We start from the raw sequence: 57,671 nt of genomic DNA on the forward strand, positions 1-57,671 counted from the left end.
CTCCTTATTATATGTATACTATAATATAGTATGAATATGATTATTAAAAAAAGTAGCCAAAAGATATAGCGGATAGCCTGACTTTACTTAACTCCTAAAAAGTTAAGTAAAGGAACGCCCAAGAAATGAAACTTAGCTCTCTCCTATTCTATTTATATGGTAGGTAAGATGTCTTTACATAATAAGCTTCTCTAAATAGATCCATTTATATATTGTGATGTATCCTGAGAGTAAAACGTAATTTATACTTATATATATATTGTGAGTGAATTTTTATACTATTATATTTGTGCCTCAAAATTTATGATATAATGATACAGATTACTTTGCCAGATGGGAGTGTAAAATCTTTTGAAAAGAATGTTACACCTATAGATGTAGCTAAGAGTATTAGCCAAGGTTTAGCTAGAAATGTTATTTCGGCTAGTTTTAATGGTACAACCGTAGAATCTTCTACTCCATTAACCACCGACGGTTCTCTTGTTTTATACACTTGGAATGACAAGGAAGGTAAAACTGCTTTTTGGCATTCTAGTGCGCACGTTTTAGCTCAAGCACTAGAGGAATTATATCCTGGAGTGAAGCTAACTATTGGTCCGGCTATTGAAAATGGATTCTATTATGATGTAGATTTTGGAGAGCATACAGTTTCTGACAAAGATTTTAAAGCAATCGAAAACAAAATGATTGAGATTGCTCGAGGGAAGCATGAGTTTAAAATGCGTGAAGCGTCAAAAGCGGAAGCTTTAGCTCTTTATATAGATAATGAGTATAAGACAGAGTTAATTGAAAACCTTGAAGATGGTACGATTACTTTTTGTGATCATGACACTTTTACCGACTTATGTAGAGGTGGGCATATTCCTAATACAGGAATTATAAAAGCTGTTAAAATCTTATCGATTGCTGGTGCTTACTGGAGAGGTGATGAAAATAACACGCAGTTAACAAGAGTATATGGAATTTCTTTCCCTAAACAGAAAGAACTTACAGAATACTTAGAGTTATTAGAAGAAGCAAAAAAGAGAGACCACAGAAAATTAGGAAAAGAGTTAGAACTTTTTACTTTTTCTCAAAAAGTAGGACAAGGATTACCATTATGGTTACCAAAGGGTGCTGCTTTAAGAGAGCGATTAGAGAATTTCTTAAAGAAAGCACAAAAGAAAGCTGGTTACGAAATGGTGGTTACGCCTCATATTGGTCAGAAAGAACTTTATGAAACTTCTGGTCATTATGCCAAATATGGTGCTGATAGTTTCCAACCGATAAGCACCCCAAAAGAAGGTGAAGAATTTTTATTGAAACCAATGAACTGTCCGCACCACTGTGAAATATACAACAGTAGCCAATGGTCTTATAAAGATTTACCTAAGCGTTTTGCTGAATTTGGTACAGTATATAGATATGAGCAAAGTGGAGAACTACATGGTTTAACAAGAGTTAGAGGTTTTACACAAGATGATGCGCATATATTTTGTACAGCAGATCAATTAGATAAGGAGTTTAAAGATGTTATTGATTTAGTTCTTTATGTTTTTGGATCTTTAGGATTTGAAAACTTTACTGCTCAAGTATCTTTAAGAGATCCTGAGAACCCAGATAAATATATTGGAAGCGAAGAAAACTGGACAAAAGCAGAAAATGCTATCTTAAATGCTGCAAAAGACAAAAATTTAAATTATATTGTTGAAACAGGTGAAGCTGCTTTTTATGGTCCTAAATTGGATTTCATGGTAAAAGACGCACTTGGAAGACAATGGCAATTAGGTACAATTCAGGTAGATTACACGTTACCAGAGCGTTTTGATTTAACGTACAAAGGTAGTGACAACGAACTACACAGACCTATAATGATTCATAGAGCTCCTTTTGGAAGTATGGAACGTTTTATTGCTATACTGCTTGAGCATACAGCAGGAAACTTCCCTCTTTGGTTAATGCCAGATCAAGTTATTGTGCTATCTATTAGTGAGAAATATGAAAAATACGCGAAAAAAGTTTTAACTTTGCTAGAAAATAACGAAATTCGCGCCTTGGCAGACAATAGAAATGAGACGATGGGTAAGAAAATTAGAGATGCCGAGATGAAAAAGATTCCTTATATGATTATTGTAGGGGAGAATGAAGAAGAAGAAAGAAAGATTTCTGTTAGAAAACATGGTGGTGAAGACTTAGGCATGATTAGTGTAGAAGCATTCACAGAAATTATTGAAACAGAAGTAAATAAGACATTAAAACAATTTTAAAATAATAAGTTTAACTAAAATAGAAAAGTCATAGCAATACGTAGAAGAAGACAGTCCTCGCCTAGAGTAATAAAAGAGGATCAACACAGAATTAACTCTAAGATTAGATCAGAAGAAGTTCGATTAGTAGGAGATAATGTTGAAATAGGGATATATAAAACCAAGCAAGCATTAGCCATTGCCGATGAGCAAGGTTTAGATCTTGTGGAGATATCACCTAAAGCAGTTCCTCCTGTCTGTAAAGTCATGGACTATAAGAAGTTTCTTTACGAACAAAAGAAGCGTGATAAATCTTTAAAATCTAAAGCTACGAAAGTAACTATTAAGGAGATAAGATTTGGTCCTCAGACAGACGAACATGACTATGAGTTCAAAAAGAAACATGCAGAAAAGTTCTTAAAAGAAGGCGCAAAGTTGAAAGCTTTTGTATTCTTTAAAGGGCGTTCGATTGTTTTTAAAGAGCAAGGGCAAATTTTATTATTAAGATTAGCTCAAGATTTAGAAGAACTTGGTAAAGTAGAACAGATGCCTAAATTAGAAGGTAAACGTATGACCATGTTCATTGCTCCTAAGAAGAATAAGTAATGCAATCACCGACACTAAAGAGTTTAGTGTTTTAAAATAATAAGCGAAATTATAAAACCTAGGAAAAAAAATGCCTAAAATGAAAACAAAATCTAGTGCTAAGAAGCGTTTCAAGCTTACAGGTACTGGTAAAATAAAAAGAAAGCACGCTTTTAAAAGTCACATCTTAACAAAGAAGTCTAAAAAGCGTAAGCTAGCGTTAACTCATGATGGTTTAGTACATAAAGCAGATGAGAACAATGTTAAAGTAATGTTACGTTTAAAGTAATACTATTTTAATAGGTTAAAACAAATCAATAACCCTGGAGTTAGGCAAACTATAAAGTATCATTAAGTTGGTCGCCTACTACAAAAAACATTTAAAATTATGCCAAGATCAGTAAATTCAGTAGCGAAGAGAGCCAGAAGAAAAAAGGTTCTTAAGCAAGCAAAAGGTTACTTTGGAAGACGTAAAAACGTTTGGACAGTAGCAAAAAATGCGGTTGATAAAGCGATGCAATATTCGTACAGAGACCGTAGAAACAAAAAGAGAACATTTCGTGCACTTTGGATCACGCGTATCAACGCAGGAGCTAGAGAACACGGTTTATCTTATTCACAATTCATGGGGAAAGTTAAAGCTAACAATATCGAATTAAACCGTAAGGTTTTAGCAGATTTAGCTATGAACAACCCAGAAGCTTTTAAAGCAATTGTAGATAAAGTAAAATAGGGCGTCTTGCCTAATTGATAACATATTTCGCTTATAAAAAATCCGACTCATTTGAGTCGGATTTTTTTATTTATCCTTATCTGCAATTTCATCGATTGCAAATTTAAACTCCTCCCAACTGATTAATCCGTCACCATCTTTATCATAGCCTTCAATAAGTTTTGAAGACACTATTCCACGTATAAATCCATTAATTTCAGCTTGTTTTAGCAAAGCTACTATTTCGCTTTTCTCTAGTTTAGCACTACTATCTTTATCAAAAAAAGCAAATGCTTCTTCTGGTGTTTTAAAGTTATTGGTAATAAGAATTTGAATCTTGTATAATATTTGCTCTTTTGTAGACATAGCTATAGTTTTAGTTGCCATGTAATTTAATAAAAATAATATTCTTTAATAATATAGTTTTGTTAATAAACATCAAAAATAATAAGAAATCTAGAGAAAAAGCTCAATAAAAAAACAGCGTTATCAAATGACAACGCTGCAAATCGAAAAATACTAAACTCCCTAATGCTTAATAATCGATTAATAGTTTATTTAACTTATTGTTTATATCATAAACATGACTTTTATTTAAATACGTCTTGTTAGAGTCTAATGGTAACCTATATAAAATCAACTTATCCCTAATCATTAAAATCACACTTGCATACAGAGGAGTATTTTTGTGATTCGGCTAAATTATAAAATAAAGTGTGTAATAAATGGTATGTATTACTTACAGATTTAAATCATTTTGCAAACCAAAAATATACATTTACCAATAATAAAAGAATAAGGTGGGGTGAAATACAATATTTTGTATGTAAATAACTACTTGAAAGATTTAGAAAAAGATCTGGACAAGGGTATCTCTACATTATTAATTATCAAAAAATTATACGACACGCGCTGTACTTTATTTATATTAACAATATAAGATCTATGCGATCGTTTAAAAATAACTGAAGGTAGCTTTTCAGCAACAGTATTTAAAGATTTTCTAATAGTATACTTTTTAGAAACTGTTTGAATATTAACATAATTACCATCTGCGACTATATATTTAATATCATCATAATCTAAACTAACTAAATCATAACCATCTTTAAACTGAAAGGTTTGTGATTGCTTTTTAAATATAGCTAAATTGATAGAAGCTAGTAAATCTACTCGTTTTAAAGGTTTTGTTAAATAGGCATCCGGATTAGTCTTTAAAGCTTCACTCATTAAAGAATAATCTTGCTGTCCGGTTATAAAAATAACTGTTGCATTTTTGTTTTTGACTTTAGACAGCTCTATACCTGAGTTTTTACCTTTTAAATTAATATCCATTAAAATAATATCTGGTTTAAATTGCTCCATTTCGTATAGAGCTAATTCTTTGTCGTGTGCAATTTTGATATTTTTAAAATGTTCTTCTTGTAAGATTTCTGAAATATATTCTGCTATAATAACATCATCTTCAACTATTAGGATTTTGGCTTCTTGCTGTTTAGTCATTACTTATTTCTGTTACGAATGAAAATGAAAAACCACTTTTAGTATTAATTTTGTAGTCGATTTTTAATTGTCTGCAAAGCTTGTCTATAAGCTTTGGTTTTTTGTCTTGGTTACTAGTAGTTGTACCATTATCGGAATAGTTAAAAGATAAGGCATCATTAATTTGAGCCAATTGAAAATTGATCTTTTTATTTTGTTGATTACCAAAAGCATGTTTTATAGAATTTATAAACAACTCTGTAAGTAATAATCCAAGATACATGGCATAATCTGAAGGAATTTCTACCGCTTCAACTTTGAAGTTGGTCTTAATATCTTGTTCTTTGAAGATATCGAAAAAACCACTTTTAACATCGTTTAAGTAATTTGATACATCAATTTTATTTATGTCATTGCTTTTATAAAGGTGTTTGTGCAATGTTGAAATCGATTCCACTTTAGTTAATATGTTTTTTAATTGTATACTTTCTGTATCTGATGCTTTTTTTAATTGATCTAATATAAGTATTACCACCAACTGTAAATTATTATTAATTCTGTGATTGGCTTCACTTAACAGAAATTCATTTTCTTTTGATAAGGCCTTTAATCGCTTGTTATCTTCTTTAGACTTTCTTAAAAAGTAAGCAATCAATAAGATTCCTATAATAGTTATTAAAAACAAACCAATAATAATATATAGCTTTGTTTTACTTGATGCCAAAGCTTTATTTTGGTTTTCAATTTCAAGTTTATTTATTTTAATTTGATTTTCTTTCTCTGCAAGCTTATATTTTTCTTCAAGTTCAAATAAAAACTCATTATGTTCTATATTATAGTATTTATCTGTAAGCTTTAACCTGCGTTCTAAATACTCATACGCTTTAGGTATATTTTCAAGTTTTTTATAAATATTACGAATGTTATCAATAAATAATATTTCTCCATAAAACAAGTCATTTTCTTGTGCAAACTTTAAGGCATTTAGGCATTCTTCAAGTGCTTTATTTAATTGATTGTCCTTTATCAATATTCGGGTATAATTAATATAAGCATCGACCTGACTTTGAACTAAATTATTCTCTTTTGCATATTCAATAAGCTCTTTTAAATAGTTTATAGCTTTTCTATAATCTTTTTTTTCTTCATAAACTCCTGAAATTTCAAGTGTAGCATAAAAAACACCCTTTTTGTCGTTAACTTTTTTAGATAACTGTAATGCTTTTTTCGCATATAAAAGTGTAGAGTCTGGCTTAAAAAAATGCTCCGTAAACAAAGCTGCTTTTCTTCCATAAAACTTTGCCATATTAGCATCGTTAATTTGTTTAACCTTTAATATTAATGATGCTTTATCTAGATGCTCTACAGCTTTATCAAATAATACTCTTTTTCTATAAAACTCCATCATTTTAACATGATACAAAAATTCTAATTGAATATTATTACTGCTTTTAATTGTAGTAAAAGCCTGAACATAATAACTGTTGGCTACATCATAATTTAATTGGAGTTTATAAATTTCGGCTAGTCCTAAAAACAGGTGAATTTTCTGCTCTTCGTTAGTTGTTTCTGCTAAATGTTTCTCATAATAGCTTATGGCTTCCTCTAACTTATTTTCATAAATTAAATTCTGACCAAAATCTACAATATCATCCTTTTGAGAAAAGGAGTATGGATAAACAAAAAATAAAATAAGTAGAAATAAATATTTCATTTTTAGGTTTTTTGCTTCTTTTTTCTAGCTGCAGGAAACAGAACGTTATTTAAAATAAGTCTATAGCCAGGGGAAGTTGGGTATAACTCTAATTCCGTTTTTGGGTCACCAACCTTATGAGTATAATCTTCTGGATCATGACCACCATAAAATGTAAAGAAGCCTTTTCCTTTTATACCATGAATATATTTTGCTTCGCCATTGGTTTTGTTTTCTCCCATAACCAATACGTTACTTTTTATTTCATCTCTTGTATATGAAGTAGTTTGCCCCATAAATCCTTTTACTAAAGCTGTATGGTTTTGGCATAACATGGTTGGTATTGGATCCCATTTTGCCGAAAAATCCATCAGGGTAAAATAGTCTGTTGTTTTAGGAATTTGTCTTTTCTGTGTCATATCTATACTAGAGAACTCATATACATTGGGGTTTTGCTCTAGTGTAAAATCTGTAAAAGCAAAAGTTTTACTGTAATCTATTTTACTTTGGTAGTTTGGATCACTTGCATCACCATCAAACATTGGCTCACATATATCTACTCCTTGTGCAGATAAAGCAATATCAAAACTGTCTGTAGCACTACACATGGCAAACATAAAGCCCCCTCCTATTACATAATCTCTAATTTTTAAGGCAACGTCTAATTTTTGTTCAGAAACTTTAGAATACCCCAGTTTTGCTGCTAATGCTTCGGCATCTTTCTTTTCTTGAATATACCATGCCGCGGTTCTGTAGGCTCTGTAAAACTTTCCGTATTGCCCAGTAAAATCTTCGTGATGCAAATGTAGCCAATCGTATAATAAAAGTGTATCGCTCAAAACTTCCTCATCATAAATAGTTTCGTAAGGAATTTCTGCATAGCTTAAAACCATAGTTACTGCATCGTCCCAGGGTAATTTCCCTTTAGGTGTATAAACGGCAATTTTAGGAGCTTTTTCTAGTACTACGGCATCCATATTCTTACTTGGACTGCTAATTTCTTCAAGAATACTTGCAGCTTTAGCATCGGAAATTACTTCAAAAGAAACCCCTCTTATTTGACATTCTCTCTGAATTTCTTCAGAATCTGGCAACAAAAAGGATCCTCCTCTATAGTTAAGAAGCCACTGTACTTTTAACTGTTTATCTAAGGTCCAATAAGTAATTCCGTAAGCTTTTAAATGATTTTTTTGCGTTTCGGCATCCATTGGAATAAGAATAAATGAAGCAAATGAAGGCAAGCTTAAAATTAACAGAAGGAATAAGATGCTTAATTTTTTCAAAGTATAATAGTAATTATTAGTCATTATAGTAAATATACAACATAGTAAATACTTATTGAATAATACCCACAAAATTAAATTACATGCATAAAAAAAGGCTTGTTAAGAGATTCTCCCAACAAGCCTTTTTATTAATTGTTATTATTTACGAAATCAACTCAGCAATCTTTTTGGTATTAGGAAATTGCTCAAATATAATTTTAAGGAATACAGTAATAGGAATTGCCATAATAAGCCCTGGAATACCCCAAAGGAAGCCCCAAAACATAAGCATTACTAAAACTGTAATAACGTTTATTGAGAAGGATTTCCCCATGAAAATTGGCTCTAGAATGGTGCCAAATAAAACCTGAACTCCTGTGATAGCAACTATAAAGAAAAACAAGGTGCTAGTAGGATCTAACTCCACAAAAGCAAATATAGACAGTGAAATTACCGCTATAAATGAACCAACCATTTGCACGAAATTAATCAAGAATGCAAACAAGCCCCAGAATATAGGAAAACTAACATCAAAGAAATAACATGCTAAACCAGTTCCTAGGCCCGTTAAAAAACTCACTAATATTTTTACTTTAATAAAGGTGTTTAATTCTTTTTGAATTTTTCCATAGGTACGTAGTGATGTATGTTTCTGTTTTAAAACAATCTTATTCAGCACATCATGAACGTTTATAGATTCTGCTAAGAGAAGAATAACAAAGAAAGTAGTCATCAACAACATAGTTACAAAACTTCGTAAAAACCCAAATGTAGAACCAATGTTTTCGTTTTTTACAAACTGACTCAATATACTTTTATTCTTTTGCATTTCAATACCAAAGGTTTCTTCTAAGTACACCTTTGCTAAACCTATCTTTTCTTCTGCTTTTTCAAAAAAGGCAGTGTCATTAGACATGATTTCCTTGCTTGTTATTTTAACAAGCTCCACTCCTACTTTAAGACCGGCAACAATAAGCAATACTACAATTAATATACTGACTACTTTAGGTACTTTTCGCTTAGACAACCAACGCATTAATGGTAAAAACAATAATGCAATAAACATAGCAAACACCAGAGGAATAAAAATAAAGGATAGTATTTTAAGTAAATAAAATACTATTGGAATTACTATAATTAATAGTAATAGATTGGTTGTTTTACGTTCGTTTAACATTTCTTAATTTAAAATAGGAAGCAAAAATAAACTAATTAATTTTTTAGCTAAGTGAATTAGCAATTAATTCCTAAGAATATTGGTTAAAAAGGCACTTCGCTTTCATCATCTCCTGGGGAACCAAAGGCGTCACTTGGAGAAGGGAAATGCGTTGTTTTAAAATCATCTTCATTAGAATTTTCATTCATCTTAGAATGAAACTCAAATGGGGAATCAAAATCATCTAGGTTATCAAACTTACCTAAGTTACCAATAAATTTCAATCTAATATTTTCTAGTCCTCCATTTCTGTGCTTAGCTATAATAAATTCTGCCTGCCCTTCTGTTGGTGAACGCTCTTCATCATCCCATTCATCAATCTTATAATATTCTGGCCTATAAATAAAACTTACAATATCGGCATCTTGCTCAATCGCTCCAGATTCACGTAAATCGGAAAGCAGAGGTCTTTTACTTCCTCCACGAGTTTCAACGGCACGAGATAACTGTGATAAGGCAATTACAGGTACATTCAACTCCTTTGCTAGTGCTTTTAAGTTTCTAGAAATCATAGAGATTTCCTGCTCTCTGTTTCCACCGTGACTAGATCCTCCTGTCATTAGCTGTAAGTAGTCAATCATTATTAGTTTAATACCGTGTTGCGAAGCTAAACGCCTTGCTTTTGCACGTAAATCGAAAATAGATAGCGATGGTGTATCGTCAATAAATAAAGGAGCTTTTTCTAAGCTTTTTACTTTCACGTTAAGCTGTTCCCATTCGTGTTTTTCTAATTTACCTGTCCTTAGTTTTTCTGAAGATAATCCCGTTTCACTAGAAATTAAACGAGTAATTAACTGTACTGAAGCCATCTCTAAAGAGAAAAATGCAACTGGTACATTTTGATCTACAGCAATATTTCTTGCCATAGATAAAGTAAGAGCTGTTTTACCCATACCAGGACGAGCTGCAACGATAATTAAATCGGAAGGCTGCCAACCTGAAGTAAGTTTATCTAATTTGGTGAAACCCGTTGCAATACCACTTAAACCTTCTTTATTAGAAATTTCTTCAATTTTCTTTTTCGCTTGAATTACTAACTCTTGAGCGGTTTCACTAGATTTCTTAATATTCCCTTGTGTAACCTCGTATAGTTTAGATTCTGCTTTATCTAATAAATCGAAAACATCTTGAGTTTCGTCATAAGAATCTTCAATAATTTCTGAAGAAATCTTAATTAAGCTTCGCTGAATGTATTTCTGTAAAATAATACGCGCATGGAATTCAATATGCGCAGAAGATGAAACTTTTTGAGTTAAAGAAATAAGATAAAAATCTCCCCCTGAAACATCTAACTTCTGGTTTTTCTTCAACTGACTAGAAACCGTTAATAAATCAATAGGCTCACTATTTTCGAATAATTGAAAAATAGCTTCAAAAATATATTTATGTGCTTCTTTATAAAAAGCATCCGGACTAAGTATATCAATAACTTCGTCAACACCTTTTTTATCAATCATCATAGCTCCAAGTACAACTTCTTCAAGATCGAGTGCTTGTGGCGGAATTTTTCCTCTTTCAAGATTAATTAAGGTGCTTTTATCTACTGGATAGCCTTTTATTTGATTCGGTTGTTTCATCTAATAGATGGTGTTTTTTTTAAGTTAAAGTGATTGTTGAGTGATAATATGTAAGTATTAAATCTATGTTATTATTACTCTTTTTGTAACCACGAAAGTAACCAATTTGTTAAGATATTCTTCCTTTAAAGATAGTTGAATCTTAACATTTAGTCAACATTTTAACTGTTAATAAGTTATATTTTTTGTTAATAAGCATAAAAAAAACTGAAGACTAAAACTTCAGTTTTTTTAAACCTAGCGAGTATTATTGGGTCTAGCCTTTATATACTCCCATGTTAGCGTATTTATCCATACGTTGATTTACTAAATCTTTTGTAGGTAAGTCTTTTAGCTCTTCAAAAGTTTTAAGAATAACCTTTTTAACTGCATCAAAAGTTTCTTGTCTATTATGATGTGCTCCTCCAAGTGGTTCTTTAATAATCTCATCCACAATTTGAAGTTTCTTCATATCTTTTGCTGTAAGCTTTAAAGCAGCTGCAGCTTGTTCTTTATACTCCCAACTTCTCCATAAAATAGAAGAACAAGATTCTGGAGAAATAACAGAATACCAAGTATTTTCAAGCATCATCACTCTATCTCCTACTCCAATTCCTAAAGCTCCACCTGAAGCACCTTCTCCAATAACGATAGTTATGATTGGCACTTTCAGTCTTGTCATTTCAAGAATGTTTCTTGCAATTGCTTCTCCTTGTCCGCGCTCTTCAGCCTCTAAACCAGGATAAGCTCCTGGAGTATCTAATAAAGTTACAACCGGAATTCCGAATTTTTCAGCAGACTTCATTAAGCGCAACGCTTTTCTGTATCCTTCTGGATTTGCCATCCCGAAGTTTCTGTATTGTCTTGTTTTGGTATTGTATCCTTTTTGCTGACCAATAAACATAAAGCTTTGGTCCCCAATCTTACCTAAACCACCAATCATAGCTTTATCATCTTTAAAACCTCTATCTCCGTGAAGTTCTAAAAAAGTATCGCCACAAAGCGCATTTATATAGTCTAAGGTATATGGTCTATTTGGATGACGCGATAATTGCACGCGTTGCCAAGGTGTAAGGTTCTTGTATATATCTTTTTTTGTAGCAATTAGTTTCTGTTCTATTTGCTTACAAGTTTCAGAAACATCTACTTCACTTTCTTTACCAATTATCTCACATTTCTGTAATTGTTCTTCTAGCTCTTTAATTGGTAGTTCAAATTCTAAATATTCCATGTTTTGAAATTTAGTTTTAGTTTATTGTTAGCCTACAAAATTACATATTTTTTAATTAGTATGTAATCTTCTTTCTTTTTAAAGCGTTCTTATTTTTCAATATTCCGTTAAGTAGCACTACACCAAGAATTATAGAGGACCCAATGTAAAAGTTTGTAGACATTATTTCTTTTTCTGGAAAAAGAATGATGGCCAAAATGATACCATAAATAGGCTCTAAGTTATAGGTTAGTACAACTGTATACGGACTTAAATAACGCATTACGTGTACCGAAGCTATAAATGCATAAGCGGTACAAACGGATGCTAAAATAAATAAATATATATAATCTGATGTAGATAGTTGAAAAAACTCTACTGAAAATCCGTCATAAAAAACCATCAGGAAAATGGTTAAAAAGGCCACACCACTAATAAACTCATAAAATGAGATGGTTGTAGCTTGATGTTTTTCTAAAAATTTTCCGTTTAAAACTGCAAATAAAGAGGATAAAAATGCTGAAAAAATCCCTAAAAGAATACCACTTATATACCTCATTTCACTTTGTGTAATAATAGAAACGCCTATAATTACTATAAAGCCGAAAAGCATTTCATACCAAATAATTTTTCTTTTAAATATAATTGGCTCTATCAAAGAAGCGAAAAATGCCCCTGTGGAAAACATAGCTAGTGTAATAGAGATATTTGAAATTTCTATAGCCCCAAAAAAAGTTATCCAGTGAGAAGCTATAACAACTCCTGCTATGGAAAGCTTAGCAATAGATTTAAGAGGAAGTTTTATTTTTGTTTTGGTTACTGCTACAAACAAGCTAATTAATATAATTGCCATAAGCATTCTAAACCAAACTAATGGCACAGCACTAATGGTGATTAACTCTCCTAAAATGGCAGTAAAACCAGCAATAAATACTAGAAAATGTAAGTGCAGGTAATTCTTTAACTTATCGTTTAGCATTATATAGAAGGTATATAGCTAATATACCAAAAATCATATTAGGAAACCATACTGCTAATATTGGAGAAAAGTCTGACTGTGAAGCCATAACACCAAAAATCTTATCGAAGAATACAAAAACCATAGCTATACAAATACCAAAGGCTAAGTTTACCCCCATTCCTCCTCTACGTTTAATAGAAGAAACAGCAACTGCTATAATGGTTAAAATAAATACCGAAACCGGTAAACTCCATTTTCTGTACTTTACCAATTGATAACGACCTATATTAGAAGAACCTCTTTTTTCTTCCTTCTCTATAAAACGTGTTAGATCTCCGTAAGTTAGGGTTTCTGCTATATATTCTACCGGGGTTAAATCTTCTATATCGAAAGAGAAAAGGGTGTCTTTTCTTCTTTCTTTTACAATGATATCTTCATGTTCTCCAATAGTTCGTTTAACGTAGTTAATTAACCTATAGGTGGAATCTTTTTCTATAAATCGAATGTTTTGTGCTTCAATTTTATAAGTCATTTTACTATCCTCAAAATGTTCTAAAGTGAAGTTAAGGCCTAGTTTTTCTTTAATATTGAAACTACTCACGTAGATGTATTCATTATCATTAATCTGACGGAATACATTTTTGGTATCGGCGGCACTTTTCCCACGTTTGAAATATTTATAATCGAAATCGTTAAAGCCTTTACTTGCCTCTGGTGCTAAGTACAATCCTAAAATTAAAGCGAATACCGAAACAATTGTTGCACCAAACAAATAAGGTCTTAAAAACCTAGAGAAGGAAACTCCTGAACTTAAAAAAGCAATTACCTCTGTATTATTGGCAAGTTTAGAGGTGAAAAATATCACCGACAAGAATAAAAACAGCGGAAAAAGTAAATGAGCAAAATAAATAGTGAAGTCTACAAAGTAAAGCAGCACTTCATCAATTGGCACGTCGTTTTCTAATATTTTTCCAATTTTTTCTGCTAGATGCACCGTAATCCCGATAGGAATAAATAGTAGCAACATCATGAAAAATGTAGACAAATATCGTTTTAATATGTACCAATCAAGTATTTTCAATCTTTAGTTAAGTTGTTTATTATTAAATCGTTGTTTTTATCTTAAAGCTTCTTAAAGACGTTTATCCATTTGTTTTACCATTTTGTTTTTCCATTCTCTAAAATCACCTGCTAAGATATGTTTTCTAGCTTCGCGAACCAACCACATATAAAAACCTAAATTATGAATAGTAGCTATTTGTTTTCCTAGTAACTCATTTACAGTAAATAAATGTCTAAGATATGCTTTGCTATATTCTGTATCTACAAAAGTGATTGCCATTTCGTCTATTGGCGAAAAATCATCTTCCCACTTTTTGTTTTTAATATTAATAGTTCCGTGTGCTGTAAACAACATACCGTTTCTTGCGTTACGAGTTGGCATTACACAGTCGAACATATCAATACCTAGAGCAATATTTTCAAGAATATTAATTGGTGTACCAACCCCCATTAAATAACGAGGTTTATCTTCAGGTAAAATTGCCGTAACAACTTCTGTCATTGCGTACATTTCTTCTGCTGGTTCACCTACCGAAAGTCCGCCAATTGCATTTCCTTCTGCTCCTGCATTTGCTATATATTCAGCCGATTGTCTACGTAAATCTTTATACGTACTTCCTTGTACTATTGGAAAAAACGTTTGACTGTAATCGTATTTAAAAGGTGTTTTTTCAAGATGCTTGATACATCTGTCTAACCAACGATGCGTCATATGCATAGAACGCTTAGCGTAATTGTAATCACAAGGATATGGAGTACATTCATCAAAAGCCATGATGATATCTGCACCAATACTTCGTTGAATTTCCATCACGTTTTCTGGAGTAAACATATGCATACTTCCATCTATATGTGACTTAAATTTAACACCTTCCTCTTTAATTTTTCTGTTAGCAGAAAGGGAATAAACTTGATACCCTCCAGAATCGGTTAAGATATTTCTATCCCAATTCATGAATTTATGTAAACCTCCTGCCTTTTCTAAAATAGAAGTTTTTGGTCTTAAAAATAAATGATATGTATTTCCTAAAATGATATCTGGGTTAATATCATTCTTTAATTCTCGCTGATGAACCCCTTTTACAGAAGCTACTGTACCTACAGGCATGAATATAGGAGTTTCAATAACACCATGATCTGTTGTCATTACTCCTGCTCTTGCGCTACTTTGAGGGTCTTTTCCTTTTAGTTCAAATTTCATATAAATATATTATGAAGTCGCAAATATAATTAACTAAACAAGATTCATTCTTAAACATATAATAAATTTAAAACTTATTTATTGGTATTTGAGAATAACGAAATAGTCTTGATAGAAAATATTTAGATTGTATCTTCGTTATTTATTAAAAATAACAAAATTGATGATTATGAAAAACACACTAATTACATCTTTATTGGTATTTGCTTTTATATTTCATGCAAATGCACAACAAGGAAACGGCTTCGGAATTAAAGGAGGTTTAAACTACAATGGAAACGGAAAGTATTTTGAATCTATAAGCGCTAATGCAGAAAACCCTGACAAAAACGTAGGTTTTCATGTAGGAGTATTTGGAAAAGTAGGTAAAACCATATTCTTTAAACCAGAATTAGTTTACACCAAGACAAAATCGGAATACGACCAAAACGACTTTGTAATGCAAAAGCTAGATGCTCCTTTATTGGTTGGGGTAAATGTACTTAAGGTTTTTAATGTATTTGGCGGTCCATCGTTACAGTATATTCTAGATTCTGAATTTGATGGAGTAACAATAGATGATGTAGAAAAAGATTTTACTGTTGGGCTTAATTTTGGAATTGGCGTAAACATCAACAAAATTGGAATTGATCTTCGCTATGAAAGAGGTTTTGATGATAATGAAGCAACTTTTGTAAATGAAAATGGCTTAGATGCAAGTAGAATTGACACGAGACCAGAACAATTAATATTAAGTATTTCTTTATTACTTTAATTAAAGGTTAAAATTAAAAAAGCCACTAAAACATATGTATGTATTTAGTGGCTTTTTTGTTTAAGAAAAACTCTTAAATGTGCTTATTGAACCGGATAGGTGATATCTAAGTAATCTGGTTTACCATTACCATTAGAATCTGGTGCAATAAATGTTTTTAAGGTATAGGTTGCTTCGGAGTTATTGTATCTAATTTCAATAAACACTTCATCATCTGCTGCATTAGTGTCAAAATAAGCTTGAGCATCTTCTTTCGTTAAGAAGTCTGCCATTCCTTCTTCTGGATAGGTTTTTAAGATAATTTCATCTTTTGTAGGAATTCCATCACCATCATCATCTTTATCAAAGAAGTTAGGAGCACCATCGCCATCTGTATCATCATTAAAATAATTTTCATCACCATCTAAATCTTCTAAGATAGTAGGGATTCCATCTTTATCATGATCTAATAATGTACGATCGTATAGGTAGAATTTAAATATTAATGGCGAATAATTTGGAATGTTATTCTGGTATATCTCAAAGTACCCTAATCCTGAAGGAACAAAAGCTGCTCCAATTCCGTGATTATGATAAGTAGTAGTACCGTCACCATTTTCAGTAAAATTTGTTGCTGTTTTAAACTCTAATAAAGCTTCTCTTAATCCAGTAACAACTCCACCTGTAGTAAGATATGTTAATTCCAAGTTGATAGGGTTTACCGTACTTTCAAAACTTTCGTTATCAGATAAAACGCCATCATAATTCAGGTACACCTTATCTATACTGTTTAATTCATACCCTTGTCCTTCTCTTATATCTAAATAATATAATCTGTAAACTAAGCTTTCTTCTACTGGATCTTGAACCTCTTTATATTTTAAAGGTCCGTTCTCTTGATCTAACATATCCATTATTGGCGTTTTTGTTGGATCGTCTTCTATTTTCCCAAAAACTATTTCGTAATTGTCATTAGCCGGACTATATGGATCTGAAAAATCAAATTCGTCATAGTTAAAGTAATGCGTTTGTAAAAAAGTTTCAATTTCTTCTAAATCTTCAGCATATACTTCTGTTCTATCTCTAGGCGGAACAATTTCTACTTTATCATCATCATCTTTACAAGAAACCAACACTAAGAATACAGTGAATATGGTAAATATAATTTTTCTTAAATTCATTATTACTACATTTTTTGCGTGCAAGATACAATTTTTAACTAATTTTGAGCAAGAAGATTAACGTAGTTTTATATATATAAATTTTATGCGAATTGACAAATTTTTATGGTGTGTTAGATACTTTAAAACTAGAAATATTGCAACAACAGCATGTAAAAAAGGACATGTAAAAGTGAACGGGGAAGTTGTAAAGCCTAGTAGAGAAGTTTATCCTACCGACACTATTGAAGTACGAAAAGACCAAATAAATTATAAATTAAAAATAAACGATATTCCTCCAAACAGAGTTGGCGCAAAGTTGGTAGACATTTACAGAACAGATATAACTCCTAAAGAAGCTTTTGAAGCCCAAGAACTTTTAAAATATTCTAAAGATTATTATAGAAAAAAAGGAACAGGAAGACCAACCAAAAAAGACAGAAGGGATATTGACGAATATAAAGAGGAAAATCTAGAAGAAAATGACATCTAAAATTATTACTTTTACTTTTTAGCTTTATTTATAGAAACACATTTACAACGCTATGAGCATCAAGACAAACACTATTTTAACAAACGAAGAAATCATTCATAAGATAAGAAGAATTGCTTATCAAATTTATGAAAGTAATGTAAATGAAGAAAAAGTTATATTAGCAGGAATAGATAGCAATGGGTATATACTAGCCAAGAAGCTAAAAACTGTTTTATCTAAAATATCTACAATAAAACCTGTGCTTTGCAAAGTTACTATAGATAAAAAGAATCCTTTAAATAAAATTAAAACTTCTATAAGTGCAGAAGAATACACAAACAAATCTGTTGTTCTTATAGATGATGTTTTAAATAGCGGAACAACCTTAGTTTACGGGGTGAAACACTTTTTAGACGTTCCTTTAAAACAATTTAAAACTGCTGTTTTGGTAAATAGAAACCATAAAAAATACCCTGTTAAGGCCGATTTTAAAGGAATTTCACTTTCTACTTCTCTACACGAACATGTAGATGTTATTTTAGAAGGAGATAATTTTGAAGCTTTCTTAAACTAGTAATTTTAGTATAGCGTCTAAAATTTCTTTTTGATCTTGGTTTGCATCAACAATAAATGCTGCTTGACTATAATAAGCAGATCTTTCAAATAGATGCTTCCCTATATATTCTTGTAAATCTTCTTTTGTTTTAAGATGCGAAATAAGTGGGCGTATATTTGGTTCTACCAGAAGTCTATCAACCAAATTAGGGATAGACACTTTTAAGTAAATGGTTTTTATAGTAGGATTATTTAACAATAGATTTAAGTTATTTCCATAACACGGCGTCCCTCCTCCTAAACTAATAACTGCATCTCCTGGTTGTGCAATTAATTCTTGTAAATATGCAGTTTCTTTTTTTCTAAAATAGATCTCTCCCTTGCTAGAAAATATCTCAAAAATACTCTTTCCTTCCTTTTTCTCTATAAAAGCATCTAAATCTTGGAAAGAATAACCTATAATTTTGGCGAGTTTTTCCCCTAAAAAGGATTTTCCAGATGCCATATAACCAAATAATACTATTTTCATTTAGACCTTATTAACTGATAATTAAAAACATAGATTCACTGTTGCAAAAAAACAAAAAAAAAAATTTATAAAAGCTATTGTTTTATTAAATATCTGTTCTATATTTGCACCCTCAATAACGAAAGAACAATGACCGGGTAGCTCAGTTGGTAGAGCATCTCCCTTTTAAGGAGAGGGTCCTGGGTTCGAGCCCCAGCCCGGTCACAAAAAAAGTTAAGCATTTGCTTAACTTTTTTTTATTTATATTATCTTGTAATTATAATTGCACACGTGGCGGAATTGGTAGACGCGCTAGCTTGAGGGGTTAGTATCCATTAGGATGTGGAAGTTCGAATCTTCTCGTGTGCACTAATAAACAAATTACCTACCTTACTTAGTTTCCCCTTATACTTATTTCAAAAGAATTTCTAAGCCTTCAAAAGCTTTTCTAATAGACTTCTTACACTATCACTATTCCAATTGGCAGCTCCTGTTTTATCCATTACGATAGCTCCAGATTTGTCGATAATATAAGTTTGAGGAATACTTGTGGTATTGAAATTACGTGGAGGGTTGGATAAAGACTGATAGAATTTAAAATTATAATCGTTTTTATCCTTAAAATCTTTAATCGTTTTTAGGTTTTCATTTGAAACCAATAGAAATACAACACGATCTTTATAATCGGTAAACAAATCATCTATATTTGGCATTTCAGCTATACAAGGTGGGCACCAAGTAGCCCAAAAGTTGATAAAAACTACTTTTCCTTGTGCTTCTTTAAAATTATATGTATTCCCTTCTGGATCTACAAGATTCCAATTATAGGAAGCTACTTGCTCTCGCTTATCTTCTTTAATTTCAGACGGGTTTATCAAGGCCATTCCTTTATGCATAAAAACTTGAATTGGTTTTCGAGTCTGCGGTATTATTAATAACGCAATCACGATTACAAAAATGATATTACTTGGGCTAAACTTTGATTTTTTCATTCCTTTAATTTAAACAACTTAGACGTTGTGACATTTCATTTCTTACAATAAAAAAACTCCTGAAAGTACATTCAGGAGTTTTAAATATATTATTAATTAAAATAAGCTAATTAAGCGTTATTTTCCTTTTTAATTAAGTTTAATGCAGAACCTTCATTATACCAATCAATTTGTGCTTGGTTATATGTGTGGTTTAATTTAATAACATCTTTGCTTCCATCTGTATGAACCACTTCTAATGTTAATTGCTTATCTGGAGCAAATTCATTTAAATCTACAAAATTGAATGTATCATCTTCTTGAATTAAATCGTAATCTGTTTCATTAGCAAAAGTTAAACCTAACATACCTTGTTTCTTAAGGTTTGTTTCGTGAATTCTAGCAAAAGATTTTACAATAACAGCGGCAACACCTAAATGTCTAGGCTCCATTGCAGCGTGCTCTCTTGAAGAACCTTCACCGTAGTTATGATCTCCAACAACAACTGTGTGAACCCCTGCAGCTTTGTAAGCTCTAGCAGTATCAGGAACTCCTCCGTATTCACCAGTTAATTGGTTTTTAACAAAGTTAGTTTTCATTCCGAAAGCATTCACAGCTCCAATTAACATATTGTTAGAAATATTATCTAAATGTCCTCTAAAACGTAACCATGGTCCAGCCATAGAAATGTGGTCTGTTGTACATTTTCCGAAAGCTTTAATTAATAATTTAGCTCCTTCAATTTTGTTTCCTAATGGTTTGAAAGGCGTAAGTAATTGAAGTCTTTCTGAAGTTGGACTCACACTTACTTCTACTTTACTTCCATCTACAACTGGCTCAACATACCCTGCATCTTCCACAGCGAAACCTTTTGGAGGTAATTCCCATCCAGTTGGTTCATCAAACATAACTTCTTGACCTTCTTCGTTAATTAACTTATCAGTCATTGGGTTAAAATCCAATCTACCAGAAATTGCAATAGCTGCGGTTAATTCTGGAGAAGCTACGAAAGCGTGTGTGTTTGGGTTTCCGTCTGCACGTTTAGCAAAGTTTCTATTGAAAGAATGTACAATACTGTTTTTAGGTGCATTTTTAGGATCGCTATATCTAGCCCATTGTCCGATACATGGTCCACAAGCGTTTGTAAATATTTTAGCATCTAATTGTTCGAAGATTCCTAAAATACCATCTCTTTCTGCTGTATAACGAACTTGCTCTGAACCTGGGTTAATACCAAGTTCTGCTTTCATTTTTAATCCTTTATCAATTGCTTGTTGAGCGATAGAAGATGCTCTTGATAAATCTTCATAAGAAGAGTTTGTACAAGAACCAATTAATCCCCACTCTACTTGTAATGGCCATTCATTAGCTGTAGCTTTCTCTGTCATTTCTTTACCAACTGTAGTTGATAAGTCTGGAGTGAAAGGTCCGTTTAATAATGGTCCTAATTCTGATAAGTTAATATCTATTACTTGGTCAAAATATTGTTCTGGGTTAGCATATACTTCTGCATCTGCAGTAAGATATTCTTTTACTTTATTTGCTTCATCTGCAACATCTGCTCTATCTGTAGCACGTAAATAACGCTCCATAGATTCGTCGTAACCAAAAGTAGAAGTTGTTGCTCCTATTTCTGCCCCCATATTACAAATAGTTCCTTTTCCTGTACAAGACATTGCTGTAGCTCCAGGTCCGAAATACTCAACAATAGCTCCTGTTCCACCTTTAGCAGTAAGGATTTCAGCTACTTTTAAGATTACATCCTTTGGCGCTGTCCATCCAGAAAGTTTTCCTGTTAAACGTACACCAATTAATTTCGGGAATTTTAATTCCCAAGCCATTCCTGCCATTACATCCACTGCATCTGCTCCACCAACACCAATAGCAACCATTCCTAATCCTCCAGCGTTTACTGTATGAGAATCTGTTCCAATCATCATTCCTCCAGGGAAAGCATAATTTTCAAGAACTACTTGGTGAATAATACCAGCTCCAGGTTTCCAGAAACCTATTCCGTATTTATTTGATACAGAAGCTAAGAATTCAAAAACTTCACTACTCACAGAGTTAGCGTGTTTTAAATCTTTTGCAGCTCCTTCTTTAGCTTGGATTAAGTGATCACAGTGTACTGTTGTAGGAACAGCCACTTTAGGCTTTCCTGCTTGCATAAATTGCAATAATGCCATTTGCGCAGTAGCATCTTGACATGCAATTCGATCTGGTGCAAAATCCACATAATCTTTACCTCTAGTAAAAGCTTTAGTTGCTTTACCATCCCAAAGGTGATTATATAATATTTTCTCTGAAAGTGTTAACGGTCTTCCAACAACGTCACGTGCAGCGTCTACACGTTCAGCCATTTGGCTATAGACCTTTTTTATCATATCGATATCGAATGCCATAAAGTATATTTTTAAGTTATAATTAAAATTCGTTTAAAGTCTTGCAAATTTACGAAAATTAATAGAATTTAGAAAGTAATTAGTGATATCGAAAAAACTTTAAAAATAATTCAAAATTCCGCTATTTCATATCATACAAAATAGCAAAAAAGCAAAATATGCAGAATAATTATTAAAAATTAACAAATCATCACCCTAAAAATACCTGTTATTTTATGCAGAATGATTTTAAACTAGACATCTTTTGAAACTGAAAATAAAGCTAAGAGATTGCTTTATACTCTAGAAGCAAATAATTATTTGTAAATAAAATTAGAAAACCCGCTAAAACAAACTTTGGATAATTTGTTCTTCTGTAATCCCTTCTGCCTCTGCTTTATAATTTTTAATTATTCTATGACGTAGAATTCCTGCTGATACAGCTTGTATATTTTCAATATCAGGAGAGAATTTCCCATGAATAACAGCATGCGTTTTTGCTGCTAAAATTAAATTTTGTGAAGCTCTTGGACCTGCTCCCCAATCTATATAATTCTTTACAAGGTCTGCAGCGGCATCGCTATTTGGTCTCGTTTTCCCAACCATTTTTACCGCGTATTCAATTACATTATCTGCTACAGGAATACGGCGAATTAATTGTTGAAAATCTATAATTTCTTGTGCATTGAACAAAGCATTTACAGTGGATTTTACATCTGTAGTAGTTGCTTTTACAACCTGTACTTCTTCTTCAAAAGAAGGATATTCTAGATTTATAGCAAACATAAATCTATCTAACTGTGCTTCAGGTAAAGGATAAGTACCCTCTTGCTCAATTGGATTTTGTGTAGCTAGCACAAAATAAGGTAAGTTTAATTTATAATGATGACCTGCAACAGTTACAGAGCGCTCCTGCATTGCCTCTAAAAGGGCTGCTTGCGTTTTTGGAGGGGTTCTGTTAATTTCATCTGCAAGAATAATATTGGCGAAAATTGGACCTTTTATAAATTTAAAGTTTCGATTTTCGTCTAATATTTCACTACCAAGAATATCACTAGGCATTAAATCTGGCGTAAACTGAATACGTTTAAAATCTAATCCTAAAGCCTGAGCAATTGTATTTACCATTAAGGTTTTTGCTAAACCTGGTACACCAATCAATAAAGAGTGTCCTCCTGAAAAGACAGAAATTAAGATTTGGCTCACCACCTCATCTTGACCAATAATTACTTTGGCAATTTCTTGCTTTAGGTCCTTATACTTCTTTACAAATTGTTCTACAGCTGCTACGTCAGACATATTATTTTTTTAACCAGTTACTAGAAAAATCACAGTCTCTATGGTCTGCATTAATTTTAATGTAGGTATCCATGATTTTTTGATTTTGCCACTCGCCAATAGCTTTAAATCTTTTTTCTGTTAAAGCTAGCTCTTTAATTTTCAAATAATCACGAGAGTAATCTGCTTCGTGCTCATTTACTCTATCTGTAACTCGTAATATTTTAAATTTGATTTTTCCTGTTCTGTCTTGATCTTTTAAAACCAAGCTAATTTCGTCATCTTTTAAACTTTGAATTTGTGTATACAGTTCTGTATCCATTTTAGTTAATTCAAAATTATAATCTTGGGTTGCAGGGTTAATTAAGAATCCTCCTTCACTTCTAGTTTCCTTTTCGTCACTGTATTTTCTGGCTGCTTCTTCAAAAGTAATTTCTTCTTTAATTAATTGCTCACGAATTCCTTCTAATTTTTCTTTTGCTTCATTAATTGCTGCTGAAGAAACGCTTGGAATTAATAATATATGACGAACATCGTATTCTTGTCCTCTAATTTTTTCTAATTGAATGATATGGTATCCGAAATCTGTTTCAAATGGATCTGAAATTTCTCCTTCTTGTAAAGAAAAAGCAACATCTCTAAATTCTTTTACCATTAAAGGCTTTTCACGGTGTAAGGTATATAAACCTCCTTTTGCTACTGAAGCTTTATCATCGGTATAAAGCACTACTTTAGAACGGAAACTTGCTCCGTTTTCTAATACATCTGCTTTAAATTCTTTTAATCTGTTTATAACCTTTTCAATTTCCTCTGAAGAAACCTTTGGTTCTATAACTATTTGAGAAACTTTTAATTCTGTACCAAAAGTTGGTCTTTCATCTTTAGGAATTGCATTAAAGAAAACTCTCACCTCTTCTGGTGTAACTTCAATTTCATCAATAATTTTGCTTTGCATACGCTTAGCTAACTCATTGTTTTTATTGATTTGATACATTTCTTCTCTAAAGCTTTTTTCGTCTTCTTTTTTATAAAAGTCTAAAAGCTTTTGCATGTCTCCACCTGTCTGTGCTAAAAATTGTTGAATTTGATAATCTACATTCGAACGAATTTCTGCTTCAGAAACCTCAATACTATCTTGTACTGCGTGGTGTGCGTATAGTTTATTTTCTAATAAAGAACCAAAGATCTGGCATCTTGGAATATCTTCTGTAGATACTCCCTGGGCTTTCATTTGTAAAATGGTTTTATCAATGTCTGAGTCTAAGATAATGTGTTCACCAACTACTGCAGCAACTCCATCTACTTTTATGGCTTGTAAGGAATTAACACTATCTGTTACAGATATTGCTTTTACTTCTTCTTTTACCTCATCTTCAATAATCTCTTGGGCTGTGATTGTACCTGAGATTAATACTGCTATACTTAATATAAGTAGGTGTTTCAATTTATTTATAGATTTCAAATTGTTTGTTTTTAATTGCATCTTTTGTGATATCCTTTTCTAATTCTCTTATTTTCTGTAATTTCCTTTTATTAATGACAATTTGGTTTATTGTTGGTTTTACATACTCTAAAGGAGCAGTACTGTTTTGCAATAGTACATCATTAATTTGCATCAAATATAAACCTAATGAGTCTTTGAGTTGTATAAAATTAGATTTTTTTAACAATTGCTCACTATTTTCATAATTTATTGCTGGAATCTTATCTATTACTTGACTCCATCGTATCCAAATAGAATCATTTAAAGAATAAGATTTAAACTGGATAGAAATAGAATCTAAATTCCTTTTATCCGCTTCATTAAATCTTTTAAATTTCTTGGTTATTTCCTTTTCATCATCGTCTTGCATCTTCTTGTCTAGATTAATATATCTAAACTTTACAAGTTCTTCATTTAATTTAAACGCTTCTGTATTTTCAACGTAATAAGCTTCTGCTTCTTCCATAGAAACAGTAGTATCAATATCTCTATTTACCAAAGCTTCTAAGTATGCTTTAGAATATAAATCGTTTTTATATTGTTCTACCAATCTATTAAATTGGTTTAGTTTTTCTTCGTTTAAGTTTCGCTTTGCTCCTTGAACTAATAGTTGTTGCGTTGCCCAACCTGTAATATAGTTATTTATCATCATGGTGCTATCTTGTTTTGATACACCTTCTGAAATTAAATCTGCAATATCCTCTTTATACAAATAGGTTTCATGCACTCTTGCTACTGGAACTTTTTCCTCTGTTTTTTTTAAGTAATGACACCCACTAAGAACTAGTGAAATAAATAAAATTATTATGTAGGGCTTTAATTTCAAACTATTGGTTTAATTGATTTTTTACGGCTTTTAAAACGTCTTTATTTATAGAAACAACATATTTTTCTGCTAACGAAGTTAGCCATTTTTTTTCTTTTTCATCTTGAAAGTCGCTATCTACTCTGCCTTTTGCTTCCTCATAAGTCATAGTACTTTTAGGAAGAACCTCAACAACTTTTACTACAACGAAAGAATCATTATGATTGCATATTTTAGACACTCCTTTTTTAAACGGAAGGTTTTCTGGTAAAGCTTGATGATTCGCCTCCATAGTACCAGAAGTAAACAATACACGGACTTCATTTTTAGTATTCATTACTTTTTTAATGTCTTCAAACGTTTTACCTGCTTTAAGCAACTTAGCAACTTTGTTTATATCTTTCTTTTTTGCTGAAGAAGCCACAACTGCCTCTACACGCTCATTATAAAAATAATTCTTTTTGTTAGCATTATAGAATTCCTGAACCGCAATAGTATCTTGAGAAGCTGCTCTCCATATTTTACGTTCCATTAAGTCGAATAACAACAATCCGTCTCTATATTCTCCTAAAATATGGGCATAATCTTCATTTTCAAATTCTAATTTTTCTTCTTCGTAAGTAAGCAAGCTAGTCTCTAAAAAGTCTTTATAAGCGTTTTCCACTATATCGTTAAGCGAAAGATTTTTTGAAACCCTTCTTCGGCTTTTTAATAAGTAATTTGCAAAATCAGCATTCGTTATTTCTTTATTTTCTATCGTTAGAAAGATTTTATCTGCAGAAAAATCTTTAGGAGTTTCCCATTGGTTTTTATAATAATCATCATTTAATATGGAAACAAAATACGTTAGCCCGGCATCTGCATTAGAAATAGTATATCTTTCTTTTAATTTATTTACTCTTGAAGTACTAATTAATTTAGAACGACTATCTTTTTTTACCTTAGCTTCTAAAGTATGTTTTGCTTCTTCAAAAGTTGGTACTGCTATTTTGTCTAAAAGTTTTACAATATGCCAACCGAAACTAGTTTTAAAAGGTTTGGTACAAGCACCTATTTTATCTATAGCAAAAGCTGCATCTTCAAATTCTTGAGAACGAAGCTCTCCTCCAGAAAAAGGCTGAAGCTCTCCGCCGTTGTTTGCTGTGCTTTTATCTTCTGAAAATTGTTTCGCTAAAGATTTAAAGTCCTCTCCTTGTTGTATTTTTTTATAAATATCTTGAATTCTATCTTCAGCATCTTCCTTTTCTAGACCTACCATAATATGCGCCACTTTACGTTTTCCTCTGTCCTTTCGTTTATTATGAACTAAGACAATATGATAACCAAAGGAACTTTTAAAAGGTTTTGAAATCTCCCCTACTGGAGTATTGTATGCTGCATTTTCAAATTCATAAACCATTTTAAATCCTGAGAAATAACCTAAATCTTCAGCAAAAGTGGTTTCTCCGTCATGAACATCTTCTTGAACTTTTTCAAAACCTTCGTTCACAACGCGATCTCTTAATTTCATTAGTTTGTTATAAACCTCTAAAGTATCTGCTGGTTTTGCATCTTCATCTAATCTTATTAAAATGTGAGAAGCTTCAACTTCATTAGTTGTACGCTCATAAGCTTCATTGACCAATGCTTCGGTAACTTTATTATCAGCCAAATGACTTTTTGCTAATTGGCGTTTATAATTATTTAATTCTCTAATGTATTTTGGCAAAGTATCTAAACCTAAAGACTTAGCTTCTTTCAGTTTCAATTTATAATCTACAAAAAGCTTTAAATAAGCATCTATATCTTTTTGAGATTCATCTTTTACCAGATCTAAATTCTTATTAAAAACGCGAATAAATTCTGAAGCATAAACAGGATCATTATCTACAGTAAACAATACATCTTCATTCTTATTTTGTGCCTGAAAACTTATGGTAAATAGTAAGAAGAGAAGGATTGAAAAAAATTTCATAATCTGTATCTGTATTAATAGTTTAGATGCTTACAAAAATAGAAATATAAACCTATTTCACAAGTTGAATTAACAAAGCATTAATATGTTTATACAGGTATTTGTTTTTAATATATCTACTTTTGTTTTATCAGAATATAATAGAATTAAAAACAACACACCCAATTACCATGCGAAAACTAAAACTTATTTGGGATTTTAGAGGACCTGAAGCACTAAAAACCGCAGAGCATCACGTTATTCATTTAAAAGAATACAGCGAAAGACAAAGCAACAATGTTTACGCAATAGATCATGAAGTAATTAACGAAGTACACGTAATTGCTTTTATGGTTATAGACGAAGAAGACAAAATCTACTTTAGAGATAGCTTGAAACCACATAGAGGGGAATGGATGGATTCTTAAAGAGTTAGACACCTAGATTTCACAACTAATATAGCTTCATTTAAATCTTCTGAAAAAAATTACAAATACCTGTAACTTTTACCAAAATCAAACTACTTATAGTTTAACTAAGCCAACCATAAAATATTGAATAAAGAGTTAGAACATAATTTTGTTGAACAACTTGAGAAGCACCAAAATATTGTGCACAAGGTCTGTAGGTTATACACCAACAATAAAGACGCGCACAATGATTTGTTTCAAGAAATAACTATTCAACTATGGAAAGCATACCCTAAGTTTAGAGGGGATGCTAAGTTTAGTACTTGGATGTACCGAGTAGGTTTAAATACTGCTATAACACTTTATAGAAAAAGTAAACGCAGAGTTAGCACACAAGACTTTGATGCCGTTCAATTTAAAATTAAAGCAACGGAATATGATGATACAGAAGAAGAGCAATTAAAACTCCTATACAAAGCTGTACATCAATTAAATGACATTGACAAAGCACTTGTTTTTCTATATTTGGAAGACAAGAACTATAAAGAAATTAGTGAAACACTAGGTATTAGTGAAGTGAATGCAAGAGTGAAAATGAATAGAGTGAAAAACAAACTAAGAACCATTTTAAATCCGTAAAACTATGGATGAATTAGAATTATTAAAAAAAGACTGGAAGAAAGAGGATGCAGAACGATATCCTAAGCTTTCCTATGATGACATATATAGCATGATTTTAAAAAAATCATCTTCTATTGTAAAATGGATATTTATAATAAGTATTCTAGAGTTTGTGCTATGGACAATTATTTCTTTTGCGCTAAAAGATGCAGATTTCAATAAGAAATTCGACTCCTATCATGCTGAAAATATCATGATTCCTTTTATCATACTTGGTTATGTAGTTCTGGCATATTTCTTCTATAAATTCTATACAAACTATAGAAATATATCTGTTACAGATAATGCGAAGAAATTGATGGAAAACATATTAAAAACAAGAAAAACTGTAAAGCAATATGTAGGTTTCAACTTGATATATTTAACGGTATCAACCTTTATTGTTTTGGGTATTCAGTTTGATAGAGACAAGCAAATAAATACTTTAATAGAACAAGCTACAGCAAACGGTGAGTTGTTTAAATTCTACGCGACATCTATACTACTAACACTAGCAGCACTAATAATACTAATAGGTATTGTTTTAGGTTTCTATTATTTAATCTACGGAATACTACTAAAGCGCTTAAATAGAAATTATAAAGAATTAAGAAAATACGAAGTTTAAGATTCCTTATAACTCCATTTTCTTTTCTTATTCAACTCTTCGTGTATAGCTAATTCTTCTTGAGGAATTACCTTTAAAAACGAAGGATGTTGTTCTATAGCATATTCGATTTTTTCAACAATATCTGCAATCGATTCATTTTCGTAATCAATCTCTAAAGGTTGTTTGATTTCAAAAGTTTGCATGATATTCTTCTTCTTAATACGCAATCCTTTTTTATCAAAAGAACGTCTAAAGCCATCAATTACGATTGGCACAACTACTGGTTTATATTGTTTAATAATATGAGCAGTTCCTTTTCTAATAGGCTTAAAAGGAGTTGTGGTTCCTTGAGGGAAAGTAATCACCCAACCATCATCTAACGCTTTTCTAATATTAGAAATATCGCTCATTTTCACCTGTCTTTTAATATCTTCTCCTTTTGCTCTCCAAGTACGTTCAATACTTACAGAACCAACATAAGCTAATATTTTTGGTAGTAAACCTGCACTCATGGTTTCTTTAGCTGCAACGTAGTATATATTAAGTTTTGGATTCCATAAATAACTAATGTTTTTAATAGAATCATCTCTATTACTTAAACTAGCGTTAAATACATGAAACATAGAAACTACATCTGCAAAGTAGGTTTGGTGATTAGATATAAAAAGTACGTTTTTATCTGGTAAGTTTCTTATAATTTCAGAACCTTCAATTTGAAGTTCATTGAATCCACGAAAGCGTCTATGAGTTAACGCTCCTAATATGCGGATTAACCATTTTTTTATGAAAAGTATATGACCAAAAGGATTTCTCTTAAATAATCCCATAAATATTTTTATTGAAGTTAATTTACAAAAGTAATAAATCTAAAACTTTACAAGGCTTGTTTTAACAAGTCTTTTATCTCGCTTAGCATCATGGCAGTAGCTCCCCAAACCACATGATCATTCAGTTTAAATGCAGGAACTTCCACTTCTCTATTATAAGATGTTGACACCCTTTCTATTACCACATTTCTATCATCTAAAAATTGTTGAAGCGAAACCTCTAAGATATCTTCAACCTCACTTTCTTCTTTTACAAAATTGGGAGTATAATCGGTATAACCAATAAATGGGTGTACATAAAAATTGCTTGGCGGAATATACATTTGTGTTAATGCCTTAATCACCTTTACATCCTGCATAGGCATACCAACCTCCTCTTCGGTTTCTCTTAATGCGGTATGTTGCAAGGAAACATCTGTTTCTTCAACCTTACCTCCAGGAAAACCTACTTGAGCAGAGTGAACGCCTTTATAAGATTTTCGTAAAATTAAAACAAGCTTTGTTTCTTCTTCATGATCTGGATAAAAGAGCGCTAATACAGCAGACTGCTTTGCAAATTTAATCTTGTCTTGTTGCTTTTTAGCAAGTGCTGCTCTAAAAGGTGGCGACATTTTAAACTGCGATGCTTCGGCAGGAAGTGGCAGATTGCTTATTTTTGACCTTGCTTTTAAAAACTGATTAAAATTCATTTATGAGACCTGTATTATTTTTAAGTATTTCGTTACTATTTCTTAGCTGTAATAATAAAAAAACCGAAACTAATAATTCTTCAAAAGTAATTCAAAATACTTCCGAAGAAAAAAAAGAAGCTAAAAAAGATACTGTTATCGAGCCTGAAAGAGAGTTTCCGCTCTTAACCGATGACAATGCTATGAATTTCTTTTTAGAGTATGAAAAACACAATAAAGAAGACAAAGTAAGAATTACAACCGATTTTGGAGAAATAGACATTCTACTTTATGACAAAACGAAATTCCACCGAGCAAACTTTGTTTTTCTAACCAAGCAAGGGTATTTTGATGATACACAATTTTACAGAATTGTAAATAATTTCGTGATTCAAGGAGGTAACACAGACGACGCAAAAGTGAAACATAAAAGAAAACAAATAGGCAGGTATTTACTCCCAAAAGACACCAAGCGAGGATACAAACATGATAGGGGTGCAGTAAGCATGCCGAGTAGCGAAGTAGATAATCCGCATAAACTTGCTTCACCATACCAATTTTTCATTGTTCAAAAATCAGATGGTGCATATCATTTGGATGGAGATTACACTGTTTTTGGCAAGGTAATTCGCGGCATGGATGTGGTAGATGAAATTGCAAAACAAAAAACCGACAATGCCGAATGGCCTTTACACAATGTTTATATCAAGAAAGTGGAGATATTAGAATAATCAACAACTTTCAAATAACTAATTTGTATCTTTAAATCCTTAAAACAAACTATAATAAAAATGAAAAACAAACAGTATTTGCAACACGTAAAAGCATTGACTTTGTGCGTTTGGATTACGTTTACCAATTGCAAACAAGAAGAAAAACAAGAGGGAACAAATATGCCAGAAAATATATTACTACAAGAATGGACTGGTCCTTATCAAGGAGTTCCTGCTTTTGACAAAATGAAAGCAGCAGACATTAAAGATGCTGTTGAATTTGGTATTGAGGAAAGTTTGGCTGAAATGGATGCTATAGCAAACAATAGCGAAGCTCCAAATTTTAAAAACACTATTGAAGCAATGGAAGCTTCAGGAAAAACTTTAGACCGAGTTTTTACTTACTACGGAATTTTAAGTAGTAATATCTCTTCGCCAGAATTCAGAAGTATTCAAGCTGAACTTGCACCTAAACTTTCGGAGTATAGCTCTAAAATTGTTCAAAACGAAAAGCTTTTCCAACGTATAAAAACAGTTTATGAAGCTTCACAAGAAACACCTTTAGAAGCACAAGAGCAACGTGTAGTTGAGCTAACTTACAAAAGGTTTGAAATGAATGGCGCAAACCTGGATGCTAGTAAAAAAGAGCGTTATGCCGCTATTAACAAAGAACTTTCTACTCTTTACAACAAGTTTTCTGATAATGTTTTACACGACGAAGAAAACTATGTAACATACCTAACCGAAGACCAATTAGATGGTTTATCTGATGGATATATCAAATCTGCTGCTAAAACAGCTTCAGATAAAGGTCAAGAAGGAAAATACGCTATCACTAACACAAGATCCTCTATGGATCCTTTTCTTACCTACTCTACAAATCGTGAGTTACGTAAGCAAGTATGGGAAAAGTATTACTCTAGAGGAGATAATGGTGATGCATATGACAACAAAGAAATCATTGCACAAATATTAAAACTTCGTAAAGAACGTGTAGGTTTAATGGGCTATGATAATTATGCAGAATGGCGTTTACAAGACCGTATGGCTAAAAACCCAGAAAATGCAATGGATTTAATGATGGCTGTTTGGCCAGCTGCTATTGCTAGAGTTGCAGAAGAGGTTGCAGACATGCAAGCCGTTGCTGACGAAAGCGGAGATAAAATTACTATCGAGCCTTGGGACTACAGATTTTATGCAGAAAAAGTTCGTAAAAAGAAATACGACTTAGATAGTGATGAAGTAAAGCAATACTTACAATTAGATAAATTAACTGAAGCAATGTTCTTTACTGCTGGTGAGTTATTCAACTATAGCTTTACTCCGGTAGAAGAAGGATCTGTTCCAGTATTCCATGAAGATGTTAAAGTATGGGAAGTAAAAGATAAAGATTCTGGTAAACACATTGGTTTATGGTATTTAGATCCGTTTGCTCGTGAAGGAAAACGTTCTGGTGCTTGGGCTACAACTTATAGAAGCCATACTACTTTTGAAGGAGAAACAAATGTATTAGCTTCAAACAACTCTAACTTTGTTAAGCCTGCTCCAGGAGAAGCGGTTCTAGTTTCTTGGGATGACGCTACAACTTTCTTCCACGAGTTTGGTCATGCATTACACTTCTTCTCTTCTAATGTAAAATATCCTACTTTAAACGGTGGTGTAAGAGATTATACAGAGTTCCAATCTCAATTATTAGAGCGTTGGTTATCTACAGACGAGGTTATTAATAAGTTCTTAGTTCACTATAAAACTGGTGAACCAATTCCAGCTTCACTTGTAGCTAAAATCAAAAAAGCTTCTACCTTTAACCAAGGATTCGGAACTACAGAGTATTTAGCATCTGCTTTAATAGATATGAAATTACACCTTGCAGATCCAACAAATATAGATGTTGCTGCTTTTGAAAAAGAAACTTTAGCTGCATTAAAAATGCCTAAAGAATTACCAATGCGTCACAGAACGCCGCACTTCGGACACGTTTTCTCTGGTGAAGGTTATGCAACCGCATATTACGGTTATATGTGGGCAGATGTTTTAACTAGTGATGCTTCGGAAGCTTTTACAGAGGCTCCAGGTGGTTTCTATGATAAAGAAGTAGCAGACAAATTAGTTAAATACCTATTTGCTCCAAGAAACGCAATGGATCCTGCTGAAGCTTATAGATTATTTAGAGGCCGTGATGCAAAAATTGAAGCATTAATGAAAGACAGAGGGTTTCCTGTAAAATAAATAGGAACTTATAACTCTATAAAAAGAAAGCCTCACAAAAATTGTGAGGCTTTTTTTATTTATTATGATATACCGTTGGTAAACTAATTTTGAATTTAACTGCCAATAAGCGAATAACAATTACAACAATACCTGCTATAACAAATACTACATTTTCATCTATTGGAAATTTTCGTATTAAGAAATAAGTGAGTCCGCCAAGAATACAAGCTGTAGCATAAATTTCCTTTCTAAAAATCACTGGTATTTCGTTACATAAAATATCTCTTATTACTCCACCAAAACAAGCAGAAATAGTTCCTAATGCAATGCATATAATTGGATGCAATCCTACCGAAAGTCCTTTTTCAACACCAACAACAGTAAAGAAACCAATTCCGATAGTATCAAATAAAAACAAGGAGGTTCTTAAATAATTAATCTTCCTTCTAAAAAGTACAGCTAAAACTGCTGCAACAATAATTACATACGTATAGGTCATATTAACCATCCAAGATACAGGCGTTTCCCCTATAAGCACATCACGAAGCGTACCTCCTCCTATCGCTGTAACAAATGCAATTATGAGTATACCAAAAGGATCCATTTTTTTTTCCATTGCTACTAAAACCCCAGAAATGGCAAAAGCAATAGTTCCGATAATATCTATAATATAAAACATTTTTATTTTTTTAAATCCTTTTTGTTAGCTCTATTACTCTATATTTTTTGTGTGAAGTAATTGTAATCTTTAATAACAATTCCAATAAATTCTACCGGAGTTTCTTTTGGAGTTACTTCCATTACTTCAACTAGCCTATTATGCAGTTGTAATATAATATTATGTTGTCCGTTTCTTCTAGCGGATTCGTATAAGTTTTTAATGGTTTGCATTTCACTATCCTTAAAAACTGTTACTTGACTATAAGACGGCATATAATCTTCTTCAATTTCTTTCAGTAAAGTATCTTCTATACTAACTTTTCGTTTTTCGCTAATCACGGTTGTACCGGCTGCTATATCGCCTACTCTTTGTCCGTTTCCTTTAATTAAAATACTCAATACCGCAACTCCCCCACTAGTCAAACTTATATCTACTATTCTTAAAATCCATCTTACAAAATAGTTTGCAAAGCTTGCATTGCTTCCATCTAATTTTACTACGCGGGTTTTCATTACGTACTTCCCTAAAGTTTTTCCGTTCCAAAAAGTTTCTAGTAAAACATAATATAAAAAAGCAGGTAAAGACACTAGTAAATACAAAGCCCAAAGGTCTCTCATATCTACATCCATCTTTATCAAAAGGAGGTTAATACCTATTAAATAAACAAAAACAGCAACACTATCAATAATATATCCTAGTATACGATCTCCAAGTCCCGCAACATTTTGGTTAATAGTGACATTTTGAGCTGTTTCGATTTGAAATTCTTCCATATTTTCTTTTCTTTGATAGCAAAACAATAAGCTAAATGCGTGAAGCTGCTTTCGTAAAGCAAAATAAAGACAAATGGATACAATTTGAAAGGGTTCTCTCAAATAATATCCATGTTGATCCTAATGAGTTATCTGATTTGTATATCGAAGTTACAGATCATTTAAGTTATGCCAAAACTTTTTACAGCAAAAGTAATACCGAGCGGTATTTAAACCAATTAGCTTCACAAGCGCATCAAAAAATTTATAAGACAAAAAAGGAGTCTAAGAATAGAGTTATCACTTTTTTTAAAACAGAATTTCCTTTAATGTTTTACAAGCACCACCGCGAACTGCTTATTTCCTTTTTAGTATTTACTATGTTTATAGTTATTGGTGCTTTTTCTGCTGCCAATGAAGGGGACTTTGTTCGTTCCTTTTTAGGAGACGGTTATGTAAACATGACACTTAGCAATATAGAAAAAGGCGACCCTATGGCTGTTTATAAACAACAAGGGGAGTTTAATATGTTTTTAGGTATTACTATCAATAATATTAGAGTTGCACTCATGGCTTTTGCCTATGGCTTACTTCTAGGAATTGGCTCGCTTTATATCATGTTACAAAACGGTATCATGCTTGGAAGTTTTCAGTATTTCTTCTATGACCAAGGCTTGCTTTGGGAATCTGCTAGAACTATTTGGATTCACGGAACAATTGAAATCTCTGTAATAATTGTAGCGGGATGTGCTGGATTGGTTTTAGGAAATGGAATGCTATTTACAGGAACCTATACTCGATTAGAATCGTTTAAAAGAGGCGTGAAAAACGGATTAAAAATACTCATGAGTACCATTCCGTTTTTCATTATTGCTGGGTTTTTAGAAGGCTTTGTTACCAGACATACAGAAATGCCAGACTGGTTGGCTCTTCTAATTATTACTGCTTCATTAGGAGTAATATTATTTTACTACGTTATTTACCCAATAAAACTACACAAACAACAACTAAATCATAAACTAGCTATTAAACTAACTAACAAGGATGAAAAAATATATTGAATTAAAAAAACAACGAGAGCTTGGTGAAGTTTTAACCGATACTTTTGGCTTTATACGGGAAGAATTTAAGCCTTTTGTGAAAACCATATTTCAAGTTACTGGAATATACTTGGTATTGTTTTTAATTTCCGTTGCATTTTATATTTATTCTGCTGGAGGTATTTTTGATTTTCAATCAAACAACGACTTTAATGCTGACAATTTACCGCTAATGGTAGGTTCCTTTTTTCTGTTTATGATTTTTGGGTTACTTACCTATACACTAGCGGACGCCGCTGTTTTACACTACATAAAATCTTATTCTGAAAACAAAGGAGTTGTAAATTTAGAAGAAGTAAAAAAAAATGCTAAAGATAGTTTTTGGGGATTTTTAGGATTAAGCATCTTAAAATTCCTAACCCTATTTGTTGCAGTAATGCTATGTGTTATTCCTGTTTTTTATGCGATGGTGCCAATGTTTGTGGTTTTAGCTATTTATGTATTTAAAGGAAAAGATACGGGGGAATCTTATAGCTATAGCTTCAAACTAATTAAAAATGAGTATTGGATAACCTTAGCTACTATTATTGTCTTCGGGTTAATTATCATGGTTGCTAGTTACGCCCTTAGTGTACCTACAGCCATTTATAGCTTAATAAAAACAGGAGTTTTTTCAGGAGAAGTAGACCCAACTAATATGAAGATGTTTGTAGATCCTATTTATATTTTCTTAAATGTACTAAATTACCTTTTTAAGTTTCTACTTAATTTAATCTTAACTGTTGCTTCTGTTTTTGTTTATTTCAACTTAAATGAAAAGCAAAACTTCACTGGAACATTTGAGCGTATTGAATCTTTAGGAAAGATAGAATAATATATGCAACTTCTAAAAACCTTATTTTTTTTCCTCCTAACAACTACTTTGGTGATTAGTCAAAAGGACATGACGCCCATAAAAGTGGACGACTCTAATATTGAGGTAAAAGAAATAAGCAAGGAAGACTTAAAAGACTATTACAAAGATTCTAGTTTCGATTATACCGAAACCATTAAGAACGATAATTTCTTCGCTAAAATTAAGGTTTGGTTACGCAATATCCTCATCAAAATATTTGAATGGATATTTGGTACTGGAGCTGCTGAAGGAATAGTAAAATTTATATTTAACACTCTGCCTTATCTACTATTGGCCGTGCTTGTTTTTCTACTTATAAAACTCTTTTTAAAAGTAGAAACAAAAAACCTTATTGGCGGCAAAAAGAAAACAGCTTCTATAAGGTTTACAGAAGAAGAGCATATTATAAAAAATGAAGACATTAATGCTTTAATTGCTCAAGCTATTGAAAAGCAAGAATACAGAATTGCTATTCGTTACTATTATTTATTAGCCCTAAAAACACTAAGTGACAAAGAAATTATTAGTTGGAAACAACAAAAAACCAATGAAGATTATATTTCTGAAATTAAAGAACAAAGCTTAAAATCCAACTTTATTAAAATCACCAAAATATATGATTATGTATGGTATGGCGAATTTAATATAGATGCCATAAAGTTTGAAAACTTAAAAACAGCTTTTGAAACGCTTAACAAAAACCTTGCAGATTGAGTAAGAAAGGAAAAATATACATTACCCTAACGGTCCTTGCCATTCTCAGCATTGTGGTTTTAGAATATACAAAACCACAAGCGATTAATTGGTTTAAAAGCTATGCTTCACATCATAAAATACCTTTTGGTACATTTATTTTTCACGAACAATTAGAAAGGATTTTTGAAGAAGAAAATATCGAAGATATAAACATTCCTCCATTTCAGTTTTTAAAAGAAAATAAAGATTTTAAAGGAACCTATATTTTTATAAATAACAATTTAACTTTTGATACAGACGAACTAGACCTGCTTTTAAATTGGACCGCTAAAGGAAACACCTTGTTTATAGCTAGCGATAATTTAAATAGCAAGCTTCATGACACTTTGAATATTGAAACCTCGATTATTAGCAATTTTAAAAACATCGAAAACATTTATCAACTTCAGCTTAAGAACAAACAATTAAAACCAGAAAAGCTATACACTTTCGATAAAGCGCAGCAGGTTACCTACTATAAAAAATATGACTCTAAAAAGGCTAAAGTTATTAGTGTTATAGACAATGCAATCCAAGAAGATAATAAAACAGCAAAATTAAAGTATCCTAATACCCTCAAGCAAAAATTTGGCAAAGGAACCATTATACTTAGCACATTTCCGCAAGCCTTCACAAATTATTTTCTACTTACAGATCCTAACCAAAACTATACGGCAGGCTTAATATCGTATATGGATGCATCACAATCTATTTATGTAGATAATTATTATAAATCTGGTAAATCATTTTACACCTCTCCATTACATATTCTTCTAAACACAAAAGAACTTAAATGGGCATATTATACTATGTTAATCGCTGTGTTTTTATATGTCATATTTGAAGGAAAACGAAAGCAGCGTGCTATCCCTATTGTAAAACCTTTACAAAATCAAACTGTAAACTTTACTCGTACTATTGCTAATATGTATTATGAAAAAGGAAAGCATAAAGACATTAGCTATCATCAAATAAATCACTTTTTAGAATATATTAGAACGCAGTTTCATATACATACTACCAACTTAGACACTACTTTTATAGAACATGTAGCAGCACGAAGCAACAATACTATTGAAGATACTAAAGCACTTTTTCAAGTTATAAAAGAAATTAGTGCAAAAAAGGAAGTAACCAATACAGAACTAAAAAAATTAAACAAATTAATCGCCGATTTTAAATCTAAAAACAAATGGAAGAAAGCCAAGACATAAATTTTAGTAATAGAATTCCTTTAGAGGATTTAAAGCTAACCGTAGAAGAAATTAAGCAAGAATTAGGTAAAGTTATTGTCGGCCAAACAAACCTAGTGGAGCTTCTTATAGTTGCACTTTTAGCAGATGGTCACGTATTAATTGAAGGAGTTCCTGGAATTGCAAAAACCATAACAGCCAAACTTTTTGCCAAAGTTTTGAAAACTGATTTTAGCCGAATTCAATTTACACCAGATTTAATGCCTAGTGATGTATTAGGTATCTCGGTTTTAAATATGAAAAATTCAAAATTCGAATTTAAAAAAGGTCCTATTTTTTCTAATATAGTTTTAATTGATGAAATAAACAGAGCTCCAGCAAAAACACAAGCTGCTCTTTTTGAAACCATGGAAGAACGCCAAGCAACCATAGACGGAACTACCTATAAATTTGCAGCTCCTTTTATGGTTTTAGCTACGCAAAACCCAATTGAACAAGAAGGAACTTACGCCCTACCGGAAGCACAACTAGACAGGTTTATTTTTAAAATAAAAGTAGATTATCCTAATGTGGTGGACGAAATACGAATTATAGAAACACACCATAATCGTCAAGGAAAACAACCTCATACACTTATAAACACGATTTTAGATGCCAATAAATTAGCTGAATACAAAGAAAAAATTCAAGGCATTCTGGTTGAAAGTAAAATAATAAAATACATAGCAGAAGTTGTTTCAAAAACTAGAAATCATCCGCATTTATATTTAGGTGCTTCTCCAAGAGCTTCTATTGCAATATTAAATACAGCAAAAGCTTATGCGGCAATTAACGGTCGTGATTTTGTTATTCCGGAGGATGTTAAAAAAGCTATGGTCCCTGTTTTAAACCATAGAATCCTTTTAACACCAGAGCGAGAAATGGAAGGAATGACCACAGAACAAGTTATTGAAATGATCGTACAATCGGTTGAAATTCCAAGATAATATACAACTACAACCGTTTAAACAAAGCAATGAAATTTATTAAATCGCTATACTTACACAAGCAATTTTACATCTATATGGCAATAGCATCCTCTTGCTTTTTATTGTCCTATTGGGTAAAAATGCTGTACCCAATAGCGTGGATTATTACGCTGTTTATTGGCGTATTATTCCTTGTGGATATCCTGTTACTATACCGATTTAAAAATGCTGTCCAAGCTAGAAGATTACTATCTGAAAAACTTTCCAATAGTGATGAAAACCCAATTCCGATAACGATTACAAATAACTATCCGTTTAAAGTTTCTGTAGATATCATAGAAGAACTTCCTGTACAATTTCAGAAACGGGATTTTCTATATCAGGCACATCTTAAACCTAACGAAAAACATGATTTCACTTATAAAGTTCGCCCAGTAGAACGCGGAGAATACCTATTTGGAAACTTAAATGTATTTGTTTCTTCACAACTAAAAATAGTGAAACGAAAACACCTTTTCCAAAACCATCAAATGACAAAGGTGTATCCGTCTTTTATTCAAATGCAGCAATTAGACTTTCTAGCGATAAGTAATTATCTGTCGGAATTCGGATTAAAAAAAATTAGAAGAATAGGAAACACGCAAGAATTCGAACAAATAAAAGATTACGTACAAGGCGATGATTTTAGAACGGTGAACTGGAAAGCTACGGCAAAGCGTGGTGAGTTGATGGTAAATCAATATCAAGACGAAAAATCGCAACCTATTTATTCTATTATTGATACTGGTCGCGTAATGAAAATGCCTTTTAATGGATTAAAACTTTTAGATTATGCGATCAATTCTACCCTAGCATTTAGTAATGTTGCCTTAAAAAAACATGACAAAGTCGGAATGATTTCTTTTTCAAAAACAATTGAAACGTTCGTACCTGCAATTGAAAAGCTAAGCTATTTAAACAAAATACTAGAGAACTTATACAACATCAACACCCAGTTTTACGATAGTGATTTCGGACTCCTATACGCTCAACTTAAACGAAAAGTAACCCATAGAAGTCTAATTCTGCTATACACAAACTTTGAACATATTAGCGCTTTAAAAAGACAACTACCATACTTAAAAGCAATCTCAAAAAAACATATGCTGGTGGTGGTACTATTTGAAAATACCGAACTTGAAAAACTAATAGCCCAAGATACAGAAGACTTACAGAGTATATATCATAAAACAATTGCAGAAAAATTTAGTTTTGAAAAAAGATTAATGGTTAAAGAACTTCAAAAAAACGGTATTCAAACCATACTTACTCCCCCTGAGAAATTAACCATTAATACAATAAATAAATACTTAGAAATAAAAGCTAGAGGATTATTATAAAACCATTAAAAAGAAAAGCCACAAAACATAAGTCTTTGTGGCTTCTTTATTTTCAATCTATTCTCTTACAATAGAGAAAAGCTATTAACCTAACCAAGCTTTAAACATCCAAATAGTTTTTTCTTGCTCGGTAATAAGCTCACTCATCATAGCGTTTGTACCTTCGTCATTCATTTCACCAGATTTATCAAGAATATCTCTTTCAATTTTTAATAATTCAGATAAAGAATCAACAATTAATCGTACAGCTTTCTCATCTTCCGAAACATTTTCTCCTACAGGCACTTTTGCTAATTTAGAATAATCTTCAAAAGTATGTAATGGTGTTTCCCCTAAAGTTAAAATACGTTCTGCAATTTCATCAACCTTAACGTTTGCATCAGTATATAACTCTTCAAATTTAACGTGTAAATCAAAAAATCTTTTTCCTTTAATATTCCAGTGAACCCCTCTTAAATTTTGGTAATAAATTTGAAAGTTCGCTAATAGGTTATTTAAGTCTTTTGATATCTCTTTCGCTTTTTTAGCGTTTAATCCAATGCTGTTTAGTGTCATAATTATTATTTTTTTATTGTTTTTTTATTGTTTTTTTATTGTTTACTCAAATTTAAGCTATAATTAACAGATATTTCCATAAGTTTTATTGATAGTTTTTATATTTTTATAGTCTAAATTGATATACATGACAATTACACAATTATACTACGTTTTAGCAGTTGCCGAAAACCAAAATTTCACCAAGGCTGCAGAAAAGTGTTTTGTAACACAACCTACATTAAGCATGCAAATTCAAAAACTAGAAGATGAATTGGATGTACTTATTTTTGATAGAAGTAAAAAACCTATTGAACTTACAGAGGTAGGTAAAAAGATTGTTAATCAGGCAAAGAATATTGTAAATGAATCTTACAGAATTCAAGATATTGTAGACCAACAAAAAGGATATATTGGAGGGGAATTTAGATTAGGAATTATTCCTACTATCATGCCTACTTTATTACCAATGTTCTTAAAATCCTTTATTAAGAAATACCCAAAAGTAAAACTTAAAATTGAAGAACTTAGCACGGAAGAAATTATTACAAGAATAAACGAAGGACATCTAGATGCTGCTATTGCTGCGACACCTTTAAGTAACGAAAACATAAAAGAACGTGTTTTATATTTTGAACCTTTTGTTGCTTATGTGCCAAAAACGCATAGACTACACGTAGAAAAGAAAATAAAAGTATCCGATTTAGATATTCAGGACATGCTTTTATTAGAAGATGGCCACTGCTTTAGAGATGGTGTTATTAATTTATGTAAAGCTTTAAAGGATTTAAACAACGAGCAATTTCAATTAGAAAGCGGAAGTATTGAAACATTAATTAAATTATCGGATGAAGGTTTAGGGATGACCTTATTGCCATACCTCCATACGCTTGAGTTATCTGATAAAAAGAAAGAAAGCTTACACCTTTTCCACGATCCTTCTCCTGCTAGAGAAGTGAGTATTATTTATCATAAAAGCGAACTTAAAATGCAAATTATTGAAGCTTTACAAGAAGTGATTTCTGGAATCATTAGAGGAGCAATTACATTTCAAAATGTAGAAATAATTAGTCCGTTAAGAAACAAGATCTAAATCTTGCTTATATACACATAAAAAAAGCGACTCTCGAGTCGCTTTTTTTTTTATGTTTTCAAATAAATCAAACATTGATTTAAGTTAGGGTTTTGCTTAACAAGTGATTCAACAAAAACTTTTAATTCCTCTATTTCGTGAGGTAATAATCTTTGTATTGCTTTTTGAACTTCTTTGCAAAACAACGCAGCATCAAAACTTACTTTTTTAAGCACAGTTTTAGTGTACTCAAACATTGCTCTAGACATAGTTTAATTAGGTTTAGTTTTTAATAAATAAATCGGGTAGAGTTGTTGTATACGCGGAAATGGTTAATTTTTCATTGTTTTACTTCATAAATATAATGAAAATAAACATTGCTTTTACATTTAAACAAAAATTTAACAACCGAGTTTTCTTACTAAAAATTATTATCCCCATCTAAAAGATCTCCTAAGCCACCAAGTATGCTTCCTTCTCCTTTATTCTTTCCTCCTCGCGGTACACTTGCCAAAACTCTACCTGCCAATCTACTAAATGGTAAAGATTGTATATAAACCGTTCCTGGTCCTTGAAGCGTAGCAAAAAACAATCCTTCCCCTCCAAAAACAGTATTTTTAATACCTCCAACAAACTCGATATCATAATTCACTGTATGATCAAAACCTACAATACATCCAGTATCTACTTTTAATTTTTCTCCAGGCATTAATTCTTTTTTAGCAATAGTACCACCAGCGTGAACAAAGGCCATTCCGTCTCCTTCCAGTTTCTGCATAATAAAACCTTCTCCTCCAAATAAACCTCTTCCTAGTTTTTTGCTAAACTCGATTCCTACACTAACTCCTTTTGCTGCACATAAAAAGGCATCTTTCTGGCAGATAAACTTTCCTCCGTAATTGGTTAAATCAATAGGAATTATTTTACCTGGGTAAGGCGAAGCAAAACTAACACTACGCTTACCGGTAAGATTGTTATAAAAAGCAGTCATAAATAAACTTTCTCCAGTAAGAATACGTTTTCCTGCTCCTAGAATTTTTCCTAAAAAACCAGAATCTTTTTTGGAACCATCACCAAAAATAGTTTCCATTTTAATACCATCATCCATCATCATAAAGCTTCCAGCTTCAGCAACAACAGCTTCTTGAGGGTCTAACTCAATTTCTACATATTGCATTTCTTCTCCGTATATTCTATAATCAATTTCGTGTGCTGTCATAATTTTAAAATTTTATTGATATACTTATAAGTGGAAAGGATTTGGGTTTTGTTACAGAATTTTATCTTTCTATAGAAAAATAAATTTTCAACTATTTACTTTTCAGTTTGATACTCCATTCAAAGTTAAATGTAGAAACCACTATACCGTCTTCATTTGTTCCAACAGATTGCATCCATAATGTTTGCCCCTCTCCTGTTTTTATAGCTTCAGCGATAATCTCATCAATTTTATTACCATCTACACAAGTGAAGGTGATTCTACCAGTAGCTTTTTTAGTAAAACTGGCATTATTATTTGCCACTAGCATAGAAATATTTTTCCCACTTTCTCTAATTTTACTAAGCATTAGAGCTCCTGTGGTTAATTCAGCTGCCATTCCTTGCACTGCCCAAAACATCGATTTAAAAGGGTTTTGATTGATCCATTTGTGTTTCACAGAAACAGTACAACTTTCATTTGTAATAGTCTTTACGCGGATTCCCGTAAAAAACACCGCGGGCAATTTTAGGATGTTGAAAGCATTAATCTTTCTAGGTGTTAACTTCATTTAGTATATAATTTCATCAAAAATATCGAAAATAAACGAGATATCAGTTTGTTAATTTTATGTTAAAAATTAGTACTATGTGTAACATAATACCTTTTTAAAGACATATATTTGCATAAGAAACTATTATACACTTTTTCTCATGATAAGTAACAACCAGAAAAATATAGCAACCTTTATACATTTATCAACCTTTTCTAGGTTTGTAATTCCGTTTGGAAATATTATTGGCCCTTTATTACTATGGATTATTAATAAAGATAAATCGGAGTTTATAGATAATCATGGTAAGCAAGCATTAAACTTTCAGCTTAGTATCATTCTATATACTTTTCTATTTGGTTTATTGTGCATTCCATTAATAGCTTTTAATGTTTTATCATATATAGACATAGTAAATATTGAAGCATTCAACAGTTTGAATATTAATTTAGAAGCTCCTTCTCCGATACTCTTTTTTATCATTCTTATGGTGTTTTTAGCTGCAATTGCTTTTATCATAGAACTTATATTTATTATCAACGCAAGCCTAACAGCTAATAAAGGAGAAGCTTATAAGTATCCTTTTACCATACATTTTTTAAAATAATCATCATCAATCACATACATCAAACCATTAGTAAACAGATCTAGTGGAAAATCAAAAAACGAACAGTTTAAACAATTATTAAAATGAAACTATGAAGATAGAAAACACAAAAGCACAAATGCGAAAAGGTGTTCTGGAGTACTGCATATTATCGGTCTTAAAAGACAAGGATGCCTATGTTGCAGAAATTCTAGAAACCCTAAAAGACGCAAAATTGCTAGTAGTAGAAGGTACTATCTACCCGCTACTAACACGTTTAAAAAACGCTGGATTACTTAATTACAGATGGGAAGAATCTTCCTCCGGACCTCCAAGAAAGTATTACGGTTTAACCGATACAGGAAAACAATTTTTAAATGAACTAACCACCACTTGGAACGAATTACAAAACGCAGTGAACATAGTAACAAGTCAAAAACCAACGAATAATGAATAAGACAGTCAACATAAATTTAGCAGGTATATTTTTTCACATAGATGAAGATGCTTACCTAAAACTACAACGCTATCTTGACGCTATAAAACGTTCATTTACCGACTCACAAGGTCGTGCTGAAATTATATCGGATATTGAAGCTAGAATTGCAGAACTTTTTAACGAGCGCGTTAAGCACGACAAGCAAGTTATAGGTATAAAAGAAGTAGACGAAATAATCACTATCATGGGACAACCAGAAGATTATATCGTAGATGAAGAAATATTTGAAGACGATCCTATAAATCAAACAGGCAAAAAATCGGCAAGAAAACTATTTAGAGATACCGACAATTCATATGTTGGTGGAGTTTCTGCAGGTTTAGGACATTATTTTGGGATAGATGCAATTTGGATTCGTTTAATTTGGTTTCTACTAATCTTTGGAGCCGGAACCGGTGCTTTGCTTTATATCATACTTTGGATTTTAGTTCCAGAAGCGGTAACTACAAGCGATAAGCTTATGATGCGAGGTGAACCTGTTAACATTAGCAATATTGAAAAGAAAATAAAAGATGGTATTTCTACAGTTTCCGATACCGTGCAAGATGTAGCAAAAAATGTTTCAGATTCTGTTAGTGATGCTACAAAAAACGTAGACTTTAAAAAAAAAGGTAACTCCTTAAAATCAAGTTCTAAATCGTTCTTTGACACTATAGGAGATATCATAGGGTTCTTCTTAAAAATTGTTGCCAAGTTTATAGGAATCATCTTAGTATTTATAGGAAGCATAACCGTTTTATCTCTTGCAATCGGTTTGTTTTTCGGAACTTTCAATGAGGGTTCTAGGGCGAAGTTCTTTGATGCAGACCTTGTAGATTTAGCAAGCACAACTGGGGTACCTTTTTGGTTAATTACACTACTAATCTTTTTCGCAGTCGCAATACCTTTCTTTACCCTATTCTATTTAGGCTTAAAAATATTGGTTACCAACCTAAAGTCTTTAAATGGTATTGCAAAATATTCCTTATTAGGTTTATGGTTAATCTCTGTGATTTCACTAGCAGTAATCGGAATAAAACAAGGTTTAAGCTACCATGAGGAGGCAAAAGTTATTCAAACCGAAGCACTGCCTTCTATTACTAAAAAAGACACGCTAGTTTTAAGAATGTCTCAAAATGAATATTACGATAGAGGCTTTAGAAGAGATTATGATTTTGAAAAGACTTACGATACTAATGATAACAGAATTCAAATATCACAAGGAATCAGACTTATTGTAAAATCTACTTCAGATAGTATTGCTAAAATAAAAGTAGAAAAAATAGCTCGAGGTGAAGATTATAGCAAAGCTAAAAAACGAGCTGAAGCAATAAACTATAACTACCAATTGGTAAATAAACAGTTGCTATTAGACAACTTCTTAACCATAGGCATAGATGAGAAAATTAGAAGTCAGGAAATTCAAATAACCGTTTACCTACCAGTTGGATCGGTATTATATGCAGATAAAAACACCTATTATTATCATAGAAATGACACCAACCGATATCAAGACATTTTAAACAACGGAAAAGAAGAACACTATTTGCAAATATTAAACAGAGACACGAAGTGTTTAGATTGTTCGGATGATGATGATGATGATGATGATGATGATGATTTTCAAATTAATATAGATGCTAATGATGAAAAGAAAAACATCATTATAAACAAAAAAGGAATTGAAATTAATTCCAATAATTCGAAACTAAAAATAGATGAGAACGGTATTAAAGGAAATTCTGAAGAAGTAAAAGTGAATATAGACGAAGACGGAGTTAAGATTATTTCAAAAGAAGATTAAACACTTTTCACAAAAGAATCAATCATCCATCAAAAAACGAACAATTATGTTAGACCTAGTAAAAGCCATAGTAGATGTAGTGATAGATATTTTATTCTAATCAAAATAAATAGCTTCAAATAAAACTAAATCACGTTTACTAAAAACATTAAAAGTTTCTGTTTTAAAAACCATTCTAAACTAAAAATCAAGTTTGGGATGGTTTTTGTTTATATTTGTATATAAATTACTTAACATCAAAATATGCTAAAAAAACTACTAATAACACTATGTGTTTCTTTCATGATAACATCAGGGTTTTCCCAAGAAAAAGTAAAGGGAAATAAAAACGTAACTTTGGTAGAAACCAAAATAGAAGATTTTAAAACCATTGCTTTTGGCGAAAAATTCAAAATAGAATTAATTCAAAGCGATACTCCTTCCGTTGAAATTGAAACAGATGAGAATCTACACGAAGTTATTCAGTTTTCTGTTATAGATAGTGTTTTAAGTTTTAGTACAACCGCAAAAATTCAGTCTAGCAAAAGAATAAACATTACCGTTAATATCACAAAATCACTTCAACATATTGAGGTAAATGGCGATGCAGAAGTAAGTGCTGCGAATACTTTAAAAAACGATAGCCTAGTCTTAAAAGTAAATGATTATGCTAAAGCATTTTTAAATATTAAAAACAAAAACTTCAAGTTTATTAATAACAACAAAGCAACCTTTGGATTTAATTCTAAATCAAAATTAAATATTGAAAGTGATATCGTGTTTTTAGAATTAAGCGAGAAAAGTAAAACCGAAGCTTTAATCGAATCCGACAGCTTACAAGTTTATATGTACCAAAGTGCAGATGCTAAAATTGAAGGAGAAACAGAGCTCTTAAAATTAAACACTATCAATTCATCAAGTTTTAACTCAAGACACCTTACAACTAACGAATGCGAACTTACTACCGAAGATTCAAGTAGCGCAAGTGTTTACGTACTAAACAATATTATTTTAAACACTTCTGGAAGCAGTAAAGTAGAACTTTATGGTAACCCTAAAATTACTATAGAATCCTTTAAAAACACCTCTACTCTGTCTAAGAAGGAGTTATAATTTCAAGAAATTTTGAACAAATAAAAAAGCCTAGAGTAATAACTCCAGGCTTTTTTTATAAACTTATTTTGATTTAGTTATAACTTGAAGTACTTACTTCAAAACTAACATCTTTTCCTGCTAAATAACGTTCTGCATCTAAAGCAGCCATACAACCTGTACCAGCAGCTGTAATTGCTTGTCTGTACACATTGTCTGCTGCATCACCACTTACAAAAACACCTTCTACATTTGTTTTACTAGTTCCAGGAACAGCGTTAATAATATAACCTGTTTCGTCTAAATCTAAGTAATCTTTAAAAATATCTGTATTTGGTTTGTGACCAATTGCCACGAAAAATCCTGTTGCAGGAATTTCAAACTTTTCATTAGTCTTATTATTGAAAACTCTAACGCCAGAAACTACTTGTCCGTCACCTAAAACCTCTTCGGTTTCTGTGTTGAATAAGATCTCGATGTTTTCTGTTTTCATTACTCTTTCAGCCATGATTTTTGAAGCTCTAAACTCATCACGTCTAACTAACATAGTTACTTTAGAACATAAGTGAGATAGGTAATGCGCTTCTTCACAAGCAGAATCTCCTGCTCCTACAATCACAACCTCTTGGTTTCTGTAGAAGAATCCATCGCAAACTGCACATGCAGAAACTCCTCCTCCAAGACTTAAATACTTTTGTTCAGATTCTAATCCTAAATATTTTGCTGAAGCACCAGTAGAAATAATTACAGTATCACAATGAATTTCTTTAGTATCATTTACCCAAACTTTATGTAAATCTCCAGAAAAATCAACTTTAGTGACCCAACCATCGCGAATATCTGCTTCAAAGCGTTCTGCTTGCTTCTGTAATTGCATCATCATTTCAGGACCTGTAACTCCATCTGGATATCCAGGAAAGTTTTCTACTTCATTAGTTGTTGTCAATTGCCCTCCTGGCTGCATTCCTTGGTATAAAACCGGATTCATATTTGCTCTAGCTGCATAAATTGCTGCTGTATATCCTGCTGGACCAGAACCTATAATTAGGCATTTTACTCTTTCAATTTTCTCAGACATAATGTATCTTTCTTTTTTAACTCTACAAAAATAAGATTTTTGCTAGAGAACTAATCTATTTACTTATCAATACTTATTATAAAAAAATAAGTGTTTTCAATTTTCACTATTATAGAATATCTTTAGGCGAATATAACATTTACCTTGTAACAAGCAAATAAAAAGAATATGTCAAACACTATAAAGTCTATAAACCCTTATAACCAAGAAGTAATAGCGCGTTATACGCTTAATAAAAAAGAAGAAGTCTTTTCTAAATTAGAAAAAGCTGATGAAGTTTTTAAGGAATGGAGCCAGAAAGATGTTAGTGAAAGAGCAGAACTTTTATATAATATAGGAAACATTTTAGAGGAAAGACTAGAAGAGTTAAGCAAACTTATTACTCTAGAAATGGGAAAACCTATAAGTGAAAGTAAAGCTGAAATAAAAAAATGCATCTACCTCTGTGATTTTTATGCGAAAAATGCAGAAGATTTTTTAGCAGACGAAATTATTGAAACCGATGCTTATGAAAGTTTTATAAGTTACGATCCTCTAGGTGTAGTTTTAGCTGTTATGCCATGGAATTATCCATTTTGGCAAGTATTACGTTTTGCTGTTCCTACACTTACAGCAGGTAATACAGCACTACTTAAACACGCTTCTAATGTAAGCGGTTGTGCACTTGCTATTGAAGAAATATTTACAGAAGCTGGTTATCCCCATGGGTGTTTTCAAACATTACTAACTAATCATGATACCATAGAAGAAATCATAAAAGACGATAAAATCAAAGCCGTTTCCTTAACCGGAAGCGAAAAAGCAGGAAAAGCAATAGCTAAAGCTGCTGGAGAAAACCTAAAGAAAACTGTTTTAGAGTTAGGGGGAAACAATGCTTGTATAGTCCTTGAGGATGCCGATTTAGACAAGCATATAGACACTATTGTAAAAGCTAGAATGCAGAATGCCGGACAAAGTTGTATTGCTGCAAAACGCTTTATAGTTACTGAAAATATTTATGATAACTTTTTAGAAAAATTTACAAAAAAAGTAGCAGCTCTAAAGCAAGGAGATCCACTTAACATGGATACAGAAATAGCGACACTTGCTAGAGAAGATTTAGCAACAGACCTACAAAATCAAGTAGAAGACGCCATTAAAAAAGGAGCAAAAGTGGTTCTTGGAAACAGACAAAATAAAGCATTTTTTGCTCCTACCATTTTAACAAACGTAACAAAAGACATGGCTGTTTTCACCGAAGAAACTTTCGGCCCTGTTGCTCCTATCTTTAAAGTAAAAAACCTAGAAGAAGCATTACAACTTGCTACAGATTCTAGATTCGGACTAGGAACTATGTTATTTACAGAAGATACCGAAGCTGCCATGCATGCAATTTCTAGGATTCCTGATGGCGCATTCTTTGTAAATGAAATGGTTAAATCGGATCCTAGATTACCATTTGGAGGCACAAAAGCTTCAGGTTATGGTAGAGAATTATCTAGAGAAGGAATTCATGAGTTCGTTAATATTAAAACTGTTTTTATTAATAAATAATGAAATTCGTTTTACAGATTTACGCTAAGGTTTTAGAGTATAAAAGTTTTAGATAAAAACAAAAAACGGCTTGAAAATAGATCAAGCCGTTTTTTAATATTGTGAAACCTCACCTGGAGAAGTAATCAATTTTTTTTTGAAAAGTATATCACCAAAAGTTTAATCAAAAATAAAATTATTACACTTTTTTTTCATAAACCTCTCTCAATGCTTTTAGAACACTTACTTTATTTATGGGTTTTACTAAAAAACTTTGAACCTCGCTATAAGTTTCAGATTTTTCAATATCTGCTGGATCAACAGAAGAACTTACAATAAAAACCGTAATATTCTTACTGATTCTTAGCTTAATAAATTCATCTAAAAATTGCCAACCATCCATAATTGGCATATTTATGTCTAAAAAAATAACATCCGGCAATACTTCTCCCGATTCTGCCACAAGTTTAATATTGTTTATAGCTTCTAAGCCATTTTTATACACAGAGACTTTGTCACATAAATTAGATGCCTTAAGACACTTTTTTGCTGCAAAAACAAAAATAGGATCATCGTCTATTATGCATATTAAATTGGCTCTATTCATACAAAAAGTGTATTGTAAAGGTACTCCCTTTATTAACAGTACTTGTAACATCAATAGTTGCTCCTATAGCATCTATTTGGTTTTTGGTAATAAACAGCCCCAAACCTCTTGAATCTTCATGAGAATGGAAAGTTTTGTATAAACCAAACATTTTATCTTTATGTAAATCCAGGTTTATACCTTGACCGTTATCGGAAATATCTAATTTCACATATTTCTCATCAACCGTAGCTGTAACCTCTATTTTAGGGTCAAGTCCCTTTTGTCTGTACTTAATAGCATTCGTGATAATATTCAACAAAATACTATCTAAATATGCTGGAATTGCTAAAACGTTAATATCGCTTGCTATGTTTACACTTAGTTCAGAGCGTGTTTCTAAAATTAGTGCCCTACTACTATTAATTGACTTATCGGTATACTCTAGTAGATTTAAAGGTTCTAATTTTACATTTAAATTACTATTAATCAGTGAAACTTTATGCAGATTATCAATCGTTTCCGATAAGTTTTTTACAGCATCATTTAAAAAAGGAAAATATTCGTTTTGAGTAGCAGAAGGAATATCTTCCTGCATTAAGTCAAGAAGCATTGTTAAATTTCCTGAATGAGACCTTAAATTATGGGAAACAATATGAGCAAAATTTAGAAGTCGTAGGTTTTGTTCTTCAGTGGTTTTATGAAGCTGCTTAATTCTTTGCTCTGCTTTTTTTGCATGACTTATATCTATAATATTTTTTATAAAATATAATGGTTCATTATTTTTATCTCTTAGTAATGAAGTGGAAGTTAATCCATAAACAGTTTCTCCATTTTTTCGAAGGTATTGTTTTTCCATTTGGAAGTTATTAAGAGAACCTTCAATCATCTTTTTGGTAAGATCTTTGCATTCACCGCGAAGCCCCGGTATAATTACTTCTTCATATTTTAATTCTAAAAAGTCTCTTTCACTATAACCTAAAAACTCACAAAAACTTTTATTTGCTAATAAAAAATCATCATTTAAATCTACCACAGCCACTCCGTTTGGTGCGTGTTCTAAAATAGTTCTAACTTGTTTTTCTTTAAGAGCTGTTTCATTATACACATTAGTTTTTGCTGTGATATCTTGAAGAACTCCCATTAACTTCACACAAACACCCGCTTTAAAAACAGGGTAACCAATAGCTCGAACCCATTTCTTATTGTTTTTGGCTGTTGTTAATTGTATTTCAATATCATACTCTTCTCCAGTAGCGATTGCTTTTTCAATAACCTTCTCTAATAATTCTCTTTCTTTAAAAGCAGTATAAAATTCTACTGCTTTTTCATATTCTGGAATATAGTCTGGATTTACTTCGTGTATTTTTTTCGTTACAGGACTCCAATAAAGGCTTTTATTTACTAAATCCAACTCCCAAGATCCTATTGCAATAGCTTCTTGCACCACATTTAGGAACCTATTAGTTTCGCTAAAACTACTAGGTGAATCTTCTAGTGAGAATATTTTTTTGTCTACGTCCTTCATTAGTAAGTCGATCTTGAGGCATAAAAAGTTTATCGATTATTTTATGTAACAACAAAAATAATATTTAATATACCATTTCTTAGTAAGAATAACAAAAAACGGCTTAAAAAAAATTCAAACCGTTTTTTTATCTTACTTGAAGATAAAGTTGTTTAGTTTTTAAAAACTGTTTCTCCATCCTTTGTTAATTCTACCTTCACCCCTTTTCCTCTTAATTCATATTGGTCGTTTTTATACCAAATTCCTGAAGCTGCTTTTTCTGCAACTAAATTAATTTGTTCACCACCATTTAAATAAGCTTTTAAGGTTCCTTCTGTGTTATTGAAAGTCATATGAAGCGTTTGTCCTTTATCGTCTTTCAGAGAAGTTTCTACAATATCATCTTCATGTTCAAAAACTACCTCATCCCCTTTGGACAACTGTATATTGTTTCCTTTTCCTCTTAGTTCATAAGTATCATTTTTGTACCAAAATCCTGAAGCTGATTTTTCTTGTTCTAAGGTAACCGTTTCACCTTCAAAATCGAAAGTTGCTGTTCCACTTGTATTATTAAATACAACTTCCAGTTTCTTTCCGTCTTTATTTATTGTAGTTGTTGTTACAATATCATCTGCTATTGTTTCAACAGTTTCTGTTACATCAGTTTCTACGTTTTCTTGTTTAGGAGTTTCTTTACAAGCATTAAAAAATAGTGTAGCTAGCATGCTGAAGGTTAAAATTTTTTTTGTCATTTTTTAGGTAATATTTCTTTATTAAAAATCAGTTTATTGCGGTTGTTTTCCACAGGAAATAATTATCCAAAAACTATGCCAACACCTTTATAAACCCCATGTATTCTTTCTGTAATTATATACGATTTTTTTCCTTTTTATCGACTTCCATATAAAGAATTCTATTATGCTTTCAATTCGAAAAAATCTCGTTTTCCTATTTTAATTTTCGTCTCGTTTTTTAATTCTATTTCCGCAAACGGGTCTAGATTTTTTTCGTTATTAATTTTAACAGCTCCACTTTCTATAAGTCTTCGCACTGCAGATTTAGATTGCTCTTTTTTAAGTTGCACACATAAATCTACTAAACTTATAATCCCATTTTCTTGTTGAAGACTATTAATTAAAACAGACTCAAAGCTTTTTTCTTCAAATTTTTTATTTTGAAATTGATTGATAAAGAATGCTTCTGCGTTTTGAGCTTCTGCTTCATTATGGTATTGAGTAATAATGTTTTTAGCTATGAGCTTTTTAATTTCCATTGGGTTTTCTCCATTTGACAAACGTGCTTTAACAGCTTCTTTTTCTGAAACGGAAAAATCTGTAGCTAAATCTAAAAACTCTTCTATTAAGCTATCTGGCATCGACATGGTTTTACCAAACATATCATTTGGCGCATCTGTTAAACCTATAATATTATTTAGTGATTTACTCATTTTCTCTTTGCCGTCAAGCCCCTTCAATAATGGCATACACATTACAACCTGCGGGTTCATTTCAAAGGTTTCTTGCAACTGTCTTCCCATGGTGCAATTAAAAAGCTGATCCGTTCCACCCATTTCGATATCTGCTTTTATTTCAACAGAATCAAACCCTTGAAGGATTGGGTACACCAATTCGTGCATGGCAATTGGCGAATTTTCGGTAAAACGCTTATTAAAATCTTTGCGATGCATTAACTGTGCAACAGTAACCTTAGATAAAATCTGAATGACTTCTGTAAAAGATAGTTTATCTAACCATTCTGAATTAAAAACGATTTTAACCTTATCGGTATCAATTATTTTAGACAATTGATTTAGATAAGTTTGTGCATTCTGTTTTACCTCTGCTGCCGACAGTGGCTTCCTGCTCTTATTTTTACCAGTGGGATCTCCTATTTGAGCAGTGAAATCTCCTACTAAAATCACGATTTGGTGACCTAAGTCTTGAAATTGCTTCAACTTCTTTAATACAACAGCATGCCCTAAATGTAAATCTGGAGCTGTAGGGTCAAATCCAAGTTTAATAATTAGCTTTCGATTGTCCTTTTTTGCTTGTTCTAATTTTTCTTCCAATCCGTTTTCTGGAAGAATGATTTCTACATTTTCTTTTAAATTACTTATCATTTTCTTAATTTTTTAAAATAAAAAAGCCCGAGCAATATTGCCCGGGCTTTTAATTATTATACTTACTTATTAAATTTCTTATATCAGAATTTATTTAAAATACATATATAGTCAAACCGAGCAGCTATTATTTGGTAATAATAAGTACTGAAATATGGTAAGCGTAATATGTTGTTTAAATTTTTCATTCTCGACTGCAAAATTAAATCTTAATATTCTGATATGCAACTTTTTGTTTTGTAGGATTTACACCTTTCTCTCTCTAGTTATGCTTCATTTAACAATTACAATTAGTCACAATGCCTTAAATACCATTTTTCTGTACTATAGATTGTATGGTAGTAGCTTTGAAAACTAAAAGTATTCAAAAAAAAGAGGCGACTATTACGCCGCCTCTTTGCTACTAATCCAAATTAACCTTAGAGAGATTAACCGCTATGTTTATGCTTGTTTTGTAAACTGTACGTCAACAACCATTTTTACTTTATCTGAAACCACAATGCTTCCAGCTTCTGTAACTGCACTCCAAGTTAAGTTGAAGTCTTTTCTGTTGATAGTACCTGTCATTTCAAATCCAGCTTTTGTTTGTCCGTAAGGATCTTCTGCTACACCATTTAATTCTGCGTCTAAAACAACTTCTTTCGTGATGTCTCTTATCGTTAAATCTCCTACTAATTTTTCTCCGTCGAAAGATTTTGAAACGAATTTCATTTCAGGGAATTTTTCAGAATTAAAGAAATCATCCGATCTTAAATGGGTATCTCTATCTTTGTTTTTTGTGTTGATGGATGCTGTTTTTGCACTAAAGCTAAAATCTGCATTCTTAAAATCATCTCCAGCTGTTTTTGCAGTTGCTTCAAAGTCTTCAAAGTGACCTGTTACGGTAGAAATCATCATGTGTTTTACTTTGAATGCTATTTCTGAATGTGCGTTGTCTAATGACCAGTTTGTGTTTTTACTCATTTTTATATGTTTTTATTGTTACTAATAATTTTTGTTTATATTATTCGTCTGAATAATCAATCTTGTGTTATAGAATTATATTGACATTGGTACTTCCATTAAAAGTACTCGTGCATTTTCCGATGCTTTTACATCTATGCTCTCCATATCCCAAATCCCCATACCGTCTCTTCTAGAAAGTTTTTCTCCTTCAATCTCTACTTCACCTTCAAGAATAAAGGCATAAACTCCATTTCCTTCTTTTTTGATTTTGTAGATATCCGATTTTCCTTTTTCAAACTTCCCTAAATGAAACCAAGCATCTTGATTAATATATACTCCCTGATCGTCTTTATTAGGAGAAAGTACTTGATAAAAAGCGTTTTCCTTAGCGATGTCTCTAATAGATACTTGATCGTATCGTGGATCTAGATTTCTTTCTTTTGGAAAAACCCAAATTTGAAGAAACTTTACTTCCTTGTCTTTGTTTTTATTGTACTCGGAATGTGTGATTCCTGTTCCTGCAGTTAATACCTGCACGTCTCCTTCTTTTATAACAGCCACATTCCCCATACTATCTTTGTGTTCTAAATCACCTTCTAAAGGGATGGAAATAATTTCCATATTATCGTGTGGGTGCGTACCAAATCCCATTCCGGCTGCTACCGTATCATCGTTTAATACTCGTAACACACCAAAATTCATACGCTCTGGGTTATAATAGTTAGCAAAACTGAAAGTGTGATGTGAGTTTAACCAACCGTGATTTGCGTGTCCTCTAGTTTCTGCTTTGTGAATTATTGTGTTCATAGTCTATCTCTTTTTATTTGATAATTAATAAAATCCTACTTGCCGCATCAAATTATCGTAATTTTTAACGATAGCTGATTATTGCTTTAAGTATGGCACAAAGATATAACACATTAAAAACGTGCAGAATATAAAAAAGAGGGATAGACTTATGAAAATCCGATATTATAGTAAAAATCTAATATTTTAGTACCCGAAGACAGTATTTAACTGAGTTTTAAGTAATAGAAATCAACGTAACCTATAAAGAAGTTCATTATAAGTTTTAGAAATAATCTTTTATTAAAAGATGAAAAAGCTCATTAACTAAAACTACGGCCACAAGAATGTATAAAGACCAAAATGTCTTAATAACTATTTTTGAATTAATGCCGCTGCATCACTATCTAATATATACTCTACTTGTGGTAATGATTGTAGAATAGATGCTGGAGTATCTATAGAAACAGCGCCATAAATAGCCTTGTTTATGATTTCAGATTTTCTTTGTCCTAAAGCTAGTAAGAGTATTTTCTTTGCTTGCAGAATTGTATTTATTCCCATGCTTATAGCTTGTTGCGGAACATTCTCTAAAGTTCCAAAATCTGATTTTGCATCTTCTCTTGTTACAGGGTGTAAATTAACTAATCGTGTAATAGAATCGAAACTA

General features: G+C 31.7%; 58 protein-coding genes and 2 tRNA genes (1 of these 60 running past the window's edge). 26 read left to right on the forward strand and 34 right to left on the reverse strand.

Annotated elements, in window-relative coordinates; genetic code table 11:
- Positions 1–311 precede the first annotated feature (311 nt).
- The 4 genes from thrS (at position 312) to rplT (ending at position 3,543) form a co-directional block, all read left to right on the forward strand.
- Entirely contained in the window at positions 312–2,246 is a 1,935-nt protein-coding gene (gene thrS / locus DU428_RS10170) for a threonine--tRNA ligase (protein ID WP_072350843.1), read from the forward strand.
- 90 nt (positions 2,247–2,336) lie between these two features.
- A complete protein-coding gene (gene infC, locus DU428_RS10175) occupies positions 2,337–2,831 on the forward strand; it encodes a translation initiation factor IF-3 (protein ID WP_243633523.1) in 495 nt (164 codons plus the stop codon).
- A 70-nt stretch (positions 2,832–2,901) separates the two neighbouring features.
- Entirely contained in the window at positions 2,902–3,099 is a 198-nt protein-coding gene (gene rpmI, locus DU428_RS10180) for a 50S ribosomal protein L35 (protein ID WP_072350841.1), read from the forward strand.
- 99 nt (positions 3,100–3,198) lie between these two features.
- Positions 3,199–3,543, forward strand: a complete 345-nt coding sequence (rplT, locus tag DU428_RS10185) for a 50S ribosomal protein L20 (RefSeq protein WP_072350840.1) — start codon at positions 3,199–3,201, stop codon at positions 3,541–3,543.
- A 66-nt stretch (positions 3,544–3,609) separates the two neighbouring features.
- Here the strand turns inward: rplT and DU428_RS10190 are convergent, their stop codons facing one another.
- The 10 genes from DU428_RS10190 to tgt form a co-directional block, all read right to left on the reverse strand.
- Positions 3,610–3,888 (reverse strand): EF-hand domain-containing protein, encoded by a 279-nt coding sequence (locus DU428_RS10190; protein WP_072350863.1) that lies wholly within the window; start codon positions 3,886–3,888, stop codon positions 3,610–3,612.
- 468 nt (positions 3,889–4,356) lie between these two features.
- Positions 4,357–5,025, reverse strand: a complete 669-nt coding sequence (locus tag DU428_RS10195; protein ID WP_072350839.1) for a LytR/AlgR family response regulator transcription factor — start codon at positions 5,023–5,025, stop codon at positions 4,357–4,359.
- Positions 5,018–6,718, reverse strand: coding sequence for a tetratricopeptide repeat-containing sensor histidine kinase (locus DU428_RS10200; protein WP_113966303.1), 1,701 nt, complete (start codon positions 6,716–6,718; stop codon positions 5,018–5,020). Before DU428_RS10200 ends, DU428_RS10195 begins: the two co-directional genes overlap by 8 nt.
- Positions 6,719–6,720: 2 nt before the next feature.
- Entirely contained in the window at positions 6,721–7,905 is a 1,185-nt protein-coding gene (locus DU428_RS10205) for an asparagine synthetase B (protein WP_072350837.1), read from the reverse strand.
- Between the two features lie 220 nt (positions 7,906–8,125).
- Positions 8,126–9,139 (reverse strand): AI-2E family transporter, encoded by a 1,014-nt coding sequence (locus DU428_RS10210; RefSeq protein WP_113966304.1) that lies wholly within the window; start codon positions 9,137–9,139, stop codon positions 8,126–8,128.
- A gap of 83 nt (positions 9,140–9,222) precedes the next feature.
- Positions 9,223–10,755 carry a replicative DNA helicase gene (gene dnaB, locus DU428_RS10215; protein ID WP_072350835.1) on the reverse strand — a complete coding sequence of 511 codons (1,533 nt, stop codon included), beginning with the start codon at positions 10,753–10,755 and terminating at the stop codon, positions 9,223–9,225.
- A 256-nt stretch (positions 10,756–11,011) separates the two neighbouring features.
- The gene (locus DU428_RS10220) at positions 11,012–11,965 is read right to left on the reverse strand and encodes an acetyl-CoA carboxylase carboxyltransferase subunit alpha (RefSeq protein ID WP_072350834.1); all 954 of its coding nucleotides are present in this window, start codon (positions 11,963–11,965) and stop codon (positions 11,012–11,014) included.
- A gap of 55 nt (positions 11,966–12,020) precedes the next feature.
- Positions 12,021–12,923 carry a DMT family transporter gene (locus tag DU428_RS10225; protein WP_072350833.1) on the reverse strand — a complete coding sequence of 301 codons (903 nt, stop codon included), beginning with the start codon at positions 12,921–12,923 and terminating at the stop codon, positions 12,021–12,023.
- Positions 12,910–13,986, reverse strand: a complete 1,077-nt coding sequence (locus DU428_RS10230) for an LptF/LptG family permease (protein ID WP_072350832.1) — start codon at positions 13,984–13,986, stop codon at positions 12,910–12,912. Before DU428_RS10230 ends, DU428_RS10225 begins: the two co-directional genes overlap by 14 nt.
- A 51-nt stretch (positions 13,987–14,037) precedes the next feature.
- Positions 14,038–15,168 (reverse strand): tRNA guanosine(34) transglycosylase Tgt, encoded by a 1,131-nt coding sequence (gene tgt, locus DU428_RS10235; RefSeq protein WP_072350831.1) that lies wholly within the window; start codon positions 15,166–15,168, stop codon positions 14,038–14,040.
- A 169-nt stretch (positions 15,169–15,337) separates the two neighbouring features.
- On the opposite strand from tgt, the gene DU428_RS10240 reads away from it, so the two are divergent.
- A complete protein-coding gene (locus tag DU428_RS10240) occupies positions 15,338–15,922 on the forward strand; it encodes a porin family protein (RefSeq protein WP_072350862.1) in 585 nt (194 codons plus the stop codon).
- A gap of 83 nt (positions 15,923–16,005) precedes the next feature.
- On the opposite strand, the gene DU428_RS10245 is transcribed toward DU428_RS10240, so the two are convergent.
- A complete protein-coding gene (locus DU428_RS10245; protein ID WP_113966305.1) occupies positions 16,006–17,082 on the reverse strand; it encodes an FKBP-type peptidyl-prolyl cis-trans isomerase in 1,077 nt (358 codons plus the stop codon).
- Positions 17,083–17,167: 85 nt separating this feature from the next.
- Here DU428_RS10245 and DU428_RS10250 point away from each other — a divergent pair, with 85 nt between their 5' ends.
- On the forward strand, positions 17,168–17,554 hold the full coding sequence (locus DU428_RS10250) for an RNA-binding S4 domain-containing protein (RefSeq protein WP_072350829.1): 387 nt from the start codon (positions 17,168–17,170) through the stop codon (positions 17,552–17,554).
- Positions 17,555–17,606: 52 nt separating this feature from the next.
- Complete coding sequence (locus DU428_RS10255; protein WP_072350828.1) at positions 17,607–18,110, forward strand: phosphoribosyltransferase family protein; 504 nt, start codon at positions 17,607–17,609, stop codon at positions 18,108–18,110.
- On the opposite strand, the gene DU428_RS10260 is transcribed toward DU428_RS10255, so the two are convergent.
- A complete protein-coding gene (locus DU428_RS10260) occupies positions 18,102–18,620 on the reverse strand; it encodes a shikimate kinase (protein ID WP_113966306.1) in 519 nt (172 codons plus the stop codon). The two genes, DU428_RS10255 and DU428_RS10260, sit on opposite strands and share 9 nt — an antisense overlap.
- 131 nt (positions 18,621–18,751) lie before the next feature.
- Here DU428_RS10260 and DU428_RS10265 point away from each other — a divergent pair.
- Positions 18,752–18,824: transfer RNA gene (locus tag DU428_RS10265), tRNA-Lys, on the forward strand.
- Between the two features lie 60 nt (positions 18,825–18,884).
- A tRNA-Leu gene (locus DU428_RS10270) sits at positions 18,885–18,968 on the forward strand.
- A gap of 59 nt (positions 18,969–19,027) precedes the next feature.
- Here DU428_RS10270 and DU428_RS10275 read toward each other — a convergent pair.
- The 6 genes from DU428_RS10275 to DU428_RS10300 form a co-directional block, all read right to left on the reverse strand.
- Positions 19,028–19,591: a TlpA family protein disulfide reductase gene (locus DU428_RS10275; protein ID WP_113966307.1), complete on the reverse strand. Its 564-nt coding sequence runs from the start codon at positions 19,589–19,591 to the stop codon at positions 19,028–19,030.
- Between the two features lie 110 nt (positions 19,592–19,701).
- Positions 19,702–21,972, reverse strand: coding sequence for an aconitate hydratase (locus tag DU428_RS10280; RefSeq protein ID WP_113966308.1), 2,271 nt, complete (start codon positions 21,970–21,972; stop codon positions 19,702–19,704).
- A gap of 324 nt (positions 21,973–22,296) precedes the next feature.
- Positions 22,297–23,250, reverse strand: a complete 954-nt coding sequence (locus DU428_RS10285) for an AAA family ATPase (protein ID WP_113966309.1) — start codon at positions 23,248–23,250, stop codon at positions 22,297–22,299.
- A 1-nt stretch (position 23,251) separates the two neighbouring features.
- Complete coding sequence (locus DU428_RS10290; RefSeq protein ID WP_113966310.1) at positions 23,252–24,712, reverse strand: peptidylprolyl isomerase; 1,461 nt, start codon at positions 24,710–24,712, stop codon at positions 23,252–23,254.
- Positions 24,675–25,538 (reverse strand): peptidylprolyl isomerase, encoded by an 864-nt coding sequence (locus DU428_RS10295; RefSeq protein ID WP_072350822.1) that lies wholly within the window; start codon positions 25,536–25,538, stop codon positions 24,675–24,677. Before DU428_RS10295 ends, DU428_RS10290 begins: the two co-directional genes overlap by 38 nt.
- A gap of 1 nt (position 25,539) precedes the next feature.
- Positions 25,540–27,471, reverse strand: coding sequence for a peptidylprolyl isomerase (locus DU428_RS10300; protein ID WP_243633506.1), 1,932 nt, complete (start codon positions 27,469–27,471; stop codon positions 25,540–25,542).
- Between the two features lie 170 nt (positions 27,472–27,641).
- Here DU428_RS10300 and DU428_RS10305 point away from each other — a divergent pair, with 170 nt between their 5' ends.
- The 3 genes from DU428_RS10305 to DU428_RS10315 all read left to right on the forward strand — a co-directional run bounded on the left by DU428_RS10305 (position 27,642) and on the right by DU428_RS10315 (position 29,148).
- Positions 27,642–27,878 (forward strand): hypothetical protein, encoded by a 237-nt coding sequence (locus DU428_RS10305; protein ID WP_113966413.1) that lies wholly within the window; start codon positions 27,642–27,644, stop codon positions 27,876–27,878.
- 126 nt (positions 27,879–28,004) lie between these two features.
- Positions 28,005–28,499, forward strand: coding sequence for an RNA polymerase sigma factor (locus tag DU428_RS10310; protein ID WP_113966312.1), 495 nt, complete (start codon positions 28,005–28,007; stop codon positions 28,497–28,499).
- A 4-nt stretch (positions 28,500–28,503) separates the two neighbouring features.
- Positions 28,504–29,148, forward strand: a complete 645-nt coding sequence (locus DU428_RS10315; RefSeq protein ID WP_113966313.1) for a hypothetical protein — start codon at positions 28,504–28,506, stop codon at positions 29,146–29,148.
- On the opposite strand, the gene DU428_RS10320 is transcribed toward DU428_RS10315, so the two are convergent.
- Together DU428_RS10320 and DU428_RS10325 are read right to left on the reverse strand one after the other, a co-directional pair.
- Positions 29,145–29,957, reverse strand: a complete 813-nt coding sequence (locus DU428_RS10320) for a lysophospholipid acyltransferase family protein (RefSeq protein WP_113966314.1) — start codon at positions 29,955–29,957, stop codon at positions 29,145–29,147. The two genes, DU428_RS10315 and DU428_RS10320, sit on opposite strands and share 4 nt — an antisense overlap.
- A gap of 47 nt (positions 29,958–30,004) precedes the next feature.
- Complete coding sequence (locus DU428_RS10325; protein WP_113966315.1) at positions 30,005–30,646, reverse strand: NUDIX hydrolase; 642 nt, start codon at positions 30,644–30,646, stop codon at positions 30,005–30,007.
- 2 nt (positions 30,647–30,648) lie between these two features.
- Between DU428_RS10325 and DU428_RS10330 the strand changes: the two genes are divergently transcribed.
- Both DU428_RS10330 and DU428_RS10335 read left to right on the forward strand, forming a co-directional pair.
- Complete coding sequence (locus DU428_RS10330) at positions 30,649–31,356, forward strand: peptidylprolyl isomerase (protein ID WP_113966316.1); 708 nt, start codon at positions 30,649–30,651, stop codon at positions 31,354–31,356.
- A 60-nt stretch (positions 31,357–31,416) separates the two neighbouring features.
- A complete protein-coding gene (locus DU428_RS10335; protein ID WP_113966317.1) occupies positions 31,417–33,567 on the forward strand; it encodes a M3 family metallopeptidase in 2,151 nt (716 codons plus the stop codon).
- A 55-nt stretch (positions 33,568–33,622) separates the two neighbouring features.
- Here DU428_RS10335 and DU428_RS10340 read toward each other — a convergent pair whose 3' ends face one another.
- Complete coding sequence (locus DU428_RS10340) at positions 33,623–34,228, reverse strand: trimeric intracellular cation channel family protein (protein ID WP_072350814.1); 606 nt, start codon at positions 34,226–34,228, stop codon at positions 33,623–33,625.
- A gap of 38 nt (positions 34,229–34,266) precedes the next feature.
- A complete protein-coding gene (locus DU428_RS10345) occupies positions 34,267–34,983 on the reverse strand; it encodes an RDD family protein (RefSeq protein WP_072350813.1) in 717 nt (238 codons plus the stop codon).
- A gap of 35 nt (positions 34,984–35,018) precedes the next feature.
- Between DU428_RS10345 and DU428_RS10350 the strand changes: the two genes are divergently transcribed.
- The 6 genes from DU428_RS10350 (at position 35,019) to DU428_RS10375 (ending at position 41,172) form a co-directional block, all read left to right on the forward strand.
- Entirely contained in the window at positions 35,019–36,023 is a 1,005-nt protein-coding gene (locus DU428_RS10350) for a stage II sporulation protein M (RefSeq protein ID WP_113966318.1), read from the forward strand.
- Positions 36,007–36,876 carry a hypothetical protein gene (locus DU428_RS10355; RefSeq protein WP_072350811.1) on the forward strand — a complete coding sequence of 290 codons (870 nt, stop codon included), beginning with the start codon at positions 36,007–36,009 and terminating at the stop codon, positions 36,874–36,876. Before DU428_RS10350 ends, DU428_RS10355 begins: the two co-directional genes overlap by 17 nt.
- Positions 36,877–36,945: 69 nt before the next feature.
- Positions 36,946–37,611: a DUF4129 domain-containing protein gene (locus DU428_RS10360; RefSeq protein WP_083585065.1), complete on the forward strand. Its 666-nt coding sequence runs from the start codon at positions 36,946–36,948 to the stop codon at positions 37,609–37,611.
- Positions 37,608–38,846 (forward strand): DUF4350 domain-containing protein, encoded by a 1,239-nt coding sequence (locus DU428_RS10365; protein WP_072350809.1) that lies wholly within the window; start codon positions 37,608–37,610, stop codon positions 38,844–38,846. Before DU428_RS10360 ends, DU428_RS10365 begins: the two co-directional genes overlap by 4 nt.
- Positions 38,825–39,811 (forward strand): AAA family ATPase, encoded by a 987-nt coding sequence (locus tag DU428_RS10370; protein ID WP_113966319.1) that lies wholly within the window; start codon positions 38,825–38,827, stop codon positions 39,809–39,811. Before DU428_RS10365 ends, DU428_RS10370 begins: the two co-directional genes overlap by 22 nt.
- Before the next feature lie 29 nt (positions 39,812–39,840).
- Positions 39,841–41,172 carry a DUF58 domain-containing protein gene (locus tag DU428_RS10375; RefSeq protein WP_113966320.1) on the forward strand — a complete coding sequence of 444 codons (1,332 nt, stop codon included), beginning with the start codon at positions 39,841–39,843 and terminating at the stop codon, positions 41,170–41,172.
- Between the two features lie 84 nt (positions 41,173–41,256).
- On the opposite strand, the gene DU428_RS10380 is transcribed toward DU428_RS10375, so the two are convergent.
- Positions 41,257–41,727 (reverse strand): Dps family protein, encoded by a 471-nt coding sequence (locus DU428_RS10380; RefSeq protein WP_072350806.1) that lies wholly within the window; start codon positions 41,725–41,727, stop codon positions 41,257–41,259.
- A 127-nt stretch (positions 41,728–41,854) separates the two neighbouring features.
- Between DU428_RS10380 and DU428_RS10385 the strand changes: the two genes are divergently transcribed.
- A complete protein-coding gene (locus tag DU428_RS10385; RefSeq protein ID WP_072350805.1) occupies positions 41,855–42,799 on the forward strand; it encodes a hydrogen peroxide-inducible genes activator in 945 nt (314 codons plus the stop codon).
- A gap of 50 nt (positions 42,800–42,849) precedes the next feature.
- Here the strand turns inward: DU428_RS10385 and DU428_RS10390 are convergent, their stop codons facing one another.
- From DU428_RS10390 to DU428_RS10400, 3 genes are all read right to left on the reverse strand, one after another.
- Complete coding sequence (locus tag DU428_RS10390; RefSeq protein WP_072350804.1) at positions 42,850–43,047, reverse strand: hypothetical protein; 198 nt, start codon at positions 43,045–43,047, stop codon at positions 42,850–42,852.
- 152 nt (positions 43,048–43,199) lie between these two features.
- Positions 43,200–43,997, reverse strand: coding sequence for a TIGR00266 family protein (locus DU428_RS10395; RefSeq protein WP_072350803.1), 798 nt, complete (start codon positions 43,995–43,997; stop codon positions 43,200–43,202).
- A gap of 91 nt (positions 43,998–44,088) precedes the next feature.
- Positions 44,089–44,547 carry a PaaI family thioesterase gene (locus tag DU428_RS10400; RefSeq protein ID WP_072350802.1) on the reverse strand — a complete coding sequence of 153 codons (459 nt, stop codon included), beginning with the start codon at positions 44,545–44,547 and terminating at the stop codon, positions 44,089–44,091.
- A 142-nt stretch (positions 44,548–44,689) separates the two neighbouring features.
- On the opposite strand from DU428_RS10400, the gene DU428_RS10405 reads away from it, so the two are divergent.
- The 4 genes from DU428_RS10405 (at position 44,690) to DU428_RS10420 (ending at position 48,489) form a co-directional block, all read left to right on the forward strand.
- Positions 44,690–45,136 carry a DUF4870 domain-containing protein gene (locus DU428_RS10405; RefSeq protein WP_072350801.1) on the forward strand — a complete coding sequence of 149 codons (447 nt, stop codon included), beginning with the start codon at positions 44,690–44,692 and terminating at the stop codon, positions 45,134–45,136.
- Between the two features lie 91 nt (positions 45,137–45,227).
- Positions 45,228–45,572, forward strand: a complete 345-nt coding sequence (locus DU428_RS10410; protein ID WP_072350800.1) for a PadR family transcriptional regulator — start codon at positions 45,228–45,230, stop codon at positions 45,570–45,572.
- Positions 45,565–47,397: a PspC domain-containing protein gene (locus DU428_RS10415; protein WP_113966321.1), complete on the forward strand. Its 1,833-nt coding sequence runs from the start codon at positions 45,565–45,567 to the stop codon at positions 47,395–47,397. Before DU428_RS10410 ends, DU428_RS10415 begins: the two co-directional genes overlap by 8 nt.
- 243 nt (positions 47,398–47,640) lie before the next feature.
- Positions 47,641–48,489: a GIN domain-containing protein gene (locus DU428_RS10420; RefSeq protein WP_083585061.1), complete on the forward strand. Its 849-nt coding sequence runs from the start codon at positions 47,641–47,643 to the stop codon at positions 48,487–48,489.
- A 73-nt stretch (positions 48,490–48,562) separates the two neighbouring features.
- On the opposite strand, the gene trxB is transcribed toward DU428_RS10420, so the two are convergent.
- Positions 48,563–49,546, reverse strand: a complete 984-nt coding sequence (gene trxB, locus DU428_RS10425) for a thioredoxin-disulfide reductase (RefSeq protein ID WP_072350798.1) — start codon at positions 49,544–49,546, stop codon at positions 48,563–48,565.
- 168 nt (positions 49,547–49,714) lie between these two features.
- Here trxB and DU428_RS10430 point away from each other — a divergent pair, with 168 nt between their 5' ends.
- Positions 49,715–51,079, forward strand: a complete 1,365-nt coding sequence (locus tag DU428_RS10430; protein WP_072350797.1) for an NAD-dependent succinate-semialdehyde dehydrogenase — start codon at positions 49,715–49,717, stop codon at positions 51,077–51,079.
- A 178-nt stretch (positions 51,080–51,257) separates the two neighbouring features.
- On the opposite strand, the gene DU428_RS10435 is transcribed toward DU428_RS10430, so the two are convergent.
- From DU428_RS10435 to nagB, 7 genes are all read right to left on the reverse strand, one after another.
- Positions 51,258–51,665 carry a response regulator gene (locus DU428_RS10435; RefSeq protein ID WP_072350796.1) on the reverse strand — a complete coding sequence of 136 codons (408 nt, stop codon included), beginning with the start codon at positions 51,663–51,665 and terminating at the stop codon, positions 51,258–51,260.
- The gene (locus DU428_RS10440; protein WP_083585060.1) at positions 51,658–53,172 is read right to left on the reverse strand and encodes a sensor histidine kinase; all 1,515 of its coding nucleotides are present in this window, start codon (positions 53,170–53,172) and stop codon (positions 51,658–51,660) included. The genes DU428_RS10435 and DU428_RS10440 overlap by 8 nt, the downstream gene beginning before the upstream one ends.
- A gap of 152 nt (positions 53,173–53,324) precedes the next feature.
- Positions 53,325–53,903, reverse strand: a complete 579-nt coding sequence (locus tag DU428_RS10445) for an MliC family protein (protein ID WP_072350795.1) — start codon at positions 53,901–53,903, stop codon at positions 53,325–53,327.
- Positions 53,904–54,067: 164 nt separating this feature from the next.
- Positions 54,068–55,270, reverse strand: coding sequence for a tyrosine--tRNA ligase (tyrS, locus tag DU428_RS10450; protein ID WP_072350794.1), 1,203 nt, complete (start codon positions 55,268–55,270; stop codon positions 54,068–54,070).
- 441 nt (positions 55,271–55,711) lie between these two features.
- The gene (locus tag DU428_RS10455; RefSeq protein ID WP_072350793.1) at positions 55,712–56,233 is read right to left on the reverse strand and encodes a YceI family protein; all 522 of its coding nucleotides are present in this window, start codon (positions 56,231–56,233) and stop codon (positions 55,712–55,714) included.
- 75 nt (positions 56,234–56,308) lie between these two features.
- A complete protein-coding gene (locus tag DU428_RS10460; protein WP_113966322.1) occupies positions 56,309–57,022 on the reverse strand; it encodes a pirin family protein in 714 nt (237 codons plus the stop codon).
- A 354-nt stretch (positions 57,023–57,376) separates the two neighbouring features.
- Positions 57,377–57,671, reverse strand: partial view of a glucosamine-6-phosphate deaminase gene (gene nagB, locus DU428_RS10465; protein ID WP_113966323.1) — the end only. 485 nt of this gene lie beyond the right edge of the window; only the last 295 of its 780 coding nucleotides appear in the window; the start codon falls outside the window, past its right edge — the gene reads right to left on this strand; its stop codon occupies positions 57,377–57,379.

Source organism: Oceanihabitans sediminis, from assembly GCF_003337215.1.
GTDB classification, from domain to species: domain Bacteria; phylum Bacteroidota; class Bacteroidia; order Flavobacteriales; family Flavobacteriaceae; genus Oceanihabitans; species Oceanihabitans sediminis.

Coding starts and splice junctions, on each gene's coding strand:
- DU428_RS10400 (WP_072350802.1), bottom strand. CDS start 44,547: ATGAAGTTAACACCTAGAAAGATTAATGCTTTCAACATCCTAAAATTG.
- tgt (WP_072350831.1), bottom strand. CDS start 15,168: ATGAAATTTGAACTAAAAGGAAAAGACCCTCAAAGTAGCGCAAGAGCA.
- DU428_RS10445 (WP_072350795.1), bottom strand. CDS start 53,903: ATGACAAAAAAAATTTTAACCTTCAGCATGCTAGCTACACTATTTTTT.
- DU428_RS10460 (WP_113966322.1), bottom strand. CDS start 57,022: ATGAACACAATAATTCACAAAGCAGAAACTAGAGGACACGCAAATCAC.
- DU428_RS10380 (WP_072350806.1), bottom strand. CDS start 41,727: ATGACACTAAACAGCATTGGATTAAACGCTAAAAAAGCGAAAGAGATA.
- DU428_RS10410 (WP_072350800.1), top strand. CDS start 45,228: ATGAAGATAGAAAACACAAAAGCACAAATGCGAAAAGGTGTTCTGGAG.
- DU428_RS10240 (WP_072350862.1), top strand. CDS start 15,338: ATGAAAAACACACTAATTACATCTTTATTGGTATTTGCTTTTATATTT.
- DU428_RS10440 (WP_083585060.1), bottom strand. CDS start 53,172: ATGAAGGACGTAGACAAAAAAATATTCTCACTAGAAGATTCACCTAGT.
- DU428_RS10330 (WP_113966316.1), top strand. CDS start 30,649: ATGAGACCTGTATTATTTTTAAGTATTTCGTTACTATTTCTTAGCTGT.
- DU428_RS10220 (WP_072350834.1), bottom strand. CDS start 11,965: ATGGAATATTTAGAATTTGAACTACCAATTAAAGAGCTAGAAGAACAA.
- DU428_RS10375 (WP_113966320.1), top strand. CDS start 39,841: ATGAAATTTATTAAATCGCTATACTTACACAAGCAATTTTACATCTAT.
- trxB (WP_072350798.1), bottom strand. CDS start 49,546: ATGTCTGAGAAAATTGAAAGAGTAAAATGCCTAATTATAGGTTCTGGT.
- DU428_RS10300 (WP_243633506.1), bottom strand. CDS start 27,471: ATGAAATTTTTTTCAATCCTTCTCTTCTTACTATTTACCATAAGTTTT.
- DU428_RS10195 (WP_072350839.1), bottom strand. CDS start 5,025: ATGACTAAACAGCAAGAAGCCAAAATCCTAATAGTTGAAGATGATGTT.
- rplT (WP_072350840.1), top strand. CDS start 3,199: ATGCCAAGATCAGTAAATTCAGTAGCGAAGAGAGCCAGAAGAAAAAAG.
- DU428_RS10210 (WP_113966304.1), bottom strand. CDS start 9,139: ATGTTAAACGAACGTAAAACAACCAATCTATTACTATTAATTATAGTA.
- DU428_RS10385 (WP_072350805.1), top strand. CDS start 41,855: ATGACAATTACACAATTATACTACGTTTTAGCAGTTGCCGAAAACCAA.
- DU428_RS10305 (WP_113966413.1), top strand. CDS start 27,642: ATGCGAAAACTAAAACTTATTTGGGATTTTAGAGGACCTGAAGCACTA.
- DU428_RS10290 (WP_113966310.1), bottom strand. CDS start 24,712: ATGCAATTAAAAACAAACAATTTGAAATCTATAAATAAATTGAAACAC.
- DU428_RS10405 (WP_072350801.1), top strand. CDS start 44,690: ATGATAAGTAACAACCAGAAAAATATAGCAACCTTTATACATTTATCA.
- DU428_RS10420 (WP_083585061.1), top strand. CDS start 47,641: ATGCTAAAAAAACTACTAATAACACTATGTGTTTCTTTCATGATAACA.
- DU428_RS10285 (WP_113966309.1), bottom strand. CDS start 23,250: ATGTCTGACGTAGCAGCTGTAGAACAATTTGTAAAGAAGTATAAGGAC.
- DU428_RS10200 (WP_113966303.1), bottom strand. CDS start 6,718: ATGAAATATTTATTTCTACTTATTTTATTTTTTGTTTATCCATACTCC.
- DU428_RS10315 (WP_113966313.1), top strand. CDS start 28,504: ATGGATGAATTAGAATTATTAAAAAAAGACTGGAAGAAAGAGGATGCA.
- DU428_RS10320 (WP_113966314.1), bottom strand. CDS start 29,957: ATGGGATTATTTAAGAGAAATCCTTTTGGTCATATACTTTTCATAAAA.
- DU428_RS10430 (WP_072350797.1), top strand. CDS start 49,715: ATGTCAAACACTATAAAGTCTATAAACCCTTATAACCAAGAAGTAATA.
- DU428_RS10325 (WP_113966315.1), bottom strand. CDS start 30,646: ATGAATTTTAATCAGTTTTTAAAAGCAAGGTCAAAAATAAGCAATCTG.
- DU428_RS10345 (WP_072350813.1), bottom strand. CDS start 34,983: ATGGAAGAATTTCAAATCGAAACAGCTCAAAATGTCACTATTAACCAA.
- DU428_RS10455 (WP_072350793.1), bottom strand. CDS start 56,233: ATGAGTAAAAACACAAACTGGTCATTAGACAACGCACATTCAGAAATA.
- DU428_RS10280 (WP_113966308.1), bottom strand. CDS start 21,972: ATGGCATTCGATATCGATATGATAAAAAAGGTCTATAGCCAAATGGCT.
- DU428_RS10190 (WP_072350863.1), bottom strand. CDS start 3,888: ATGTCTACAAAAGAGCAAATATTATACAAGATTCAAATTCTTATTACC.
- DU428_RS10205 (WP_072350837.1), bottom strand. CDS start 7,905: ATGGATGCCGAAACGCAAAAAAATCATTTAAAAGCTTACGGAATTACT.
- DU428_RS10255 (WP_072350828.1), top strand. CDS start 17,607: ATGAGCATCAAGACAAACACTATTTTAACAAACGAAGAAATCATTCAT.
- dnaB (WP_072350835.1), bottom strand. CDS start 10,755: ATGAAACAACCGAATCAAATAAAAGGCTATCCAGTAGATAAAAGCACC.
- DU428_RS10435 (WP_072350796.1), bottom strand. CDS start 51,665: ATGAATAGAGCCAATTTAATATGCATAATAGACGATGATCCTATTTTT.
- tyrS (WP_072350794.1), bottom strand. CDS start 55,270: ATGATAAGTAATTTAAAAGAAAATGTAGAAATCATTCTTCCAGAAAAC.
- DU428_RS10335 (WP_113966317.1), top strand. CDS start 31,417: ATGAAAAACAAACAGTATTTGCAACACGTAAAAGCATTGACTTTGTGC.
- DU428_RS10355 (WP_072350811.1), top strand. CDS start 36,007: ATGAAAAAATATATTGAATTAAAAAAACAACGAGAGCTTGGTGAAGTT.
- DU428_RS10340 (WP_072350814.1), bottom strand. CDS start 34,228: ATGTTTTATATTATAGATATTATCGGAACTATTGCTTTTGCCATTTCT.
- DU428_RS10225 (WP_072350833.1), bottom strand. CDS start 12,923: ATGCTAAACGATAAGTTAAAGAATTACCTGCACTTACATTTTCTAGTA.
- DU428_RS10395 (WP_072350803.1), bottom strand. CDS start 43,997: ATGACAGCACACGAAATTGATTATAGAATATACGGAGAAGAAATGCAA.
- DU428_RS10245 (WP_113966305.1), bottom strand. CDS start 17,082: ATGAATTTAAGAAAAATTATATTTACCATATTCACTGTATTCTTAGTG.
- thrS (WP_072350843.1), top strand. CDS start 312: ATGATACAGATTACTTTGCCAGATGGGAGTGTAAAATCTTTTGAAAAG.
- DU428_RS10370 (WP_113966319.1), top strand. CDS start 38,825: ATGGAAGAAAGCCAAGACATAAATTTTAGTAATAGAATTCCTTTAGAG.
- DU428_RS10360 (WP_083585065.1), top strand. CDS start 36,946: ATGACGCCCATAAAAGTGGACGACTCTAATATTGAGGTAAAAGAAATA.
- rpmI (WP_072350841.1), top strand. CDS start 2,902: ATGCCTAAAATGAAAACAAAATCTAGTGCTAAGAAGCGTTTCAAGCTT.
- DU428_RS10275 (WP_113966307.1), bottom strand. CDS start 19,591: ATGAAAAAATCAAAGTTTAGCCCAAGTAATATCATTTTTGTAATCGTG.
- DU428_RS10390 (WP_072350804.1), bottom strand. CDS start 43,047: ATGTCTAGAGCAATGTTTGAGTACACTAAAACTGTGCTTAAAAAAGTA.
- DU428_RS10260 (WP_113966306.1), bottom strand. CDS start 18,620: ATGAAAATAGTATTATTTGGTTATATGGCATCTGGAAAATCCTTTTTA.
- DU428_RS10250 (WP_072350829.1), top strand. CDS start 17,168: ATGCGAATTGACAAATTTTTATGGTGTGTTAGATACTTTAAAACTAGA.
- DU428_RS10415 (WP_113966321.1), top strand. CDS start 45,565: ATGAATAAGACAGTCAACATAAATTTAGCAGGTATATTTTTTCACATA.
- DU428_RS10350 (WP_113966318.1), top strand. CDS start 35,019: ATGCGTGAAGCTGCTTTCGTAAAGCAAAATAAAGACAAATGGATACAA.